General features: G+C 72.4%; 48 protein-coding genes and 1 pseudogene (1 of these 49 cut by a window edge). 23 read left to right on the top strand and 26 right to left on the bottom strand.

Annotated elements, in window-relative coordinates; genetic code table 11:
• Positions 1–499 precede the first annotated feature (499 nt).
• Entirely contained in the window at positions 500–688 is a 189-nt protein-coding gene (locus ABZX30_RS14630) for a DUF397 domain-containing protein (RefSeq protein ID WP_355933238.1), read from the bottom strand.
• Positions 685–1,557: a helix-turn-helix transcriptional regulator gene (locus ABZX30_RS14635; RefSeq protein WP_355933240.1), complete on the bottom strand. Its 873-nt coding sequence runs from the start codon at positions 1,555–1,557 to the stop codon at positions 685–687. Before ABZX30_RS14635 ends, ABZX30_RS14630 begins: the two co-directional genes overlap by 4 nt.
• Before the next feature lie 168 nt (positions 1,558–1,725).
• Here ABZX30_RS14635 and ABZX30_RS14640 point away from each other — a divergent pair, with 168 nt between their 5' ends.
• Both ABZX30_RS14640 and ABZX30_RS14645 read left to right on the top strand, forming a co-directional pair.
• On the top strand, positions 1,726–2,181 hold the full coding sequence (locus tag ABZX30_RS14640; RefSeq protein WP_355933243.1) for an ATP-binding protein: 456 nt from the start codon (positions 1,726–1,728) through the stop codon (positions 2,179–2,181).
• A 384-nt stretch (positions 2,182–2,565) separates the two neighbouring features.
• A complete protein-coding gene (locus tag ABZX30_RS14645) occupies positions 2,566–3,036 on the top strand; it encodes a GNAT family N-acetyltransferase (protein WP_355933245.1) in 471 nt (156 codons plus the stop codon).
• Positions 3,037–3,056: 20 nt separating this feature from the next.
• Here ABZX30_RS14645 and ABZX30_RS14650 read toward each other — a convergent pair whose 3' ends face one another.
• Positions 3,057–3,488, bottom strand: coding sequence for a hypothetical protein (locus tag ABZX30_RS14650; protein WP_355933247.1), 432 nt, complete (start codon positions 3,486–3,488; stop codon positions 3,057–3,059).
• A 327-nt stretch (positions 3,489–3,815) separates the two neighbouring features.
• Between ABZX30_RS14650 and ABZX30_RS14655 the strand changes: the two genes are divergently transcribed.
• On the top strand, positions 3,816–4,196 hold the full coding sequence (locus ABZX30_RS14655; protein WP_355933250.1) for a hypothetical protein: 381 nt from the start codon (positions 3,816–3,818) through the stop codon (positions 4,194–4,196).
• Positions 4,197–4,205: 9 nt separating this feature from the next.
• On the opposite strand, the gene ABZX30_RS14660 is transcribed toward ABZX30_RS14655, so the two are convergent.
• Positions 4,206–5,231: a Ku protein gene (locus tag ABZX30_RS14660; RefSeq protein ID WP_355933253.1), complete on the bottom strand. Its 1,026-nt coding sequence runs from the start codon at positions 5,229–5,231 to the stop codon at positions 4,206–4,208.
• A gap of 64 nt (positions 5,232–5,295) precedes the next feature.
• Between ABZX30_RS14660 and ligD the strand changes: the two genes are divergently transcribed.
• A complete protein-coding gene (gene ligD, locus ABZX30_RS14665; protein ID WP_355933255.1) occupies positions 5,296–6,177 on the top strand; it encodes a non-homologous end-joining DNA ligase in 882 nt (293 codons plus the stop codon).
• 212 nt (positions 6,178–6,389) lie between these two features.
• On the opposite strand, the gene ABZX30_RS14670 is transcribed toward ligD, so the two are convergent.
• A complete protein-coding gene (locus tag ABZX30_RS14670; RefSeq protein ID WP_355933257.1) occupies positions 6,390–7,196 on the bottom strand; it encodes a nuclease-related domain-containing protein in 807 nt (268 codons plus the stop codon).
• A 344-nt stretch (positions 7,197–7,540) separates the two neighbouring features.
• Here ABZX30_RS14670 and ABZX30_RS14675 point away from each other — a divergent pair, with 344 nt between their 5' ends.
• Together ABZX30_RS14675 and ABZX30_RS14680 are read left to right on the top strand one after the other, a co-directional pair.
• Positions 7,541–8,911 (top strand): FtsW/RodA/SpoVE family cell cycle protein, encoded by a 1,371-nt coding sequence (locus ABZX30_RS14675; protein WP_355933259.1) that lies wholly within the window; start codon positions 7,541–7,543, stop codon positions 8,909–8,911.
• On the top strand, positions 8,908–10,392 hold the full coding sequence (locus ABZX30_RS14680) for a penicillin-binding transpeptidase domain-containing protein (RefSeq protein WP_355933262.1): 1,485 nt from the start codon (positions 8,908–8,910) through the stop codon (positions 10,390–10,392). Before ABZX30_RS14675 ends, ABZX30_RS14680 begins: the two co-directional genes overlap by 4 nt.
• A gap of 13 nt (positions 10,393–10,405) precedes the next feature.
• On the opposite strand, the pseudogene ABZX30_RS14685 reads toward ABZX30_RS14680, so the two are convergent.
• Positions 10,406–10,648 (bottom strand): annotated as a pseudogene (locus ABZX30_RS14685) (Uma2 family endonuclease); the annotation flags it as partial.
• Positions 10,649–10,747: 99 nt separating this feature from the next.
• Positions 10,748–11,860 carry a ferritin-like domain-containing protein gene (locus ABZX30_RS14690; RefSeq protein ID WP_355933264.1) on the bottom strand — a complete coding sequence of 371 codons (1,113 nt, stop codon included), beginning with the start codon at positions 11,858–11,860 and terminating at the stop codon, positions 10,748–10,750.
• A 127-nt stretch (positions 11,861–11,987) separates the two neighbouring features.
• On the opposite strand from ABZX30_RS14690, the gene ABZX30_RS14695 reads away from it, so the two are divergent.
• The 5 genes from ABZX30_RS14695 to ABZX30_RS14715 all read left to right on the top strand — a co-directional run bounded on the left by ABZX30_RS14695 (position 11,988) and on the right by ABZX30_RS14715 (position 16,000).
• Complete coding sequence (locus ABZX30_RS14695) at positions 11,988–12,926, top strand: diiron oxygenase (RefSeq protein ID WP_355933267.1); 939 nt, start codon at positions 11,988–11,990, stop codon at positions 12,924–12,926.
• Between the two features lie 164 nt (positions 12,927–13,090).
• Positions 13,091–13,447 carry a peptidase inhibitor family I36 protein gene (locus ABZX30_RS14700; RefSeq protein WP_355933270.1) on the top strand — a complete coding sequence of 119 codons (357 nt, stop codon included), beginning with the start codon at positions 13,091–13,093 and terminating at the stop codon, positions 13,445–13,447.
• A 271-nt stretch (positions 13,448–13,718) separates the two neighbouring features.
• On the top strand, positions 13,719–14,372 hold the full coding sequence (locus ABZX30_RS14705; RefSeq protein WP_355933272.1) for a TetR/AcrR family transcriptional regulator: 654 nt from the start codon (positions 13,719–13,721) through the stop codon (positions 14,370–14,372).
• Positions 14,373–14,382: 10 nt separating this feature from the next.
• Positions 14,383–14,685, top strand: a complete 303-nt coding sequence (locus tag ABZX30_RS14710) for a hypothetical protein (protein WP_355933275.1) — start codon at positions 14,383–14,385, stop codon at positions 14,683–14,685.
• 112 nt (positions 14,686–14,797) lie between these two features.
• Positions 14,798–16,000 carry an NlpC/P60 family protein gene (locus tag ABZX30_RS14715; RefSeq protein WP_355933278.1) on the top strand — a complete coding sequence of 401 codons (1,203 nt, stop codon included), beginning with the start codon at positions 14,798–14,800 and terminating at the stop codon, positions 15,998–16,000.
• Positions 16,001–16,004: 4 nt separating this feature from the next.
• Here ABZX30_RS14715 and ABZX30_RS14720 read toward each other — a convergent pair whose 3' ends face one another.
• The 5 genes from ABZX30_RS14720 to ABZX30_RS14740 are packed head-to-tail and all read right to left on the bottom strand — an operon-like array spanning position 16,005 to position 21,715.
• Positions 16,005–17,258 carry a styrene monooxygenase/indole monooxygenase family protein gene (locus ABZX30_RS14720; RefSeq protein ID WP_355933280.1) on the bottom strand — a complete coding sequence of 418 codons (1,254 nt, stop codon included), beginning with the start codon at positions 17,256–17,258 and terminating at the stop codon, positions 16,005–16,007.
• Positions 17,259–17,306: 48 nt separating this feature from the next.
• Positions 17,307–17,951 (bottom strand): ATP/GTP-binding protein, encoded by a 645-nt coding sequence (locus ABZX30_RS14725; protein WP_355933283.1) that lies wholly within the window; start codon positions 17,949–17,951, stop codon positions 17,307–17,309.
• A complete protein-coding gene (locus ABZX30_RS14730; protein ID WP_355933285.1) occupies positions 17,932–18,351 on the bottom strand; it encodes a DUF742 domain-containing protein in 420 nt (139 codons plus the stop codon). Before ABZX30_RS14730 ends, ABZX30_RS14725 begins: the two co-directional genes overlap by 20 nt.
• Positions 18,351–18,848, bottom strand: coding sequence for a roadblock/LC7 domain-containing protein (locus ABZX30_RS14735; RefSeq protein ID WP_355933288.1), 498 nt, complete (start codon positions 18,846–18,848; stop codon positions 18,351–18,353). Before ABZX30_RS14735 ends, ABZX30_RS14730 begins: the two co-directional genes overlap by 1 nt.
• Positions 18,845–21,715 (bottom strand): nitrate- and nitrite sensing domain-containing protein, encoded by a 2,871-nt coding sequence (locus ABZX30_RS14740; protein ID WP_355933290.1) that lies wholly within the window; start codon positions 21,713–21,715, stop codon positions 18,845–18,847. Before ABZX30_RS14740 ends, ABZX30_RS14735 begins: the two co-directional genes overlap by 4 nt.
• Positions 21,716–22,089: 374 nt before the next feature.
• On the opposite strand from ABZX30_RS14740, the gene ABZX30_RS14745 reads away from it, so the two are divergent.
• Positions 22,090–22,878 carry a protein phosphatase 2C domain-containing protein gene (locus ABZX30_RS14745; protein WP_355933293.1) on the top strand — a complete coding sequence of 263 codons (789 nt, stop codon included), beginning with the start codon at positions 22,090–22,092 and terminating at the stop codon, positions 22,876–22,878.
• A gap of 22 nt (positions 22,879–22,900) precedes the next feature.
• Here ABZX30_RS14745 and ABZX30_RS14750 read toward each other — a convergent pair whose 3' ends face one another.
• Entirely contained in the window at positions 22,901–23,392 is a 492-nt protein-coding gene (locus tag ABZX30_RS14750) for a MarR family transcriptional regulator (RefSeq protein WP_355933296.1), read from the bottom strand.
• Positions 23,393–23,679: 287 nt separating this feature from the next.
• On the opposite strand from ABZX30_RS14750, the gene ABZX30_RS14755 reads away from it, so the two are divergent.
• Positions 23,680–24,501 carry a lysozyme gene (locus ABZX30_RS14755; protein WP_355933298.1) on the top strand — a complete coding sequence of 274 codons (822 nt, stop codon included), beginning with the start codon at positions 23,680–23,682 and terminating at the stop codon, positions 24,499–24,501.
• A gap of 92 nt (positions 24,502–24,593) precedes the next feature.
• On the opposite strand, the gene lon is transcribed toward ABZX30_RS14755, so the two are convergent.
• Entirely contained in the window at positions 24,594–27,017 is a 2,424-nt protein-coding gene (gene lon, locus ABZX30_RS14760; RefSeq protein ID WP_355933300.1) for an endopeptidase La, read from the bottom strand.
• A gap of 164 nt (positions 27,018–27,181) precedes the next feature.
• On the opposite strand from lon, the gene ABZX30_RS14765 reads away from it, so the two are divergent.
• From ABZX30_RS14765 to ABZX30_RS14785, 5 genes are all read left to right on the top strand, one after another.
• Positions 27,182–27,982, top strand: coding sequence for a GNAT family N-acetyltransferase (locus ABZX30_RS14765; RefSeq protein ID WP_355933303.1), 801 nt, complete (start codon positions 27,182–27,184; stop codon positions 27,980–27,982).
• Between the two features lie 52 nt (positions 27,983–28,034).
• Positions 28,035–28,712: a spermidine synthase gene (locus ABZX30_RS14770; RefSeq protein ID WP_355933305.1), complete on the top strand. Its 678-nt coding sequence runs from the start codon at positions 28,035–28,037 to the stop codon at positions 28,710–28,712.
• Positions 28,713–28,835: 123 nt separating this feature from the next.
• Positions 28,836–29,576 (top strand): response regulator transcription factor, encoded by a 741-nt coding sequence (locus ABZX30_RS14775; RefSeq protein WP_355933308.1) that lies wholly within the window; start codon positions 28,836–28,838, stop codon positions 29,574–29,576.
• Positions 29,573–30,679 (top strand): ATP-binding protein, encoded by a 1,107-nt coding sequence (locus tag ABZX30_RS14780; protein ID WP_355933309.1) that lies wholly within the window; start codon positions 29,573–29,575, stop codon positions 30,677–30,679. Before ABZX30_RS14775 ends, ABZX30_RS14780 begins: the two co-directional genes overlap by 4 nt.
• Positions 30,680–31,324: 645 nt before the next feature.
• Entirely contained in the window at positions 31,325–35,128 is a 3,804-nt protein-coding gene (locus tag ABZX30_RS14785) for a multifunctional oxoglutarate decarboxylase/oxoglutarate dehydrogenase thiamine pyrophosphate-binding subunit/dihydrolipoyllysine-residue succinyltransferase subunit (protein WP_355933311.1), read from the top strand.
• 83 nt (positions 35,129–35,211) lie between these two features.
• Here the strand turns inward: ABZX30_RS14785 and fxsT are convergent, their stop codons facing one another.
• The 8 genes from fxsT to ABZX30_RS14825 all read right to left on the bottom strand — a co-directional run bounded on the left by fxsT (position 35,212) and on the right by ABZX30_RS14825 (position 48,795).
• Positions 35,212–38,220: an FxSxx-COOH system tetratricopeptide repeat protein gene (gene fxsT / locus ABZX30_RS14790; RefSeq protein ID WP_355933314.1), complete on the bottom strand. Its 3,009-nt coding sequence runs from the start codon at positions 38,218–38,220 to the stop codon at positions 35,212–35,214.
• A gap of 152 nt (positions 38,221–38,372) precedes the next feature.
• The gene (locus tag ABZX30_RS14795) at positions 38,373–39,824 is read right to left on the bottom strand and encodes an HEXXH motif-containing putative peptide modification protein (RefSeq protein ID WP_355933316.1); all 1,452 of its coding nucleotides are present in this window, start codon (positions 39,822–39,824) and stop codon (positions 38,373–38,375) included.
• A complete protein-coding gene (locus ABZX30_RS14800; RefSeq protein ID WP_355933318.1) occupies positions 39,821–40,996 on the bottom strand; it encodes an FxsB family cyclophane-forming radical SAM/SPASM peptide maturase in 1,176 nt (391 codons plus the stop codon). The genes ABZX30_RS14795 and ABZX30_RS14800 overlap by 4 nt, the downstream gene beginning before the upstream one ends.
• A 361-nt stretch (positions 40,997–41,357) precedes the next feature.
• Positions 41,358–41,540 carry an FxSxx-COOH cyclophane-containing RiPP peptide gene (gene fxsA, locus ABZX30_RS14805; protein WP_355933320.1) on the bottom strand — a complete coding sequence of 61 codons (183 nt, stop codon included), beginning with the start codon at positions 41,538–41,540 and terminating at the stop codon, positions 41,358–41,360.
• Positions 41,541–41,580: 40 nt separating this feature from the next.
• Positions 41,581–44,892 (bottom strand): SAV_2336 N-terminal domain-related protein, encoded by a 3,312-nt coding sequence (locus tag ABZX30_RS14810; RefSeq protein ID WP_355933322.1) that lies wholly within the window; start codon positions 44,890–44,892, stop codon positions 41,581–41,583.
• 7 nt (positions 44,893–44,899) lie between these two features.
• Entirely contained in the window at positions 44,900–45,922 is a 1,023-nt protein-coding gene (locus ABZX30_RS14815) for a MoxR family ATPase (protein WP_355933325.1), read from the bottom strand.
• A 111-nt stretch (positions 45,923–46,033) separates the two neighbouring features.
• Entirely contained in the window at positions 46,034–48,241 is a 2,208-nt protein-coding gene (locus ABZX30_RS14820; RefSeq protein ID WP_355933328.1) for a trypsin-like peptidase domain-containing protein, read from the bottom strand.
• A complete protein-coding gene (locus tag ABZX30_RS14825) occupies positions 48,238–48,795 on the bottom strand; it encodes a CU044_2847 family protein (protein ID WP_355933329.1) in 558 nt (185 codons plus the stop codon). The genes ABZX30_RS14820 and ABZX30_RS14825 overlap by 4 nt, the downstream gene beginning before the upstream one ends.
• 199 nt (positions 48,796–48,994) lie before the next feature.
• On the opposite strand from ABZX30_RS14825, the gene ABZX30_RS14830 reads away from it, so the two are divergent.
• The 3 genes from ABZX30_RS14830 (at position 48,995) to ABZX30_RS14840 (ending at position 51,438) form a co-directional block, all read left to right on the top strand.
• The gene (locus tag ABZX30_RS14830) at positions 48,995–49,174 is read left to right on the top strand and encodes a DUF6104 family protein (RefSeq protein ID WP_003992906.1); all 180 of its coding nucleotides are present in this window, start codon (positions 48,995–48,997) and stop codon (positions 49,172–49,174) included.
• Between the two features lie 256 nt (positions 49,175–49,430).
• Positions 49,431–50,366, top strand: a complete 936-nt coding sequence (locus tag ABZX30_RS14835; RefSeq protein ID WP_355933331.1) for a DUF4097 family beta strand repeat-containing protein — start codon at positions 49,431–49,433, stop codon at positions 50,364–50,366.
• Position 50,367: 1 nt separating this feature from the next.
• Entirely contained in the window at positions 50,368–51,438 is a 1,071-nt protein-coding gene (locus tag ABZX30_RS14840) for a helix-turn-helix transcriptional regulator (protein WP_355933333.1), read from the top strand.
• Between the two features lie 39 nt (positions 51,439–51,477).
• On the opposite strand, the gene ABZX30_RS14845 is transcribed toward ABZX30_RS14840, so the two are convergent.
• The 4 genes from ABZX30_RS14845 to ABZX30_RS14860 form a co-directional block, all read right to left on the bottom strand.
• Complete coding sequence (locus tag ABZX30_RS14845; RefSeq protein WP_355933335.1) at positions 51,478–52,035, bottom strand: Clp protease N-terminal domain-containing protein; 558 nt, start codon at positions 52,033–52,035, stop codon at positions 51,478–51,480.
• Complete coding sequence (locus tag ABZX30_RS14850) at positions 52,035–52,244, bottom strand: HTH domain-containing protein (RefSeq protein ID WP_018571396.1); 210 nt, start codon at positions 52,242–52,244, stop codon at positions 52,035–52,037. Before ABZX30_RS14850 ends, ABZX30_RS14845 begins: the two co-directional genes overlap by 1 nt.
• 138 nt (positions 52,245–52,382) lie before the next feature.
• The gene (locus ABZX30_RS14855) at positions 52,383–53,348 is read right to left on the bottom strand and encodes a zinc-binding dehydrogenase (RefSeq protein WP_355933337.1); all 966 of its coding nucleotides are present in this window, start codon (positions 53,346–53,348) and stop codon (positions 52,383–52,385) included.
• A 248-nt stretch (positions 53,349–53,596) separates the two neighbouring features.
• Complete coding sequence (locus tag ABZX30_RS14860; RefSeq protein ID WP_355933340.1) at positions 53,597–54,820, bottom strand: NADP-dependent malic enzyme; 1,224 nt, start codon at positions 54,818–54,820, stop codon at positions 53,597–53,599.
• A gap of 505 nt (positions 54,821–55,325) precedes the next feature.
• Between ABZX30_RS14860 and ABZX30_RS14865 the strand changes: the two genes are divergently transcribed.
• Both ABZX30_RS14865 and ABZX30_RS14870 read left to right on the top strand, forming a co-directional pair.
• Positions 55,326–56,288, top strand: coding sequence for an ABC transporter substrate-binding protein (locus ABZX30_RS14865; RefSeq protein WP_355933342.1), 963 nt, complete (start codon positions 55,326–55,328; stop codon positions 56,286–56,288).
• A gap of 32 nt (positions 56,289–56,320) precedes the next feature.
• Positions 56,321–56,680, top strand: the start of a protein-coding gene (locus ABZX30_RS14870; protein WP_355933344.1) for an amino acid ABC transporter permease. The gene runs 570 nt beyond the window's last position; the window shows 360 of its 930 coding nt (coding positions 1–360); the start codon lies at positions 56,321–56,323; its stop codon lies off the right edge, out of view.

The raw sequence follows: 56,680 nt of genomic DNA on the forward strand, positions 1-56,680 counted from the left end.
AATGATCACGGATCCCGTGTCCGCTCTGTCATCCACCCCAACCAGCGACACTCTGACGCCAGTTGGGCGATCCCGGGAACTTGCGCAAGCCCTGCATCCACAGCCGACCACAACGGGGCCGGACAGTGGCATACAGTGGCACTTCTGGGCGACCGTCGAATCAGCCAACACTGGTCGTCCCGTGATCACGTTCAGCGCCTTGGCCTGGTGTGTTACGCAGGTCCCTAAGGCGCCTCTGGAGCCGTGAGCGCAGGTTCGAACTCCGACGAGGGCGCTCGCTGAGGATCGGTAGAGATCAAGCGTTGCCCAGGGCGCCCGCCTAAAGAAGAGGTCGGGGGCCAGGTTTACTGGCTCCCGACCTCTCGCGCTGTCTCTCACTCAACGGCATCAAGTCGGCGGCTGACGTGACGCAACGGGACGACTGAGGCCACAGCGTGCTGTGGATTCGGGCGATACTGCTCCTGCACACGCCTCGCGGGGCCGTCGGCGCCTGCGTGGCTCACGTCTCCGCGATGAACCCCACGAACCGTGACCACTCCTCGCGGTCGACGGCGAAGTGAGGATGCGACACGTCCTTGGAGTCTCTTACGCAGACGAGCTGTTCGGTGATGGCGACCTCGACGCAGCTGTCACCCTGACTGCCGCTGTAGCTGGACTTGAACCACGCCAGTTCCGGCCTCGTGCTCATAGCTCTCCTCGGAGTCGCTCCAGCAGACCCCGCGAGTCCGTGGCATTCAGGGCCTGCGAGCGCAGTGTGTCATAGCGCTGGCAGAGCAGGCTCACCTCTTTCGCATCGGAGATCAGGCGGCCGTTCTGCTGCCCCTCGGAGTATGCGAGCCGTCGCCCCTTCGAAGTCTCCAGCAACTGCACCGGGCCGTCCAGACAGGCATGCAAACCAGCCTCCAGAGGCACGACTTGAAGCGTGACGTTCCGCGGTGCACTCAGCTCCAGCACATGGTCGAGCATCTGCCGCATCCGCTCTGGATCCCCGAACCGACGCCGGAAGACATGCTCTTCGACGATGAAACTGAACGGCGTCGTCGACCGCTCGAACAGCATCCGCTGCCGCTCCATCCGTCGGGCCATGAAGTCCTCCAGGAGGCTGTCCGGCGCCACCGGAACGGTCCCCTCGAACACCGCCCGCGCATACCCCTCCGACTGCAACAACCCCGGCACCAAACGGCATTCGTACGTGCACAGGCTCACCGCCACCCGCTCCAGCCGGGCCCACTGCCGGAACCACGCCGCGAGCCCCACGTCCCCGCGGCCCCGGGTCACGTACTTCGACGCCTTCCGCAGCGCCCCCGTGTTGCCCAGCGCCTCCTCCGAGCGCTCCACCAGTGCCACGTCGGGCATTCGGCGCCCCAACTCCACCGACTCCACCGTGTGCTTGGAGAAGCTCACCAGGTTCGCGAACTCAGTTCTGGTGTAGCCGGCGTGCTCGCGCAGCGCTTGCATGACCGCCCCGAAGGTCCGCAGGCTGTCCGAGGGGTCGGGCTCCCGGTCCGCCTCGCCGCACGGCATGTCCTCGTCGTCCACCACACCGCCGTCGGTCATCCGCGGCCACCTCCGGTTCCGTACCCGCGCTGTTCGCCGTTCCTCACCCGACGACACTCAGCGTGACGCATGAACTGTCGTACCGTCCACGGAATGTGCTCGTACGCTGACGCAGCGTACGGACCGTACCCCTGGAACGCGCCCGTGCGCCCCCGTCACAGTGGCCTGGTGAAAGCAAGCACTCCCCAACTCAGCCCGGTCGCACACACGTTTGCCCAGCTGCTGTCATCCACCCGCCGCGGGGCCCGGCTCGCCCGGCTCCTCGCCGCCGGGCAGCTGCGCGCGTGGCCGGTGCCACCCGGCGTCACCGAGCGCGCCGAGCAGATCGTGGCCGAGCTCGCCGCCAACGCCGCCCTGCACGGTCGGGTGGGCAGCCGCGACTTCCGGCTCACCCTCACCCTCGACACCACGGCCGGCGTGCTCCGTGTCGCCGTCACCGATGCCCGGGGCGAGCGCCTTCCGTCGCCGCCCGCGGACTGCGGGACGCCTCTGGACGCCGAGTCCGGGCGGGGCCTGCTCCTGGTCACCGCCCTCGCCGACCGGTGGGGCGTCGAGCCGTACCCGCCCGGCGGCAAGACGGTCTGGGCCGAGTGCGACTGCGCGGATCCCGCCGGCCCGGCCTGAGGCCGGTGACCATCGCCCGTCTTCGCACGAGTACGCCCGCTCTCGTTTGACGGGGCCCCCGGACGAGTCCTGGGGCCCGAGAGCGGTTGCCGTTCGGAGGGAGGCGAGGGGCGTCGCACGCTGGGGGTCAGCCCGTTGTTGTCTTCTTCTTTCCCCGTCCGGCGCGCTGCACGGGCAGTACCTTCTGGCCCAGCTCGCCGCCCAGGCCGAGGCACACCTGGCGCCCGGCGTGCCAGTCCCGCTCCAGATCCGCTGCGTCGAATACGCTGCGAAGACGTCCAACACGGCGTCCTTGGGGTCGCGTGCGCGCAGCGGACCGGCGCACGTCGGCGATTCGTCGCGTCGGCCCGGACGGCGCAGCCGCCGGGGCAGGAAGGGTGTGGCATGAAATCCCCAGAGGTGCACCTGCGGGAGATCACCGACGACAACCGGGATGCCGTTCGTGCCCTCCGTGTCCGGCGTGACCAGAAGCAGTTCGTCGCCTCCGTGTCCAGGTCGCTCAAGGATGCGGCGAAGAAGCCGGAGGCCAATCCTTGGTACCGCGCCGTGTACCGCGGCGACGAACCGGTCGGCTTCGTGATGCTGTCGTGGAAGCCACCGACTGGTCCTTACGCGGGGCGGCACTTCATCTGGCGCCTGCTCGTCGACAAGCGGCACCAGAGGCGGGGGATCGGCCGAGAGGTGCTCACGCAGATCGCCGCCCTGGTTCGCGCGGACGGCGCCACCGAGCTGCTGACCAGCTACGATCCCGGCGAGGGTGAACCCTGGCCGTTCTACCGGAAGTTCGGGTTCGAGCCTACGGGCGAGATCGACGACGGCGAGATCGTGCTGCGGCTGCCCTTCGCCGCTCGGTGAGCCCGTAGAGCGGGAGCATCCTATGAGGGGCCCACCCGCGTGGTGCAGGTGAACGGCTCGTCGATCCAGTAGGTGTCGTGCTGCTCGTCGTGGACGAGCGGGTACCTGGTGGCCGGGTCACAGAGCCTGTCGATCTGGGCGCGGTCCGCGGAACTGATGGTGAACCAGTACTGGTTGGTGTCCGGGCGTACCTTCTGACACTTGTAGAAGAATCCCTTCACGCCGGGACCGAACACGTCGCTGCGGAAGTCGGCGCTCAGCTTCTTGTTGAGGTTGATGTTGAGGCAGTCCGCGGCCATGCCCTCGGCGTTGACGGTCTTGGCGGCCTTGGTCGTGTATCCCTTGGCCGTGTGCGTGCCCGACGCCGTCCAGGTCTTCGGCGGCAGGGCGATCTCCCTGCCGACCGCGGAGAGCAGAGGGCTGCCGGGTGCGGTGGCCTCGATCCGTGTCATGGTGCCGGCCTCCGCGGAGCATCCGGCGACGGAGCCACCCGCGGCCATCGTCGCCAGCAGAAGAGGTGCGATCCGGATCCCTCTTCGGTTCGGGGAGGAGGATGTCACGTTGCTCTCCATTCCGGATTCCGGTCGCGCCCGGTGGACCGGGCACTGCTGGGGTGCCTCTTCGCACCGTAGACGGTCGGACAGATGGCCGGTGGGATCGGCGGACGGTCGGCGTCCTTCGTCACCTCGCTCGTGACCCGGACGGGTGAACGGGCGCGGTCCACGGAGGTGGGACATGTGGAAGCGTCTGCTCCGCCGGGGGCGGGGCACGCGGTCGCCATGACGCTTGCTCGTGCTCTGCCCGACGACGGCCTCGGCTGGTGGCTCTACCTGGGTACGGGCTTTCTCTACGCACTCGGCCGGTTGTTCTTCGCCTGGCTCCAGGCGCGGCGCGAGGGCGACGGCCACCCCGTGCGCGCCGCGTTCGCCGAGGACGATGATCCTTACGGGAAGAACGTGGCGTTCAGGGGTGGCTTCCGGTCCTACCGGCAGTTCTTCGGCTTCGTCGGCAGCGGCGTCGCGGTCGTTGTCGTCGCCATGCTGACCGATGGCCGGCCCCGGGTCGTGCTGCTCTGGGTCATCATCCCGCTGCTGGTCATAGCGCTGTCGTACCTGGACTTCTTCATGGCCCGGAAGGAGCGTGCGAGCGCCGCGCAGTGAGCGGCGGGGCTACGCGGAGCGCTTGCGGGAGGCGGTCTTCTTGGCCGTGGCCTTCTTGGCCGCCGTCTTCTTGTCGGCCGCCGTGGACTTCGCCGTGGACCTCGTCGTGGATTTCGCCGTCGTCGTCTTGGCTGTGGTGGCCGTGGTCGCCGTGGTTCTCGACGGTGTCTTCTTCGCCTGCGTCTTCCTGGCCGCGGACGTCGACTTCTTGCCGCCGGTCTCCTTGGGCTCCGCGCGGCTCGCCCGGCCCGCTTCCTCGCCCCGGGACTCCCTCGCGGCGCGGACGCTGTTCTCCAGGGCGGCCATCAGGTCGAGCACCTTGCCGCCCGACGGCGGGGTGGGGGCCTGTGGGGGTGTCTCGCCGGTGGCCTTCGCGGCGATGACCTCCTCCAGGGCATCGCGGTACTCGTCGTGCAGGTCCTGGAGGTCGACCTCGCCGAGGGTGTCCATCAGGGCGTCCGCGAGGTCCAGTTCCTTGTCGCGGACCGTGACGTCCACGTCCGGGGCGACGCCCTCGGGGTCGCGGACCTCGTCCGGCCAGAGCAGGCCGTGCATGGCGATGGCGTCGCCGACCACGCGCAGCATGCCCAGCCGCTCGCGGCCGCGCAGGGCGTACTTGGCGATGGCCACCTTGTTGCTGCGCTTGAGGGCCTCGCGCAGGAGTGTGTACGGCTTGGCCGCCGGGGCGCCGCTCGCGGCGAGGTAGTACGCGGCGTCCATCTGGAGCGGGTCGATCCGCTCGGCCGGGACGAAGGCGACGATCTCGATCGTCCTCGCGGTCGGGATGGGCAGGTGGGACAGGTCGTCGTCGCTGATCGGGATGATCGTGCCGTCCGCGTCCTCGTAGCCCTTGCCGATCTCCGACTGGGTGACCTCCCGGTCCTCCAGTTCGCACACCTTGCGGTAGCGGATCCGGCCGCCGTCCTCGGTGTGGATCTGGCGGAAGGAGATGGAGTGGCTCTCGGTGGCGTTCACCAGCTTGATCGGGATGCTGACGAGTCCGAAGGAGATGGCGCCGTTCCAGATGGATCGCACGTGCAGCACCTTTCCGTCGCCGTTTCGTTCAGCTTTGTCACATAGTGCGTGGGATTCTCATCGTATGACGCCGATCACAGAGGTGGAGGGGCGGAGGGTCGCGCTCAGCAACCTGGAGAAGGTGCTGTATCCGGCGACCGGCTTCACGAAGGCCGAGCTGCTGCACTACTACGCGACCACGGCCGAGGCCCTCCTTCCCCATCTGCGTGACCGGCCGGTGTCCTTCCTGCGCTATCCGGACGGGCCGGACGGGGAGGTGTTCTTCACCAAGAACGTGCCGCCGGGTACGCCCGAGTGGGTCACCACCGCCGAGGTGCCGCGCTCGGAGGGGCCGGCGCGGATGGTGCTGGTGCAGGACCTGGCCTCACTGATGTGGGCGGCGAACCTCGTCGCGGAGTTCCACACCCATCAGTGGCTGATCCAGGATCCGGGGGAGGCGGATCGGCTGGTGTTCGATCTCGATCCGGGGGCGCCGGCGGGTGTGGTGCAGTGCTGCGAGGTCGCGCTGTGGCTGCGGGAGCGGCTGGCCGCTGATGGGGTCGAGGTGTGGGTGAAGACCTCCGGGTCCAAGGGGCTGCATCTGCTGGCCGCGGTGCGCGGGGCGTCGTCCGAGCGGGTGTCGGAGTACGCCAAGGGACTGGCGGTGGAGGCCGAGCGGGCCATGCCGCGGCTGGTGGTGCACCGGATGACGCGGAGTCTGCGGCCGGGGAAGGTGTTCGTGGACTGGAGCCAGAACGCCGCGCGGAAGACGACCGCGGCGCCTTACACCGTGCGGGCGCGGGCGGAGCCGTTCGTTTCGGCGCCGGTGACGTGGGAGGAGGTCGGGGCGTGCCGGGTTCCCGCGGAGCTGGTGTTCCGGGCGGGGGATGTCGGGCCGCGGTTGCGGGATCACGGGGATCTGCTGGCTCCGTTGCTGGAGCCGGGGCGGGCGGCTGTGCTGCCGTGAGTGTGCCGTGGGGGGGGTGGGGTGCCGTGGGGTGGGATGGGGTGGGGTGGGGTACGTGAGGGGTTTCGCCCCCGCCGCCCCTGCCCGTCCCGTCACCGGGGCTGCCGCCCCCGGGCCCCTGCTTCGGCCCTGAACGGGCCTTGTCCTCAAACGCCGGACGGGCTGAGTTCTTGCCGGCCCGGGCTCGAAAAGGTTCCGCCCCACGTACTTGCCTACTCCCTTCCCCACGTCCCCCGGTCCCGGGCCATCGCGTGCAGTCCCTCCACGTCCCCCGGCTTCAGTACGCCGCCCAGTCGGGCCAGGGCCTCGATCTCGGTCTCCCTCAGGATGCGGATCCGGCGCGGTGGCGCCGTCGGTATGGATATCTCCGTCGGGCCGAGCAGGGCCAGGACCGGGCGGACCTCCGCGGTCAGGGTGTGGGACGCCCGGTCGGCGTCCGCGCGGAGCCGGCGTAGCAGCGGCAGCGTGTCGCGGCGGCCGAGGGTGACCATCGGGTCGGTCACGGTGACCCGCCGGCGGCGGGCGTACACGCTGTGCACGGCGAAGAGGCCGCCGGGGCCGATGGCCAGGTGGTGGATGCGGTCGCCGCCGGGGAGCGGGACGGAGTGCAGGGTGTGCCAGCCCGCCTCCTCCAGCCGGTCCAGGGCCTCGCCGACGGCCTGCTCGGCCGCGAGGGCCCGGCGGCGGGGGTCGGGGCGGAGGCGGTGCGGTGGGGCCGGGTCCCGGTCGAGGGCGACGAGCAGCGCCTCGCCGGGGCGGTTGGGCGCCAGGTCGTCGTCCGGGTGGAGGGTGAGGCGGGCCAGCTCGGCGGGGGTCGGGACGGGGGGCGGGCCCACCGTGACCGGGCCGGTCAGGAAGGGCCCGAGGGCTTCGAGCACGTCCTCCCTGCGGTCCTCGCTGAGCAGGTTGACCCGGCTCGACTCACGGTCGTACCAGGCGAGGTTGCCGCCGTCCCTTCCGCAGACGTACAGACGTTCCTGACCGTGCCGCCAGGCCGGCACGACGCGCAGTCCGCTCATGCGCCATCACCCCTCGACCATGGGAACAGGAGGGGCGGGGCGGGGGCAAGCGCTCCGCCGGCGCCGACGGCGCCGGGGCGGGGGTGGATGGCCGAACAGCGCAGGTCGGGGGGCGGGTGACCGAGTCGCGCAGTGTCCGTTTCCCCGGCGGAGCGGGGTGCACTGCGCCGCCGTGCGGCCCGTTCCACCGAACGGTCCCGGCCGCGAACGAACGCTCTGCCGCCGAACCCCCTGCCGCCGGACACGCTTCCCGCAGTGAACGAACCGGCCGAGCCGGACGAACCGAGGGACGAAAGCGGCGCACGCTGCGCACACACGACACCACATTTAGGTAAGTTCCGGGCATGACCAACGCCGGAACCACCGGAACCACCGTGGCAGCGGCGCAGCCCCCCGCATCCGCCGCACGCCTCCCCCGGCGCCGTGGCCTCGAACTGGCCCTGATCGTGCTGGCCGTCCTGTTGTCGGTGTACGGCTACTGTGCCGTGGGCCTGGCCAGGTACGGCGCCGTCCCGCCCGGTGCCGCCGGGTACGGTGCCGGACTCGGTGTGCTCGCCCTGGTCGCGCACCTCGCCGTCCGGGTGCGCGCGCCCGGCGCCGATCCGCTGCCGCTGCCGATCGGGGTGCTGCTCAACGGTCTCGGCCTGGTCCTGATCTACCGGCTCGACCTGGAGGCGCCGGGCGACCGGGCGGCCCCCGCCCAGCTGGTGTGGTCCACGCTGGGGGTGGGCCTGTTCATCGTGGTCGTCCTGCTGCTGCGCGACCACCGGGTGCTCCAGCGCTACGCCTACGTCTGCGTGGCCGCGGCCCTGGTCCTGCTCACGCTGCCGGTCCTCTTCCCGGCCGTCAACGGCGCCCGGATCTGGATCCGGATCGGCGGATTCTCCATCCAGCCGGGGGAGTTCGCGAAGGTGCTGCTGGCGGTGTTCTTCGCGGCGTACCTGGCGGCCAACCGCACCGCGCTCGCCTACAGCGGCCGCCGCGTGTGGTGGATCCTGCTGCCCACCGGGCGGGTCCTCGGGCCGATCGTGGCGATCTGGCTGCTGAGCGTCGGCGTGCTGGTGCTGGAGCGGGACCTCGGGACCTCGCTGCTGTTCTTCGGTCTGTTCGTGGTGCTGCTGTACGTCGCCACCGGCCGGACCGGCTGGATCGCGGTCGGGCTGCTGCTCGCGGTGTTCGGCTCGGTCGCGGTCGGCCGGCTGGAGCCGCACGTGCACGGCCGGGTCGAGGACTGGCTGCACCCGTTCGCCACCATCGACGCCGGCCAGGGCCCGGGCCAGCTCGCCCAGTCCCTGTTCGCGTTCGCGGCGGGCGGTGTCCTTGGCACCGGGCTGGGGCTCGGCCACTCCGTCCTGATCGGGTTCGCCGTCAAGTCGGACTTCATCCTGGCCACGGCCGGCGAGGAGCTGGGGCTGGCCGGCCTGTCGGCGATCTTCCTGCTGTACGCGCTTCTCGTGGAGCGCGGCTACCGGGCGGGGCTGGCGCTGCGCGACCCGTTCGGCCGGCTCCTCGCGGTGGGTCTGGCCTCACTCCTCGCGCTCCAGGTGTTCGTGATCGCGGGCGGGGTGACCGGTCTGATCCCGCTGACCGGCATGGCGATGCCGTTCCTGGCGCAGGGCGGCTCGTCCGTCGTCACCAACTGGGCGATCGTCGCCCTGCTGATCCGGCTGAGCGACTCGGCGCGCCGGCAGTACGACGGGCGGGAGGCCCCGTGACGAAGTGCATCCGGTACGCGGCCGCCTTCTGCGTCCTGCTGCTGGCGGCCCTGCTGGTGAACGCCGCCCGCGTCCAGGTCGTCCAGGCCGGGTCCTACGACCGCAACCCGGCCAACCGCCGTCCCACGATCGCCCGTTACCAGCAGCCGCGCGGGGACATCCTGGTCGGCGACGGGCCGGTCACCGGCTCCCGGGACAGCGGGGAGCAGCTGCGCTACGAACGCGCCTATGCACAGGGCCCGTTGTACGCGCCGGTCACCGGCTTCTCCTCGCAGAAGTACGGGACGACGCTGCTGGAGCACAGCGAGGACGCCGTGCTGTCCGGGACGGATCCGATGCTGGCGCCGCTGCCGCTGTGGAACGGCGCCACGCGGTCCCGCAGCCCCGGCGGGAACGTGGTGACGACCCTCGACCGGGACGCGCAGGAGGCGGCGTTCGCGGGACTGGGCGCGCGCAAGGGCGCGGTCGCCGCGATCGAGCCGGCGACCGGCCGGATCCTGGCCCTGGTGTCCACCCCGTCGTACGACCCGTCCGAGCTGTCCGGCAACGGGGAGGCGGTGACCTCGGCGTGGGCCCGGCTCAACGACGACCCGGAGAAGCCGATGCTCAACCGGGCGGTGCGGCAGTCGTATCCGCCGGGCTCCACCTTCAAGGTGGTGACCGCGGCGGCGGCCCTGGACGCCGGGGTCGTCAGGAACCTGGACAAGCGGACGCACTCCCCGGACCCCTACACGCTGCCCGGTACCCGGACGAGGCTGACGAACGAGTCCCGCGGCTGCGTGAACGCCTCGGTGCGCACGGCTTTCGAGTGGTCGTGCAACACGGTGTTCGCCAAGCTGGGCGTGGAGACCGGCGCCGAGCACATGCTGGGCACGGCGCAGGCCTTCGGCTTCAACGACCGGCGCGTGCGGATCCCCTTCCAGGTCACGCCGAGCACCTTCGACGCGGGCGTGGACCGGGCGCAGCTGGCGCTGTCCTCGATCGGGCAGTACAACACCCGGGCCACGCCGTTGCAGATGGCGATGGTGGCGGCGGCGGTCGCGAACGCGGGGCAGCTGCGGCCGCCGTACCTGGTGGAGCGGACCACCCGGGCGGGCGGGGAGATCGTGGCGGCGTACGGTCCCCGGCCGGCGCGTCAGGTGATGCGGCCGTCGACGGCCGAGCGGATGCGGGAGCTGATGACCGACGTGGTGCGGGAGGGAACCGGCCGCAACGCCGCGATCCCCCGCGCCACGGTCGGCGGCAAGACCGGCACCGCCCAGCACGGCATCGGCAACGCCGGTGTCCCGTACGCCTGGTTCGTCTCCTGGGCGCAGGCCGACGACGCCCCGGAGCCGCAGGTCGCGGTCGCGGTGGTCGTGGAGGACGCCTCGGCCGACCGGGGTGACATCAGCGGGGGCGGTGACGCGGCGCCGATCGCGAAGGCGGTGATGGAGGCGGTGCTCAGTTCGGGGGAGGCGCGAGGGGCGGGCGGCGGTTGATCGCGGTGAGGCCGTAGGCCTGGGTCGCGGGGTCGAGTGCGTAGACATGGACCACCGGAAGGCCCTGGTTCTCTTCGACGCGCCAGTAGTGCGGAATACCCGCCCGCGCGTACGTCCGTGGTTTCACCTCTCGGGCGCGGTCCTCCGAATCCTCGGAGACAACCTCCACAGCGATCACGATGTCCTCCGGCCGGTACCATGTCTCCTTCGGACCGGTGTCGGCGTCCGCACGGAACACCAGAACATCGGGCTCCGGCCCACGCGCGGCGCTCATGATCGCTCCCATGCGGCGGAGTCTGCCTGACACGGTCAGGGTACCCAGGGGAATATGCCGGTTCGCCCGTCGATCGAGTGATCAGCCGCCCAGCTGTTGACCCTCCTCGATCGTCTCCGTCACCTCGGCCACCCGCTCCCGCTCCTCCGCCGCGAAGCGCTCGGCGTCCAGCTTCTCGGCGATCTCCTCGTCCTGGGCCATCAGCAGGTCCAGGTTGGAGTCGCCCATCTCGAAGACGCCCATGTCGACGTACGCCTCCTGGAGGCGCTTGCCCCACAGGCCGATGTCCTTCACGCAGGGGACGATGCGGCTGAAGAGCAGCTTGCGGAACAGCTGGAGGAACTCGGAGCGCTCGCTCAGCTCCGCCGCCTCCGCCTTCGCGATGCCGAAGTTCTCCAGCACCTCCTCGCCCCGCAGCCGGTCGCGCATCAGGTAGCAGCCCTCGATGACGAACTCCTCGCGCTCGCGCAGTTCCGCGTCGGTGAGCTGCTTGTAGTAGTCGCGCAGGGCCATCCGCCCGAAGGCGACGTGCCGGGCCTCGTCCTGCATGACGTAGGCGAGGATCTGTTTCGGCAGCGGCTTGTCGGTGGTGTCGCGGATCATGCCGAAGGCGGCGAGCGCGAGGCCCTCGATGAGGACCTGCATGCCGAGGTAGGGCATGTCCCAGCGGCTGTCGCGGAGGGTGTCGCCGAGCAGCGCCTGGAGGTTGTCGTTGATCGGGTAGAGCATCCCGATCTTCTCGTTCAGGAAGCGGCCGTAGATCTCGGCGTGCCGGGCCTCGTCCATGGTCTGGGTCGCGGAGTAGAACTTGGCGTCGAGGTCGGGGACGGACTCCACGATCCGGGCCGCGCAGATCATCGCACCCTGCTCGCCGTGCAGGAACTGGCTGAACTGCCAGGAGGCGTAGTGCTTGCGCAGCTCGCCCTTGTCGCGTTCGGTCATCTTCGCCCAGTACGGGGTGCCGTACAGGTTCAGCGCCTCGTCGGGGGTGCCGAGCGGATCGTGCGGATCGACCTCGAGGTCCCAGTCGATGCGTTTCCGCCCGTCCCACTGCTTGTCCTTGCCCTTCTGGTACAGGGCGAGGAGCCGGTCGCGGCCGTCGTCGTACTCCCAGCTGAAGCGGGCCGCGCCGCTCGCCGGTACCTGCCAGTGCGGGTCGCCGGGGTCCATGGCGTACAGGTCGTAGGTCGGCATACACCGCAGGCTCACACGTAGACGCCGAGTCAACAAGTGGTGCGCGGGGGATTGACGCCCTTGCTGACAAGCAGTCTCATAAGAGCGGCAGCACATGTGAACTCCGCGCAACGAGGTGGGACAGCCGATGACGACCGTGACGGAAGCCGACGCGCTCGCGGGAGTGCGCGACGCGCTCGGCCTGCTCAAGGACCGGGAGCAGGTGGCCGAGCGGCTGCTCGTCTCTTCCGCCAAGCACTCCTTCGACCCGGACGAGGAGCTGGACTGGGACGCGCCCTTCGAGGAGGGCAAGTGGTTCTGGCCGCCGGAGCTGGTGTCGCTGTACGACACGCCGATGTGGCGGCGGATGAGTGAGGAGCAGCGGATCCTGCTGTCGCAGCACGAGGCGGCGGCGCTGGCCTCGCTGGGGATCTGGTTCGAGATCATCCTGATGCAGCTGCTGGTCCGGCACATCTACGACAAGGCGGCGACGAGCGCGCACGTCCGGTACGCGCTGACCGAGATCGAGGACGAGTGCCGGCACTCGAAGATGTTCGCCCGGCTGATCTCGCGCGGGGACGCGCCCTGGTACCCGGTGAGCCGGGCCCACCAGAACCTGGGCCGCCTGTTCAAGACGATCTCCACCACCCCCGGCTCCTTCACGGCGACGCTGCTCGGCGAGGAGGTCCTGGACTGGATGCAGCGGCTGACCTTCCCCGACGAGCGGGTGCAGCCGCTGATCCGCGGTGTCACCCGCATCCACGTCGTGGAGGAGGCCCGCCACGTCCGCTACGCCCGCGAGGAGCTGCGCCGCCAGATGGTGACCGCGCCGCGCTGGTCCCAGGAGTTCACCCGGGTCACCTCCGGTGAGTTCGCCCGCGTGTTCTCGGTCGCCTTCGTGAACCCGGACGTGTACACGAACGTGGGCCTGGACAAGCGCGAGGCGATGGCGCAGGTGAAGGCCAGCGGCCATCGCCGGGAGGTCATGCAGACGGGCGCGAAGCGGCTGACCGACTTCCTGGACGACATCGGGGTGCTGCGGGGGGTCGGCCGACGGCTGTGGCGGTCGTCGGGGCTGCTGGCCTGACGCGGGCCGCGTACGCCGTCGGGTGAGGGCGGCGTGGCCGGACGGCCGGGGCTCCCGGGGTGTCGGGGCCGGGTCGACTAGGGTGACGGCGTCGCCGTGGTGATCATGTGATCGTCGTCGGCGCGCCCGTCCACCGATGTCTGACGTACCGGGGGTCCGCAACGGTGACTTCCTTCAAGCGCCTGGCCCGCTCGGCGGGTGTGACGGTCGCGGCCGGCTGGGTCGGCGTGGCCGTCATGACCGCACCCGCGCACGCCGTCGGCGGGGGGTGCGCGAAGAACTACACCTGTGTCTGGTCCCAGGAACACTTCAGGGGCCGGGCCGGAAAGATCGGCACCCGGCTCGGCCAGTGCTACAGCAGCCGTTCCGTCGGCGCGCGGTCGATCGACAACAACACCCGGCACATGCTCGCCCTGTACGCGCGGAAAGGCTGCAAGGGCCGGGTCTTCCCGATGAACTGGGGCGTGAAGGCGGGCGACGGCTTCCCCTTCGGCGTCATGAGCTTCAAGGCCGCCGACTGACCGCCGAACGACCGCCGACGGACCTCCGGCCGACCGCCGACTGAACGCCGGCCGACCGCCGACCGGCCGCCGGCGGACCGCCGGCCGACCGCCGACGGATCGCCGACCGACCGCCAGCTGAACGCCGACCGACCGCCGGCCGGCCGTCGGCGGCCGCGGAACACCCGCCGGGCCCCGCTCCCGCTCCGCCCGCGGGCCGGGCCCGGTGCGACGGCCAGCGCGGGCCAGCGCGGGCCAGCGCGATCCACCGCGGAGAGTTACCCTGCGGCTCATGACCCCGCAGGCCCCCACCCCCGCCTACCGCCGGCTCAGTGTCGAGGAGCGCCGCAGTCAGTTGCTCGACGCCGCGCTGGGCCTCTTCGCGCACCGCGCCCCCGAGGACGTCTCCCTGGACGACGTGGCGGAGGCGGCGGGAGTGTCGCGGCCGCTGGTGTACCGGTACTTCCCGGGCGGCAAGCAGCAGCTCTACGAGGCCGCGCTGCGCTCCGCCGCCGAGGAGCTCCAGCACTGCTTCGACGAGCCCCGCGAGGGCCCCCCGCTCCCCCGCCTGGCCCGCGCCCTGGACCGCTACCTCACCTTCGTCGACGAGCACGACGCCGGCTTCAGCGCCCTCCTCCAGGGCGGCAGCGTCGTCGAGACCTCCCGGACCACCGCCATCGTCGACGGCGTGCGCCGGGCCGCCGCCGAGCACATCTTCAGCCACCTCGGCGTCACGGACCCGGGACCGCGGCTGCGCATGACCGTCCGGATGTGGATCACGGCCGTCGAGGCGGCCTCCCTCATCTGGCTCGACGAGGACAAGCAGCCGCCCGCCGACGAGCTGCGCGACTGGCTGGTGGAGCAGTTCGTGGCCGTGCTGACGGTGACCGCGGGCCGCGATCCGCAGACGGCGGCGCTGGTCGCCGGCCTCGCCGGGGATGGCTGACACTGGTCCTGTGAAGAGTCAGGACACCCCCTTCGAGGGCGGCCCCATGGACGGGCGCGTGCTGCCCGTGCTGCTGGGCATGACCGGCCACCCCCCGAAGACGTACCGGATCCCGGTCCCGGACCCGCACGGCGGCCCGCCCACGGTCCTCGTCTACCGCAGGGTGCCCGGGGGGCGGAGCGGGCGCGTGGGGCTGGTGCCAAGGTGGACGTACCGGTACGACCCTCAGGCCCGGCCGGGCGGCGGGCTCGCCTGGCCCTGGTCCACGCCACGCGGCGGGCCGGCCCGCAACCCGGACGACACCGGCGGGTGACATCGTTGCGCCGGACGGCGCAGGCCTCACCCCTGGTCCACGCCTTCCCGCCTCATGCTCGTGCGGAAATACGAAAGGCGGATGGTCCGCCTGCCGCACCGGAGGTGATGTCGTGTCAGGAAGGCTCCTGCGCCTGGTGTGTACGGCCGCGGTGGCGGCCCAGGCCGTCCTCGCCCCCATGCCCACCGCGGACGCCGCCCCGCGGACCCCGCAGCCGTCGCAGCACCCGCGGTCCCCGCAGCCGTCGCAGTCCCCTCAGCCTTCGCAGTCGTCACAACCCCCGCGGCCCCCGCAGCCCCCGCAGCCCCCGCGGTCCGTGGCCGAGCTGCTGACGGACCTGCAACGGCTGTACCGGCAGGCCGAGCAGGCCACCGAGACCTACGACGCCACCGAGGAGAAGCTGAAGAAGCAGCGTGCCGAATCGGACCGGCTGGAGGAGGAGCTCGCCCGCGCCCGCCGCTCCCTGGACGACAGCAGGGGCGCCGTCGGCCGGCTGGCTCGCCGGCAGTACCAGGGCAGCACCGGCCTCTCCCCGTACCTGCGGCTGCTCCTCGCCCGCGACCCACAGCACGCGCTCGACGAGGGGCACGTCATCGGACAGCTGGCGCGGGAGCGGGTCCGGACCGTGGACCGGCTGGCGAGCGGCGAGCAGCGGACCGACCGGCTGGCCCGCCGGTCCCGCGCGGCACTCGACGCGCAGCTCACCCTCGCCGAGCAGAAGAAGAAGGCACGCGACGACGTACGCGGCAGGCTGGCCGAGGTCGAACGGCTGCTCGCCTCCCTCACCGCCCGGCAGCTGACCGCGCTCGCCACGTCCGAGAAGGACGGGGTCGCCGACGCGCAGCGCGGTTTCGTCGCGTCCGGCGCGCTCGGCGGCGAGCGCGCGCCGTCCGCCGGGGGCGACCGCGCGGTGCGCTACGCCGTGGCACAGCTCGGCAAGCCGTACCAGCCGGGCGCGCAGGGCCCGGCGTCGTACGACAGCCCGGGCCTCACCTCGAGCGCCTGGCGGCAGGCCGGAACCCCGGTCCCGCGCACCAGCCGGCAGCAGTGGACCGAGCTCCAGCACGTCCCGCTGGGCGAACTGCGGCCCGGAGACCTCGTCGTCTACTTCCCCGAGGCCACCCACGTCGCCCTGTACGTCGGCGACGGAAGGGTGATCCAGGCCCCCAGACCCGGTGACCGGATCAGGGTCTCCCCGATCGCCGCCTATCCGGTCCTGGGCGCGGTACGCCCGGACCCGAAGGCGAAGCCCCTGTCCCACTACACCCCGCCGGAGGTGACCGGCCCCGGGGCGCGGGGCCGGGACGGCGGGTAGCCGACTAGGCTCCGGCGACCGACGCCAGGTAGGCCTGGGTCTTCTCCGGCTCGTAGAAGAAGTTCTCGAAGTCGGACGGGTCGTCGAACGCGTTGGCGAACCGGTCGGCCACCGGCTGGAGCTGCCCGGCCGCGCCGATCAGGTTGAGGATGTGCTCCGGCGGCGGGGACAGCATCGCGTTCGTCCACTTGGTCACGTGCTGGGCCGTGTTCCAGTACCGGTCGAACGTCGCCTGCATCCACTCCTCGTCGAAGGGCTTCTCGCCCTGCTCCAGGATGGAGGCGAGGTACGCGGCCGCGCACTTGGACGCCGAGTTGGAACCCTGGCCGGTGATCGGGTCGTTGGCGACGACCACGTCGGCCACGCCGAGCACCAGGCCACCAGAGGGAAGGCGGCCGATGGGGTTGCGGACGGTCGGGGCGTAGCGGCCGGCGAGGGTGCCGCCGGCGTCGGTGAGTTCCACCTTGGTGGCCCGCGCGTACTCCCAGGGCGTGAACTTCTCCATGAGTTCCAGGGTCAGGGAGAGGTGCTCGGCCGGGTCCTTGACGCCGTTGAAGACGTCCAGCGGGCCGCCGGGTATGCCCTCCCAGAACAGGATGTCGGCCGGGCCGGAGAGGGTCAGGGTCGGCATGACGAACAGCTCGCCGACGCCGGGGACCAGGTTGCAGCGCACGGCGAGGAAGTCCGGGTGCTCCGGGCGCGGGCCGAGCCCGTGCACGTACGACACCGCCAGCGCGCGCTGCGGCTCGCTGTAGGGGGACCGCTCGGGGTCGCGGGCGAACATGGACACCAGCTCGCCCTTGCCCGCCGAGACCAGCACCAGGTCGTAGGTGCGGGAGAAGTAGTCGAGGTCGCCGACGGCCGCGCCGTGGATGACGAGCTGGCCGCCGCGCTGGGCGAACGTCTCCATCCAGCCGGCCATCTTCACCCGCTGGTCCACCGACTGCGCGTACCCGTCGAGCTTGCCCACCCAGTCGATCGCGCGCTGCGTCGGGCCCGGGTCGTGCGAGCCGGGCGCGGCCACCGAGACGCCGAGTCCTTCGATCTTCGGGGCCTGGGACTCCCAGAAGTTCAGCTTCAGGTCGCGCTCGTGCCGCAGTGCCGTGTCGAACATGCACTGGGTGGACATGACCCGGCCGGAGCGGATCTCGTCCGCGGTCCGGTTGGACATCAGGGTGACCTCGTACCCGTGCGACTGGAGGCCGAGGGCGAGCTGGAGGCCGGACTGGCCGGCCCCCACGACGAGTATCTTCCGCATGCGGGTGGTGCTCCTCTATCGCGAGTGCTCGGGGGAACTACTCGGGAACTACTCGGGTGTCTCGTCGAGCGCGTGCCCGACGAGGGCCAGCAGGGTCTCGATGGCCGAGATCCGACGGCGCGCATCCATGATCATGACAGGTATGTGCGCGGGGATCGTCAGCGCCTCCCGTACGTCGTCCGGTTCGAAGAGCTCACTGTCGTCGAAGTGGTTGACCGCGACGACGTACGGCAGCCCGCAGCTCTCGAAGTAGTCCAGCGCGGGGAAGCAGTCCTTCAGCCGGCGGGTGTCGGCCAGCACGACGGCGCCGATCGCGCCGCGCACCAGGTCGTCCCACATGAACCAGAACCGCTGCTGCCCCGGCGTGCCGAACAGGTAGAGCACCAGGTCGTCGTCGAGCGTGATGCGGCCGAAGTCCATGGCCACGGTCGTGGTCAGCTTGCCGGGCGTGGCGGTGAGGTCGTCGGTGCCCTCGCTCGCCTCGGTCATCAGCGCCTCGGTCTGCAGGGGCGCGATCTCCGAGACGGACGTGACCAGCGTGGTCTTGCCGACCCCGAAGCCGCCCGCCACGACGATCTTCGTCGCGATGGGGGCGCGGCTGCGGTCCGTCTGCCAGGACTTCAGGTCCTCGCCGGGCTCGGCGAAGGGGTCGCCCCCGAAGGAGGCGACGGCGTCAGAGACGGCGGAGTCCACTCAGCACCCTTTCCAGCAGAGCGCGGTCCGGCCGGCCGACGCCGTGACCGGTTCCCGTGCCGTACACACGGATCGTTCCCTGGTCCGCGAGGTCGCTCAGGAGTACGCGGACCACGCCGAGCGGCATCTTCAGCAGCGCGGCGATCTCGGCCACCGTGCGCATACGGCGGCACAGTTCGACGATGGCCCGCATCTCCGGCATGACCGCGGAGAGCGGCGCGCTCGTCAGCTCCTTGCGCTCCTCGGCGGCCTCGATCGCCGCCGTGGTCGCCACGAAGGTCTCCACGAGCAGGACGTGGCCGAACCGGGTACGGCCGCCGGTGAGCGAGTAGGGGCGGACGCGGGCGGGCCTGCGGTCGCCGCCGCGCGTCGGGAGCTTCTTCGGCGTGCTGCTGCTCATCAGGCGCTCCCCGTCGACTCGGACTCCATGGATTTACGGAGTTCGCTGCGCAGCTCGGGCGTCAGGACGTGTCCGGCGCGGCCGACGAAGAGCGCCATGTGGTAGGCCACCACGCTCATGTCGCACTCGGCGGAGCCGTGCACGCCGAGCAGCGAGCCGTCGCTGATCGACATCACGAACAGGCTGCCCTCCTCCATCGCGACCATGGTGTGCTTGACCCCGCCGGAGTCCATCAGCTTCGCGGCGCCGACGGTGAGGCTGCCGATGCCGGAGACGATGGTCGCGAGGTCGGCGGAGGAGCCGCGCGGGCCCTTGGTCCTGGTCGCGGGGTCCTGGCCGGCCTTCCGGTGGCTGGGGTCGGAGGAGAGGAGCAGGAGGCCGTCGGAGGAGACCACGGCGACGGACTGGATGCCGGGGACTTCCTCGACCAGGTTGGTCAGCAACCAGTGCAGGTTGCGGGCCTCTCTGCTCAGTCCGAAGGTACTGGGCGCGGTCAACTGCTTGCCTCCTCGACTGTGCCCCCCGTGGCTTCTTCGGTTGTGGCGATTTCCGCCTCCACATGGCGGTAACCGGCCTCCGCCCCCCGACGGAAGCCGCCCAGCCTGCGGCGTAGTGCTTCGGCGTCCACGGAGCCGCTGCGCCGGCTCGGGGCCTGGGCGGGAGCGGTGATCTTCGGGGTTCGCTTGGGCAGGCCCTTGGCGGTGAGCTGGTCATCGTCATCGCTGCGGGTGTGTTCTTGGGGTGGGGCCGCCTCGGCTTCGCCTTCGGCGGGTGTGGTCCCGTCCGCACCACCCGGGCGGCTTTCGTCGACGGGTGCGGGTGGCCCCTGTGGGGGTGCGGCGCCGTCGGCGGCTGCGGGTGCGTGAGCGGCTGCGGATCCGCGGGTCGCCGTGGGTTCGTGGGTGCGGGCGCTCGGGCCCTGCTCGGGTTCTGCGCCGTCGGCGGCCGCGGACTCGTGGGTCGCCGTGGGCTCGTGGGTCGCCGTGGGCTCGTGGGTGGTGTCGGGGTCCAGGTCCGGGAGGAGGAGTTCCATCGTGGACTCCGCCGGGGTCTCCGGGGGCCGGCCGGGGCGGCGCTCCGCGGACTCGTGTACCGGCTCCTCCGGGTCCGACGCCTGCCGTACCGCCCGCTCGGCCAGGGTGATCAGCGGGTCGGCGTCCGAGGAGCGGCCGGGCAGGACGTTGGAGTTGACCTCGGCGTCCGCGCCCGGCAGGGAGAAGGTGTGCGGGCCGCCCGGCGTGCCGGCCGGGGCGGAGACGGCCGCCGCCGAGGGCTCGGCCAGCAGGGACGCGGGCAGCACCACGACCGCCGCCACGCCGCCCTGCTTCTGCTCGCGGAGCTGGACGCGTGCGCCGTGCCGGTGGGCGAGGCGGGCCACCACGTACAGGCCGAGGCCGAGGCCGTCCTCGCCCTCCTGGTCGTAGGGCGACTCGGGGTCGAACGCGGCGAGGCGGGAGTTGAGGCGCTCCAGGCGCTCGGTGGTCATCCCGATGCCCTCGTCCTGCACGGAGAGCATGACCTCGCCGCTCTCCAGCAGCCAGCCGGAGACCTCCACGGGCACGTCGGGCGGGGAGAACGAGGTGGCGTTCTCCAGCAGCTCGGCCAGCAGGTGGGAGAGGTCGTCGGCCACGAAGCCCGCCACGTGCGCGTGCGGGGGCAGGGCGGCGATGCGGACCCGTTCGTAGCGCTCGATCTCGCTGACCGCCGCCCGGACGACGTCGACCAGCGGGACCGGGCCCGGGTGCTGCTGGACGTGCTCGGTGCCGGCGAGGACCAGGAGGTTCTCGCTGTGCCGGCGCATCACCGTGGCGAAGTGGTCCAGCTTGAACAGGGTGGACAGGCGCTCGGGGTCCTGCTCGCGTTCCTCCAGGCCCTCGATGACCGCGAGCTGGCGTTCGACGAGGCCGAGCGTGCGCAGGGCGAGGTTGACGAAGGTGCCGCCGATGCTGGTGCGCAGCCGCTCCAGCTGGGCGGCGGAGCCGGCGAGTTCGGCGCGCAGCTCCTCGCGCGCGTCGGCCATCCGCTGCCGCTGGCCGACCAGGTGCTTGCGGTCGGTCTCCAGGGTGGCGATGCGCTCGTGGAGGGTGGCGGCGTGCGCGTGCAGGGCGTTGACGGAGCGGACCACCTGGGCGAACTCGTCGTTGCGCCCGGTGAAGGTGACCGGCTCCTCGCTCGTCGGGTCCGCGGCCTCGGCGAGGCGGGCCGAGCCCCGGCGCAGGACCGACAGCGGGCGGGTGAGGGTGCGGGCCATGGCGGTGGCGATGCCGACGGCGACCAGCAGCAGGGCGCCGAGTACGGCGATCCGGATCTCCAGCGCGGTGACGTCGTCGTCGCGCAGCTCGGCGAGGTCCTTGGTGCGGTGGTCGTAGAGGGCGGACTCCGCGCCGCGCATCAGGTCGACGCGGGCGGACAGGGCCGCGTCGAGCTTCTTGGTGCTGGTGCCGAGGTCGCTGTCGCTCAGCGCCGGCTGGTCGGTGAGGGAGGCGAGGTACTTCTCGGCGGAGTTGACCTCGGGTCCGGTGACCGTGGAGTCGTAGGAGGCGACGGCCGACTTGGGCGCGGTCTCGTGGAAGTCGGCGAGGGCCGCGTCCGCGCGCAGCCTCGCCTGCTGGGCGGCGGCGGCGAGGGCGTCGCGCTGCTTCCTGCCGGCCGCCGAGGTGGTGGTGGCCGTGGTGGGCAGGCCGGTGGTGGGGCTGATGACCGTCTGCTCGGTGGTCGGCACGTTGAGGGCCGCCAGGAGCAGGCCGCGGGCGGCGGCGGACTGCTGGACGGCGGAGTCCAGTTCGGCCAGGGCGTAGGCGCCGGAGCCGGCCCGCGGGGGCATCTGCTCGGCCAGTCGCCCGGCGAGCCGGTGGAGTTCGGTGATGGCGGCGGAGTAGGCCTGGTGCGCTTCCAGGGCGGTGCTCTTGCCGGTGAGGGCGGCCCGGCGCACGGCGGCGATGCCGTCGAGGTCGGTGCCCAGGGAGCCGGGTGGGTCGCTTTCGGCGCGCAGGTCCTCGACCTGCCGGTCGACGCGGGCGCTGCGCTGCTCCGAGGGCGCCTTGGACCGGGGGCGGCCGGCCGCGATGTAGGAGGTGACCTCGTCGCGCTCGTCGGCGAGCGAGTGGGCGAGGGCGAGGGCGTCCTGGGTGCGCTGGGCGAGGGTCACCAGGTCCTGGGAGTCGCTCAGCTGACCGGAGGCGGTGAGCAGGGACGGCGCTCCCGCCGCGGCTATCGCGGCGGCCACCACGGCGACGGCGACGATCAGCCGGTTGCGTACGTGGGTCGGGCGGCCGGTGCCGACGGGGGTGTGCCCGGCGGCCTCCACGGGGGCCGTCTGCCTGCCTGTGCGCCGAGGCCGCTTTTTCTGCACCGGTGCTCGCATTCTTGAACTCGTCTACCCATGGGCCCGGGTGGCGCCCCGTCACAGTCGGTGCCAAGTGGTACCCACACCCGGTACGGTCCGTCCCCCGACCCTCCCAGTGCCGGTGGTCAGTGGTCGCGCATCACCTGGCTCGCCACCCAAAGGAGTGAACATCGGAGGGGAGTTGACGGGCAAGTTTCCCTGGCGTGTGCAGGTGCCTTGCGCGGCAGACCGGTTGGACGCGGGCGGCAGGCTTTGGCAGGATTCGCCACCGCACCTTCCCGGAGCACATCATTCCAGCTCAAAACCGGCGCCTGACCTGCGGGGCGGCGGGAATTACCCGATCATTGCCAGCCTTCGGCGGACCTTGTGAAGGGGGCGTGCAGACTGGCCGGATGCGTACTGAACTCGTTTCGGAACCCGGTGGCCCCGGCCGCCCCAACGAGGACTTCGCCGCGGTCGGACTACCGGCCTCCGGACAGGGCGGTTGCGTGGTCGTGCTGGACGGCGTCACCCCGCCGGAGGGCGGGACGGGGTGTCTGCATTCCGTCCCCTGGTTCACCGCGCGGCTGGGCGGCGCGCTCACCGAACTGACCGTTTCGCTGCCGGATATGACGCTTACTGAGGCACTCGCCCGGGCGATCCGCCGCACAGCCGGGGCCCACGCCGCCACCTGTGACCTTTCTCACCCGCGCACTCCCCAGGCGACCGTGGTCCTGGCCCGCTGGACCCCGGACGCCGTCGACCACCTGGTCCTCTCCGACTCGACCCTGCTCCTGCGGTCCCCGGACGGCAGCGTCACCCCGGTCCTGGACGACCGGCTCGACCGCGTCCCCCGCGCCTGGCTGGCCGGCGACGCCGTCTGCGACGCCCGCGCCCGCAACAAGGAGGGCGGCTTCTTCACCGCGGCCGCCGACCCGGACGTCGCCGCCCGCGCGGTCACCGGCACCCTGCCCCGCCACGAGGTCCAGGCGCTGGCCGCGCTGACGGACGGCGCGACCCGCTGGGTGGAGAAGTTCCGCGAGGGCGACTGGACGGCCCTGTTCGACGTCGTCCGCGAGGAGGGCGCCCGGTCCCTGGTCGACCGCGTACGCGGACTGGAGGCAGCGGACCGGGACGAGCGGGCGTTCCTCGGGCGCGGCAAGACGCACGACGACGCGACGGTGGCGTACGTGGAGCTCTGAAGGGCCGTTTCCGGCCGCCCGGCTACCTCTCCATGACCCCGTTCAGCTCGTGCAGCAGCCGCGCCAGCTCCGAGACCTCGCGCCGGTCCCAGTGGGCGAGCTGGCTGACGTAACGTGCGCGGCGGGCCTCGCGGACCCTGCTCACCCGGAGGTGACCCTCGTCGGTGAGGGCCACCAGCCAGGCCCGTCCGTCCGCCGGGTCCGGCGCGCGGGCGATGAGACCGAGCTCCTCCAGGGCGCGCAGCTGGCGGGACATGGTGGCCTTGCCGACGCCGATGTAGGCGGCGAGTTCCGTGGCGCGCTGGGGGCCTTGCTCGTCGAGGCGGACGAGGAGGCCGTACGCGGCCGACTCCAGGTCGGGGTGGACCTCCCGGGCCATCTCGCCCTGGCTGGCGCGGGCGCGCCGCAGCAGCACCGTCAACTCGCGTTCCAGCGCCAGGAACTCCTGGTCCGCACCGCTCGGCGTCGGCCCGGCGGCGGGCGGCTGCCCGCCGCTGTTCGCGTCCTCGTGCACGTCAGCACCCCTGCTCGGTTTCCCGGTCCTGAAAGTTTCTGCCAGATCTCGTCATCGCCGCAGCTACGCAAGTATTTCGCAGGCGTAGACCAACGGCGGCATCCGGACCCCCTTCCACGCCGTCTTCCACGTGCGTAGCTTCGGTGACAGGCCGTCAATGGCATGCCCACGCCAGCACACACCGCAGCACATGGCACGCAGCACGCAGCACGCAGGCGTGGGTCACCCTGGGGCCCCACTCCCCCGCCTCCCCACCTCCCCCTCCCCCCTCGTCTCGGAGGCACGTCATGCCCGTGCTCGGATCCGGTTCCGTCCCCCGCCCCCTGACCGCGCTCGCCGCCGCCCTGCTCGCGGCCCTCTCCCTCACCCTGCCCCTGTCCCCCGCGCGCGCCGCGAGCGCCCCCGCCCGCGGCACCGCCCACATGGGCATGGGCGTCCTGGCCCACGACGGCCAGGACGGCACGCCCGCCCCCACCGCCGTCGCGCAGACCGAGGGCGTGGACGTCGCCGGCTACCAGGGCGACGTCGGCTGGTCGACCCTGTGGAGCAGCGGGGTCAAGTGGGCGTACACGAAGGCGACCGAAGGCACCTCCTCCACGAACCCGTACTTCGCCCAGCAGTACAACGGCTCCTACAACGTGGGCATGATCCGCGGTGCCTACCACTTCGCCACCCCGGACACCACGAGCGGCGCGACCCAGGCGAACTACTTCGTCGACCACGGCGGCGGCTGGTCCAAGGACGGCAGAACCCTGCCCGGCACCCTCGACATCGAGTGGAACCCCTACGGCGCCGCCTGCTACGGCAAGTCCACGAGCGCGATGGTCAGCTGGATCGCCGACTTCCTGAAGACGTACAAGGCGCGTACCGGACGGGACGCGGTCATCTACACGGCCACCAGCTGGTGGACCCAGTGCACGGGCGGTTACGCGGGCTTCGCCTCGAGCAACCCGCTGTGGATCGCGCGCTACGCGTCGGACGCGGGGACGCTGCCGGCCGGCTGGTCCTTCTACACGATGTGGCAGTACACGTCGTCGGGGCCGACGGTCGGCGACCACGACAAGTTCAACGGGGCGCTGGACCGGGTGGCCGCCCTCGCAGGCGGCTGAGCCGGCGTACGGCGAGGGCCCGGGCCTCCCTCACGGGACCCGGGCCCTGCCTTTGCGGTCCCCCGCGGGCGGAGGCCGCTGTGGGCACCGCGTCACGCCGCGACCGGAACCTCCGGCGCCGCGTCGCTCGTGGCGGGCGCGAGCGCCAGCTCCAGGACCTGGCGGACGTCGGTCACGGTGTGGACGTCGAGCTTGTCCAGCACCTCGGCCGGGACGTCGTCCAGGTCGGGCTCGTTGCGCTTGGGGATGACGACGGTGGTCACCCCGGCGCGGTGGGCGGCGAGCAGCTTCTGCTTCACGCCGCCGATGGGCAGGACGCGGCCGGTCAGCGAGACCTCGCCGGTCATCGCCACGTCCGTGCGGACCAGCCGCCCGGACAGCAGCGACGCGAGCGCCGTGGTCATCGTGACGCCGGCGCTCGGGCCGTCCTTCGGGACCGCGCCCGCCGGGAAGTGGATGTGCACACCACGGTCCTTCAGGTCGGCGACGGGCAGTTCCAGCTCGGCGCCGTGACTGCGCAGGAAGCTCAGCGCGATCTGCGCCGACTCCTTCATCACGTCACCCAGCTGACCGGTGAGGGTCAGCCCCGCCCCACCCGTCTCCGGGTCGGCGAGGGACGCCTCGACGTACAGGACGTCACCGCCCGCGCCGGTCACCGCCAGGCCGGTCGCCACACCCGGTACCGCGGTACGGCGCTCGGCCGGGTCCTGGGCGGACTCGGGCACGTGGTGCGGCCGTCCGATCAGACCGCGCAGGTCCTCGTCCCGGACGGTGAACGGGAGTTCCCGCGCGCCCAGTTCGTGCTGGGCCGCGATCTTGCGCAGCAGCCGGGCGATCGACCGCTCCAGGGTGCGCACACCCGCCTCGCGCGTGTACTCGCCGGCGAGCTTGCGCAGCGCGCTCTCGTCGAGGGTGACCTCGTCCGTGCCCAGGCCCGCCCGGTCCAGCTGGCGCGGGAGCAGGTGGTCGCGGGCGATGACGACCTTCTCGTCCTCGGTGTAGCCGTCCAGTCGGACCAGCTCCATGCGGTCGAGCAGGGCCTCGGGGATGGCCTCCAGGACGTTGGCGGTGGCGAGGAAGACCACGTCCGACAGGTCCAGCTCGACCTCCAGGTAGTGGTCCCGGAAGGTGTGGTTCTGGGCCGGGTCGAGGACTTCGAGGAGGGCGGCCGCGGGGTCGCCGCGGAAGTCCGAGCCCACCTTGTCGATCTCGTCGAGCAGGACGACCGGGTTCATCGAACCGGCCTCCTTGACGGCGCGGACGATCCGGCCGGGCAGCGCGCCGACGTAGGTACGCCGGTGACCGCGGATCTCGGCCTCGTCCCGGACACCGCCGAGGGCGACCCGGACGAACTTGCGGCCCATGGCGTGCGCGACCGACTCACCGAGGCTGGTCTTGCCGACGCCGGGCGGGCCCACCAGGGCCAGCACCGCGCCCCCGCGCCGGCCGCCGATCACGCCGAGACCGCGGTCGGCGCGCCGCTTGCGCACCGCCAGGTACTCGGTGATCCGCTCCTTGACGTCCTCGAGGCCCGCGTGCTCGGCGTCCAGGACGGCCTTGGCGCCCTGGATGTCGTAGGCGTCCTCGGTCCGCTCGTTCCACGGCAGTTCGAGGACCGTGTCGAGCCAGGTGCGGATCCAGCTGCCCTCGGGCGACTGGTCGCTGGCCCGCTCCAGCTTGTCGACCTCCTTCAGGGCCGCCTCGCGGACCTTCTCGGGCAGGTCGGCGGCCTCGACGCGGGCGCGGTAGTCGTCGGACTCCTCGCCGTCCTGCTCGCCGTTCAGCTCGCGCAGCTCCTTGCGGACGGCCTCCAGCTGGCGGCGCAGCAGGAACTCGCGCTGCTGCTTGTCGACGCCCTCCTGGACGTCCTTGGCGATGGTCTCGGCCACCTCCTGCTCGGCGAGGTGTTCGCGCAGCTGCCGGGTGGCGAGCTTGAGGCGGGCGACCGGGTCGGCGGTCTCGAGCAGCTCGACCTTCTGGTCGGTCGTCAGGAACGGCGAGTAACCGGAGTTGTCGGCGAGGGCGGAGACGTCGTCGATGGCCTGGACGCGGTCGACGACCTGCCAGGCGCCGCGCTTCTTCAGCCAGCTGCTGGCGAGGGCCTTGTACTCCTTGACGAGTTCGGTGACCTGACCCGGCAGCGGGTCCGGCACGCTCTCGTCGATCCCCGTGCCCTCCACCCACAGGGCCGCGCCCGGCCCGGTGGTCCCGGCGCCGATCCTCACCCGGCCGCGGCCGCGGATCAGGGCGCCCGGGTCGCCGTCGGCGAGCCGGCCGACCTGCTCGACCGTGCCCAGCACACCCGTCTTGGCGTACGTCCCGTCGATGCGCGGTACCAGCAGCACCTTGGGCTTCCCCGGCGCCGACCGGGCGGCGGCCTGCGCGGCCTCCACCGCGGCACGCACCTCGGAGTCGCTCAGGTCCAGCGGGACCACCATCCCGGGCAGCACGACCTCGTCGTCGAGGGGCAGCACGGGCAGGGTGAGTGGTGCGGACGCCGTGGACTCAGCTGTCATGATCTCCCCTTAGGCAGTCAACTTGAGCTATGCCGACTCAATGCTCATGAGCCTCCGATTGTTCCCCAAGAGGTGTTCGCTGACAGCGATCATCGGAAAGACCGCCTCGGCCCCTCGTAAAAGCAGTTGCCGCCCGCCCCGGCATTCCCCGTACGGTGCCCGCGATGACGACCGACACCGCGGCGCTGCTCGCCGCCTACGACACCCAGCTGCGCGCCACTCCGCCCGCCCCGCCGCCCGGGATCACGCACGAGTACGAGGGCGCGCTGCTGCGGGTCGTCGGGGACTTCCGCGGCTTCCTCAGCGGGCCGCCCGATCTGGGCCTGCGCGGACGGGAGCTCGACGAACTGATCGTCCGCCAGCGGGACTACTTCGCGGCGCGCGGCGAGGCGGTGGAGTGGAAGGTCCGCGGCCACGACGCCCCGGCCGACCTGACCGACCGGCTGCGCGCGGCGGGTTTCGTGCCCGAGGAGGAGGAGACGGTACTGATCGCCCCCGTGGCGGACCTGACCGTACGGCAGCCCCGGCTGCCCGACGGCGTGACGCTGCGCCGGGTCACCGCGGACGCGGACATGCACCGGATCGCCGCCCTGGAGACGGCCGTCTGGGGCCAGGACATGGGCTGGCTCGCCGAGCACCTGACCGGCCGGCTCTCCATCGCCCCGGACGACGTCTCCGTGCACGTCGCCGAGGCCGGCGGTGAAGTCGTCTGCGCGGCCTGGCTGCTCTTCCGCCCCGGCACCGAGTTCGCCAACCTGCTGGGCGGCTCCACGCTCCCCGAGTGGCGCGGCAAGGGTCTCTACCGCGCCATGGTCACCACCCGCGCCCGCCTCGCCGCAGCCCGCGGTGTCAGGTACCTCCACGTCGACGCCTCCGCCGACAGCGCCCCGATCCTGCGGCGCCTGGGCTTCCACGCGGTGACGACGACCACGCCGTACGTGTGGTCGCCGGAGGGGCGTGGATAGGCGCGGGCCGGTGCCGTGGGGCCGCCGGGCTGCGGCAGGGCAGGATTGCGCCATGGCTGCCACCTACGACACTCCCGTGGTCCTGGACCGGCGCGAGGGCCCGTACGGGGAGGTGGTCCTGCGCCGGCACGGCGAGTTGCTCCAGATCATCGCCAACGGCTGCTTCCTGATGGACACCTCCGACGGCCGCTCGGAGCGGCTGCTGGTGGACGCCGCGTACCGCGCGCTGGACGGCCGGCCCGAGCCGGACGTACTGATCGGCGGGCTGGGCGTCGGATTCTCGCTCGCACACGCGACGGCGGATCCGCGCTGGGACCGGATCACGGTGGTGGAACGCGAGCCCGCCGTCGTCGACTGGCACCGCGCCGGTCCCCTGTCGCCGCTGACCGCCGCCGCCCTGGCCGACCCGCGCACCCGGATCGTGGAAGGCGATCTCCTCACGTACGTCACTGAGACATCGGCCACGTACGACGCCCTGTGCCTGGACATCGACAACGGCCCCGGCTGGACCGTCACCGAGGACAACGAGGGTCTCTACTCGCCTGCCGGACTGGCAAGCTGCGCAAGGGTGTTGAGATCCGGCGGGGTGCTCGCGGTGTGGTCGGCACAGCCCTCGCCGGAATTTGAACGTACCTTGCGGAATGCCGGGTTCCAGCAGGTGCGTACCGAAGAGATCCCCGTTGCCCGGGGCGTTCCGGACGCCGTGCACCTCGCCGTACGCCCTGGATAGCGAGTGCGCCGCGACTCCCCGTAATGTGCTTCCCTGACGCCGATCATTCAAGCGTCGATCGCAACCATGCGCAGACCGAGGAATCACCCCACTGGTTCCGGAAAGCACACTCAGGGGCGGGCGATGGAGCAGACACACACCTCCCACAACAACACGGCGGCGGCCACCCCGGGCGCACAGCGCCGGGTTCTGGTGGTCGAGGACGACCCCACGATCGTCGACGCCATCGCGGCCCGACTGCGCGCCGAGGGATTCCTGGTGCAGACCGCGGGAGACGGCCCGGCCGCCGTCGACACCGCCGAGGCCTGGCAGCCCGATCTGCTGATCCTCGACATCATGCTGCCCGGCTTCGACGGTCTGGAGGTCTGCCGCCGCGTGCAGGCCGCCCGTCCGGTGCCGGTGCTGATGCTGACCGCGCGGGACGACGAGACCGACATGCTGGTCGGGCTGGGCGTCGGCGCCGACGACTACATGACCAAGCCGTTCTCCATGCGGGAGCTGGCCGCGCGGGTGCACGTGCTGCTGCGCCGGGTGGAGCGGGCGGCGATCGCCGCGTCCACCCCGCGCTCGGGCATCCTGCGCCTGGGCGAGCTGGAGATCGACCACGCGCAGCGCCGGGTGCGGGTCCGCTCCGAGGACGTCCACCTGACGCCCACCGAGTTCGACCTGCTGGTCTGCCTGGCGAACACCCCGCGCGCGGTGCTCTCCCGGGAGCAGCTGCTGGCCGAGGTCTGGGACTGGGCGGACGCCTCCGGCACCCGGACCGTCGACAGCCACATCAAGGCGCTGCGCCGGAAGATCGGGGCCGAGCGGATCCGTACCGTGCACGGTGTCGGTTACGCGCTGGAGACGCCGACGCCATGAGCGACGGGCCGGCCGCTGGGAGAGGCCCCGGGGATCCCTGGGGCGGCGTACGCCCGTTCTCGATCAAGACCAAGCTGGGCGCGCTCGTCGTCACGTCGGTGCTGATCACCACCGGGCTGTCGGTGATCGCGGTGCACACCCAGACGGAGCTGCGCTTCATCACGGTCTTCTCGATGATCGCCACGCTGCTGATCACGCAGTTCGTGGCGCACTCGCTCACCTCGCCGCTGGACGAGATGAACACGGTGGCCCGGTCCATCTCGCACGGCGACTACACCCGCCGGGTGAGCGAGAGCCGCCGGGACGAGCTCGGCGACCTGGCCCAGACGATCAACGTCATGGCCGACGAGCTGGAGGCGCAGGACCGCCAGCGCAAGGAGCTGGTGGCGAACGTCTCGCACGAGCTGCGCACGCCCATCGCGGGCCTGCGGGCGGTGCTGGAGAACGTGGTCGACGGGATCGCGGAGGCCGACCCCGAGACCATGCGGACCGCCCTGAAGCAGACCGAGCGGCTCGGGCGGCTGGTGGAGACCCTGCTGGACCTGTCCCGGCTGGACAACGGCGTCGTACCGCTGCGCAAGCGGCGCTTCGAGGTGTGGCCGTACCTCTCGGGCGTGCTGAAGGAGGCCAACATGGTCGCCTCCGCGCGCGGGGGCATCGCCTCCGGCTCCGGCAATCACAGCCGCACGGACGTCCACCTGCACCTCGACGTCTCCCCGCCCGAGCTGACCACGCTCGCGGACCCGGAGCGGATCCACCAGGTGGTGGCGAACCTCATCGACAACGCGGTCAAGCACAGCCCGCCGCACGGCCGGGTGACGGTGAAGGCGCGGCGCGGGCCGCTGCCGGAGTCGCTGGAGCTGGAGGTCCTGGACGAGGGGCCCGGAATCCCCCGGTCGGAGTGGCGCCAGGTGTTCGAGCGCTTCAACCGGGGTGCGGTGCGCCGCCCGCACGGCCCGGGCAGCGACGGCGGCACGGGCCTCGGCCTGGCGATCGCCCGCTGGGCCGTCGACCTCCACGGCGGCCGGATCGGCGTGGCCGAGTCCGACCGGGGCTGCCGCATCCTGGTCACCCTCCCGGGAGAGTCCTGCCTGCCGGGCTGACCCCCGGCCGCCCGCCGCATCCCCATGACGGCCGCACCGCGGGCGGCCGGATCGGCGCGAAGTCGCCGACTCCGGCCGCCCGCGGCGGGTCCGCCGCACCCGCCGCCCCACGGCGGACGCCCGCGCGGACCACGACGCCCTCACCCGTCCGGACCAGAGCCCGGTGACCGGATTCGAGCGGGGCTGCGCATCCCGGTCACCCACGGCCGAACGCACCCCGTCCTCGCCCCACCCGCCGGCGCGCGTCCGCGTGGCGACCGGAACCTGGTGACCGGGACCCGGTGGCCGGAACCCGGTGGCCGAATTTGGTTGAGACTGCGGGATTCTTGTCACTCCTGCGGGGAACTCATTCACACCAAGTTGACGTAAAGTTCGAACCGGAGCCACATGATCCACGCGTGTCCCCGCTGACGGACACGTGTGATCAGGGGCAGGCCTGCGAGGCAGCACGCCCGGGCCCTGGCCCAGGCATCCCTTCTACGGCTGAACCACGCTTGTTTCCCGCCATATCAACCCCCGAAACACAGTTTTCAATGTGACTTACACGACGATGAACGGGCCCGACCTGACCTTCGCGGTCTTGGGGGCGTAGCCTTTATTCCCGCTGTCCATCACCTTGTGAAGCGGAAGAGGGCGGTTGCCGCCGTGTCGCCACAGTCCAGTAACTCGAGCATCTCGACCGACGACCAAGCCGGGAAGAACCCCGCTGCCGCGTTCGGTCCGAACGAGTGGCTCGTCGACGAGATCTATCAGCAGTACCTCCAGGACCCGAACTCGGTAGACCGCGCCTGGTGGGACTTCTTCGCTGATTACAAGCCCGGCGCCGCGGCCGCGGGGGCCGCGGAGACCCCCACCGCTGCTCCTCCGGCCACGCCCGCGGCTCCGGCCGCGCCCGCTCCGGCGCCCGCGGCCCCGAAGCCGGCGGCGGCGAGCGCACCCGCGCCCGCGCAGCCCGCCGCGCCCGCCAAGCCGGCGCCGGCGGCCCCCGCCGCTCCGGCTGCCAAGCCCGCGCAGGCCGCGCAGCCGGCCCAGCCGAAGGCGAAGGCGAAGGCCCAGCCCGCCGCGGCGGCCCCCGCCGCGGACGGCCCGGAGTTCGTGACGCTGCGCGGCCCGTCCGCCGCGGTCGCCAAGAACATGAACGCCTCGCTGGAGCTGCCGACCGCCACCTCGGTCCGCGCGGTCCCGGTGAAGCTGCTGTTCGACAACCGCATCGTCATCAACAACCACCTCAAGCGGGCCCGCGGCGGGAAGATCTCCTTCACGCACATCATCGGCTACGCGATGGTCCAGGCCATCAAGGCCATGCCGTCGATGAACTGGTCGTTCGGCGAGAAGGACGGCAAGCCGACCCTCGTCAAGCCGCCGCACATCAACCTCGGCCTGGCCATCGACCTGGTGAAGCCCAACGGCGACCGCCAGCTCGTCGTGGCCGCCATCAAGAAGGCCGAGACGCTGAACTTCTTCGAGTTCTGGCAGGCCTACGAGGACATCGTCCGCCGCGCCCGCGACAACAAGCTGACGATGGACGACTTCACCGGCGTCACCGTCTCCCTGACCAACCCGGGCGGCCTCGGCACGGTCCACTCCGTGCCGCGCCTGATGCCCGGCCAGTCGGTCATCATGGGCGTCGGCTCCATGGACTACCCGGCGGAGTTCCAGGGCACCAGCCAGGACACCCTCAACAAGCTCGGCGTCTCGAAGGTCATGACGCTCACGTCGACCTACGACCACCGGGTGATCCAGGGCGCCGCCTCCGGCGAGTTCCTGCGCGCCGTCGCCAACCTCCTCCTCGGCGAGAACGGCTTCTACGACGACATCTTCGAGGCCCTGCGCATCCCCTACGAGCCGGTCCGCTGGCTCCGGGACATCGACGCCTCCCACGACGACGACGTCACCAAGGCCGCCCGCGTCTTCGAGCTGATCCACTCCTACCGGGTCCGGGGCCACGTGATGGCCGACACCGACCCGCTGGAGTACCAGCAGCGCAAGCACCCCGACCTGGACATCACCGAGCACGGGCTCACCCTGTGGGACCTGGAGCGCGAGTTCGCCGTCGGCGGCTTCGCCGGCAAGTCGATGATGAAGCTGCGCGACATCCTCGGCGTGCTCCGCGACTCGTACTGCCGCACCACCGGCATCGAGTTCATGCACATCCAGGACCCCAAGCAGCGCAAGTGGATCCAGGACCGCGTGGAGCGCCCGCACTCCAAGCCGGAGCGCGAGGAGCAGCTGCGCATCCTGCGCCGGCTGAACGCGGCGGAGGCCTTCGAGACCTTCCTGCAGACCAAGTACGTCGGCCAGAAGCGCTTCTCCCTGGAGGGCGGCGAGTCCGTCATCCCGCTGCTGGACGCGGTCCTCGACAGCGCCGCGGAGTCCCGGCTCGACGAGGTCGTCATCGGCATGGCCCACCGCGGCCGGCTGAACGTCCTCGCGAACATCGTCGGCAAGTCCTACGCGCAGATCTTCCGCGAGTTCGAGGGCAACCTCGACCCGAAGTCGATGCACGGCTCCGGCGACGTGAAGTACCACCTGGGCGCCGAGGGCACCTTCACCGGCCTGGACGGCGAGCAGATCAAGGTCTCCCTGGTCGCGAACCCCTCGCACCTCGAGGCCGTCGACCCGGTCCTGGAGGGCGTCGCCCGCGCCAAGCAGGACATCATCAACAAGGGCGGCACGGACTTCACGGTCCTGCCGGTGGCGATCCACGGCGACGCGGCCTTCGCGGGCCAGGGCGTGGTGGCCGAGACCCTGAACATGTCGCAGCTGCGCGGCTACCGCACCGGCGGCACGGTCCACATCGTCATCAACAACCAGGTCGGCTTCACCGCGGCCCCCGAGTCCTCGCGTTCCTCGATGTACGCGACGGACGTGGCCCGCATGATCGAGGCCCCGATCTTCCACGTGAACGGCGACGACCCGGAGGCCGTGGTCCGCGTCGCGCGGCTCGCCTTCGAGTTCCGCCAGGCGTTCAACAAGGACGTGGTGATCGACCTCATCTGCTACCGCCGCCGCGGTCACAACGAGTCGGACAACCCGGCCTTCACCCAGCCGCTGATGTACGACCTGATCGACAAGAAGCGCTCGGTGCGCAAGCTGTACACCGAGTCCCTGATCGGTCGCGGCGACATCACCCTGGAAGAGGCCGAGCAGGCCCTCCAGGACTACCAGGGCCAGCTGGAGAAGGTGTTCACCGAGGTCCGCGAGGCCACCTCCCAGCCGGCCGCCGGAGCCGCCCAGGCGCCGCAGGACGGCTTCCCGGTCGCGGTCGCGACGGCGGTCTCCACGGAGGTCGTCAAGCGGATCGCCGAGTCCCAGGTCAACATCCCCGACCACATCACCGTCCACCCGCGCCTGCTGCCGCAGCTCCAGCGCCGGGCGGCCATGGTCGAGGACGGCACGATCGACTGGGGCATGGGCGAGACCCTGGCCGTCGGCTCGCTGCTGCTGGAGGGCACCCCGGTCCGCCTGGCCGGCCAGGACTCCCAGCGCGGCACCTTCGGCCAGCGGCACGCGGTCCTCATCGACCGCGAGACGGGCGAGGACTTCACCCCGCTGCTGTACCTCTCCGAGGACCAGGCCCGGCTGAACGTCTACAACTCGCTGCTCTCCGAGTACGCGGCGATGGGCTTCGAGTACGGCTACTCGCTCGCCCGCCCCGACGCGCTGGTCATGTGGGAGGCGCAGTTCGGTGACTTCGTCAACGGCGCGCAGACGGTCGTGGACGAGTTCATCTCGTCCGCGGAGCAGAAGTGGGGCCAGACGAGCGGCGTAGTGCTCCTCCTCCCCCACGGCTACGAGGGCCAGGGCCCGGACCACTCCTCGGCCCGCCCGGAGCGGTTCCTCCAGATCTGCGCCCAGAACAACATGACGGTCGCGATGCCCACGCTCCCGTCGAACTACTTCCACCTCCTGCGGTGGCAGGTGCACAACCCGCACCACAAGCCGCTGGTCGTCTTCACGCCGAAGTCGATGCTGCGCCTGAAGGCCGCGGCCTCGAAGGCGGAGGAGTTCACCAACGGCCAGTTCCGCCCGGTCATCGGCGACGCGTCCGTCGACCCGGCGGCCGTGCGGAAGGTCGTCTTCTGCGCGGGCAAGGTCTACTACGACCTCGATGCCGAGCGGCAGAAGCGCGGCGACACGGAGACGGCGATCATCCGCCTCGAGCGTCTGTACCCGCTGCCGGGTGCGGAGGTCCAGGCGGAGGTCAACAAGTACCCGAACGCCGAGAAGTACCTGTGGGTGCAGGAGGAGCCGGCGAACCAGGGTGCCTGGCCGTTCATCGCCCTCAACCTGATCGACCACCTGGACCTGGCGGTCGGCGCGGACATCCCGGCGGGCGAGCGCCTGCGCCGGATCTCGCGCCCGCACTCCTCCTCCCCGGCGGTGGGTTCCGCGAAGCGGCACCAGGCCGAGCAGGAGCAGCTGGTGCGTGAGGTGTTCGACGCGTAGTCGTCGGTGACACCGCCGAAGGGCCTGGCCCCGGATCTCTCCGGGGCCAGGCCCTTCGGCCGTTCCCGTCCCGGCCGTTCCCGTCAGGTCGCCTGGGGCTCGAAGTCCCAGTACGGCCGGTTGCGGGAGCGGGCCGAAATGGTGTGGACGTGCTGCTTGCCGAGCGTGGCCTCCAGGTCGGACAGCGCCTCCTGCTCGACCTTCTCGGCCCGCTGGGCGTCCCGCAGACCGCGCAGGTCGGCCGCGTGCGCCACCCGGGCGGACAGGGTGAGGGGGTGGGTGCGGCCCAGGGACTCCGTCGCCCGGGTGATGGTGTCCCGGCTGAGCCTGGCGGCGCCCTCGGTGTCACCCACCAGGTTGCGCAGGGCCGAGGCGTTGACGGCGCAGCCCAGGGTGTAGGGGTGGTTCTCCCCCACCGCCGCGGTCATGTCGGCCAGCGCCTGCTCGACCAGCACGTGGGCGTGGTCGCGTTCGCCGACGCTGCGCAGGATCAGGGCGTGGTTGGCGCGGACTCCGGCGATGAACGGGTGCCCCTCGGTGAGCAGTTGCTCGTAGCGGGTCAGGAGGGACTCGCTCGTCTCCCGGGCCTGGTCGATGTCGCCGTGCTCGCGGGCGAAGCAGCTCTGGCTGACGGCCGCGGCCAGGGTCTGCGCGTGCCGGTCGCCCACCGTGCGCTCGTAGCGTTCCAGCACCCGGGTCAGCAGCGCGCCGGCGCCCGTCCGGTCACCGCCCCGCAGCCGGCACAGCGCCAGGTTGTGCTCGGCCCGCAGCGTCTGCGGATTGTCGGTGCCCATGACGAGGCGGCACTCGCGGACGTTCTTCGCCTGGATGGACTCGGCCTCGTTGTAACGGCCCAGCAGTCTGAGGCCGATGGCGTAGGAGGCCTCCGAGAAGAGCGCCCAGGGGTGCCGTGCCTTCAGCAGGCGGCGGCGCATCTCCAGGGTCGTCTTGTCGAGGTCGAGGGCCTGCCGGTAGTGGCCGAGCAGCCGGTGGGTGAAGCCCAGGTTGTTCAATGCGTTGAGGGTGCGGGAGTCCTCCTCGCCCAGGAGGTCGCGGTAGGTCGGGTACAGCCACTGGTAGTGCTCGAGTGCCTCCTGGTACCGGCCCAGGCCCCACAGGTTGGCGCCGACGCCGTTGGCCGCCCGCAGATGGTCCAGGTCCCGTTCGCCGCGCTCCGCGCGCAGGTGGTTCATCGCCGCCCGTTCGAGGGGCTCGCTGCGCTCGTAGTCGCCGGTGGCGCGCAGCAGGTTGGCGTACTGGTAGATCAGGTCGAACACCCTCGGGTGGAACTCGCCGAGCGAGGACCGCCAGGCCAGCAGGGCGCGCTCGCCGAGTCTGACGCCCGAGGTGTACTCGCCGGCGAAGTACATGTAGCGCAGGCAGTTCAGGACCAGGGTCTGCACCCTGCGTTCCCTGCTGTTGAGCACGTCCGCGAACTTCAGGTGCGGCACGATCTCCGCGTACGTGTCCCACAGGCGGGTGTCCGTGGCGCGGCCGGGGTCGGCCGCCGCGAGGGCGCGCCGTACGACGTCGATGAACTCCCGGCGGTCCGCCTCCGGCATGTCGTTGCGCACGATCTGGTGGACCATGCGGTGCAGGTACAGCGACTCGCCGGGGGACGCGCCGGAGTCGCCGCCGGCGTCGTGGGACTCCAGGCGCACCACGGAGTACTGGCGCAGCTGGTTGATCGCCCGGTTCCACAGCAGCGGGTCCTCGAGCAGCCCGGTCAGCTGTTCGGGGACGTCGTCCAGCGGCATCTCCTTGAGCAGCCGTACGGGGATGAAGCCGGGCGCGAAGAAGGTGCACAGGCGCAGCAGGTCGACGGATTCCGGGACGGTCTCGCGGAGTTTGTTCAGCAGTATCGACCAGGCCGTCTGGAAGGCGACCGGGAAGTCCGCGGAGACCCGGACCACGTCCTGGTCGATGCCGCCCTCCAGCAGGGCGATGTAGTCCTCGACGGAGAGGTCGGAGTCGTTGAGCCAGCCGGCCGTCTGGTCCAGCAGCAGCGGCAGGTCCTCCAGGGCCTCGGCCAGCTGGTCGGCGTCCGCCTCGGACAGGCGTGGGGCGCGGCGCCGGATGAAGGCCACCGACTCGTCACGCGCGTAGACCGGGATCTGCAGCAGCCGGCTGTTGTGCTCGCTCCACTGCGGGTTCCGGGAGGTGATGAGCACGTGCCCGGGGCCGCTGGGGACCAGGTCCCAGATCTGGTCGGGCTCGTCGGCGCCGTCGAGGACCAGCAGCCAGCGGGAGAACGGCTCGCCCCGGCGCAGCGCGTCGCGCACCGCGCGCAGCCGCTCGCCGTACTCGGGGCCGGTCGACAGGCCGAGCTTCGGGGCGAGTTCGGCGAGCAGGCGGCGGTAGGTCACCCGTTTCTCGGCGTTGATCCACCACACCACGTCGTACTCGGAGCTGAACCGGTAGACGTACTCGGCGGCGAGCTGTGTCTTGCCCACCCCGGACATGCCGTGGAAGGTGAGCACGCCCGCGCCGGGCTCGCTGCCGTTCAGCAGGTGGTAGGCGTCGTTCAGCAACAGCTCGCGGCCGGTGAAGCGGGTGTTGCGGCGCGGTACGCCGCCCCACACCTCGGGCATGGCCGAGGGGAAGCGCGGTCCGGTCCGGCTGCCGGCGGCCTCGGGCAGCGGTTCGTCCGGCAGGTCGAGCCGCTCCAGGACACGCCGTTCGGCCTCGTCGGGGCCGGTGTTCACGAGGTCGACGGGCGCGAGGACGGCGGTGGCGGTGGGGGTCGGGGCGGTGGTCACCGAGACGGCCGCGAAGCGCGAGGGGTCCGGCGCCACGACCTCGCGCAGTGCCGCGTTCCACTCCTCGAAGGTGCGCGGGCCCAGTTTGAAGTACCACTCGCTGACCAGGATGAGGATGCGGCCCTCGGCCAGGCCCAGGTCGCGCAGCAGGTCCACCAGCGGGACTTCGGGAGGCGCGTCCCAGCGCAGGTACACCACCCGCAGGCCGCGCCGCTCCAGGCGGTCCCCGATCCAGGCCGCCCAGGCCCGGTTGAACCCGGCGAAGCTGATCGTGACGGTCTGCTTCGCGGTCCCCCTCCCGGCTGACCCGGCCGGCCTACGAGTTCCAGACATGCAGCGGCCTCCCGCTCGCGATTTTAGAAGCTGTGCACGGGCCCGGGAAGGCGCGCGACCGCGCCCGCGCCGATGCTCGTGGACCGCATCCTTTCCCGCCAGCGCAACGATCTCCACCTTCGGGCGCAACGTTCCGGACGTCGACACGCGGTTCACTCATGCGAGTGGCGTACATCCACCGCATGGCGCTGCACCCACAGCCGGCGGGCGGCCCGGACGTACTCGCGGGCCCGGACGGCATGGGCCCGGGGGACGGTGATGTCACCCATCCGCTCGTGCGTGTCGACCATGACCTCGACGAACCGCCGTCCCCGCACGGTGAGATCGTCCGATCCGACGAGTGCCGGGAGGGCCGCCGCCACCTGCTCGTGGTAGCGGGCGAACTGGCCCCATGCCGTGTCGCGCCGCGCGGGGTCCCCTTCGCCGAGCGCGCGGTGCTGGTGGTAGTCGGCGAGGGCGAGATGTGCGTAGGCGCCCTGCAGCAGGCCGTCGTACGGCCGGGGCTCGGGGCGCCAGGGCGCGAAGTACCGGGCCCGGCCGTCGGCGTGATGCAGAGTCACCATGTCGCTGAGGACAGCCAGTTTGGCGTGCTGGAGTTCGTGCACCAGGGTGGCGGCGCACGCGGTGGCGTCCGGCGGCGTGCTGCTGAGCACGGCTCCGAAGGCCTCCCGCCGGGTGGCGCTGCACGAGCCGTGGGCGCGGCCCCCGGCCGGTTCTCCGGGCACCGCGAGCGGCACCAGGCAGCGCAGCAGGGCCGCCGCCTCGGAGAGCCGGCCCGCGCCGCCGAGCCGCAGCGCCGTGGCCGTGCCCGACCAGGCCTGGAGCCAGCGCTTGCGTTCGGCGTCGTCGAGGACGACCGGGCCGCTCAGGCCGTGGTAGTGCGGTCCGCCGTGCACGGTGCGGTACGGGTCGAGGTCGTCCAGCGGGACGGGGGCGGCGTCGGGCAGCGGACCGGGCAGCGCGTACGCGGAGGTCCAGGCGCGGGAGCCGGACCAGGCGCCGACGCCGTCCTCGAGGTGGACGACGACATCGGCGGCGCCCGGGCGGCGCAGGGTCAGCCGGCCACCGCGGTGGACGGCGTCGACCGGCACCGGCCCCGGACCGTCCGTGCGCAGCGCTCCGACGGACGGCAGGACCAGTGTTCCGGCGTGGGCGGTGAGGCGTACGGCGAAGGGCAGGCCGGCGCGGGCCGCGATCGCCGCCGTCACGGCGCTGAAGTGGTCCAGGCCGGCGGTCAGGTCGCGCCGCCGCTCAGGGCCGGCGCCGTCGGTGGCGCCGAGGCCGCGCAGGACGCGCTGGGCCCAGGGGCCGAGGAGGGGGTGCAGGAGGCCGGTGCGGACGGCGGTGCCGGCGGTCGCCGCGCTCCGTCCGCCGGGGCCGGCCGTCGCGCCCTCCGCCTCCTCCAGCAGCGCCCAGTCCTCGCGCAGCCGCCGCCGCGGGCCCGGGGGGCAGGCCGGCGACCGGTCCGTCCCGTCGAGGACCGCGCGCAGCAGCAGCAGGCGCCGGGTGTCCTGGTCGCGGGTCAGGAGGGCGAGGGTCTCGGGACCGCCGCCGGTACGGCCCAGTTCGGTGAGGGCGTGGTCAGGCAGCGACGGGAAGATCACGAGGTGCCTCCTTCGGCCGAGGAGCCGGCCGGTACGGCTGCCGCGTCCTCGGTGAGCCGTCGCGCCACGTGCCGGATGAAGTGCTGCAGGTCCGCGCAGTACACGGAGGGGTTGGCGAAGCCGTGTCCGGCCCGGTAGCGGTGGGCGTACTGACCGCCGCCGCACACCTGGAGCAGCGGGCAGGCACGGCACCCGGCGGCCAGCGCGTCCTCGCCGGTCTGCCGGGCCGCCACCGCCGGATGGCGCAGCACCTCGTCGAAGCCGTGCCGGAAGACGTCGAGGCCGGTCTCGGCCGCGCCCTCGTAGCAGGACTTCAGGGAGTCGACCTGCTCGATCGACCCGTCCGTCTCGACGACCACCGATTCGAACGGCGCGAGGCCGAGGGACTCGGTGGCGGCGGGCAGGCCGAGCAGCAGGGCGATGCACGCCTCGAAGAGGCGCACCCTGGTCTCCCGCCGTCCCGCGTCCCACCAGCGGTCGAAGACGGCGCACAGCCACCGGCCGTGGCGTTCCGCGCCGAGGTGCGCCGGCGGGGCCGACCAGTTGCCGTGCGGCAGCAGCAGGTCGAGCGCCGGGGGACGCAGGGCGAGCAGTGACTCGTAGGTCTCGACCGGGTCCAGCGTCGGGTCCACGACCGTGAGGACGCCGGCGTAGGAGCCGGCGAAGCGGTCGGCGAGCAGTCGCGCGCCGCGCGAGGCGGCGGGCCAGGACGGGCGCCCGGCGTGGTCGACGCGCTGGGCGTTGTGGCCGGGCAGGCCGCCGTCGAGGCTGATGCCGACCCGGATGCCGGCGGCGGCCAGCACGGCGAGGCGCCGCTCGGTGAGGAGGGTGGCGTTGGTCTGCACGACCGGGTGGACGGATGTGCCGGGCCGGACGCGGTCGCGGACCAGGCCGGTGAAGCGGGCCAGGGCGGCGGCGCCGGCCATGAGGGGCTCGCCGCCGTGCAGGACGAGGGCGAACGCCGTCAGGCCGTGCGCGTCCGCGTGCTCGGCGATACGGGTCGCGGTGCGGTCCAGTACGGCGGGGGAGGCGGCCCGGGGGCGGTCGCGCCAGGTTCGGTCGGGTCCCTCGTAGAGGTAGCAGTAGCGGCAGGCGAGGTTGCACCGGCCGTGCATCTTCACGATGAACTGCCGGAAGGGGAACGGGGCAGCGGGAGCAACGCCGTACGACACTCCGCCACCCCCATGCTCGGACGTCCACTCGCCGCATTCCCGAGCGGACCACGGGCAAACTGAACCTGCCTGGCGACCAAGGGATTTGACCGGATCCCGTCCCCTGTCGCGTCCCCGTGCCCGTCTCCTGGCGCGTTCCCTGTCCCGTTCCCGTTCCCGTTTCGGTCCGGTCCCCGGAGCCGTGCCCGCCGCGCGTCCGCGTCGCCGTGCGACCCGCCGGGCGTCCGCGCCCGCCGGTGCGCCGGCGTCCGTGGAGGCCGCCGAGACGGTCGTACCGTCCGGTCCCCGTCCTGTTCCCGGTCCGGTCCCCGTCCTGTTCCCGTCCTGTTCCCGATCCGGTCCGGTCCCGGCGCGTTCCCGGTCAGAACGAGCTGCCGAACCCCCACAGCATCTCGCCGGGCTGGGCGGCCCGTTCACGCAGGTCCTCGAGCACCTCGCGCAGCACGGCGTGCCGGACGGTCCTCAACTCGGCCAGGCTCATGGCCAGTACGTCCGGCAGCGGCTCGCCCACCGCTCCCGCCAGCCCCTCCGGCTTCACGCTCATGGTCTCCCCCTCCTCCCCGGGTCTTCCCCGGCCTTCGTCGTCATTCCAGCTCCGCCAGCCTGCGTGCCGTGTCCTCGGCGGTGGGCCCGCCCCTGCCGACGGCGTCCTCCGGCATCCGCCGCCACTCCGAGCGCGCCGTCCGGTAGGCCTCGCGGGCGGCACGCGGGCGGGCGGCCGCCTCATAGGTCCTACCCCGCCAGTGGTGTGCCTGAGCGCGCAACTCCACGGCCGCCAGCCGTCGCCGCTCGGTCTCGGCCTCCTCCTCGGCGTCCCCCGCGGACTGGGCGGCGTCCCGGAACACGTCCACCGCCGCGTCCAGCCGGGTGGGCCGGCCGAGACTGCGGTAGGCCTCGAAGTGGGCCTGCCCGAGCGCCAGCAGACACCGCGCGGCCGACAGCGCGTCGTCCGCCTCGGCCGCCGCCAGCCCGAGCAGGTGCTCCGCCTCGCGCAGGTCGACCGGGTCGCCGCGGGTGCCGTAGCGGGTCATCAGCGCCCGGCCCAGCGACAGCAGCCGGCCGGCGAGCCGGGAGTCACCGGGCGGTGTCTCCGTACGGCACTCGCGCAGCACCCGGATGGCCTGGGAGAGCGGGCCGGGCGCCCGGGCGCCGGTCTCCAGGCCGGCGAGCCGCAGCAGCGTCCCGCCCCACTCGGCGAGGACCTCCGCGTGGGCGGGCGCGTCCCGCGGCATCATCCGGGCGGCCTCCTCGAACCGTTCGGCGGCCACCCGCAGGTCGCGCGGGTCGCCCGATTCGCCGTGCCGTGCCACGCCGATCCGCCCCGAGCGCACCAGCAGTTCCGAGCGCAGCGCCCGTTCGCGGGTGAGCCGCAGGGCCTCGTCGACCCGGTCCTGTGCCTCGTCCAGCGAGTCCCCCGCGGCCAGCAGCGCGTCGACCAGGTCGAGCCGGATGCGCACCTGCTCACGGGGCGCCGGTTCGGTCCCGGCCTCGGCGGCGGTCTCCAGGGCGTCCCGCAGCGACCGGGCGGCCTGCCCGGCGTGGCCGCGGGCCTGTTCGGGGTCGGCCGTGGCGTCGGCCAGCCGGAGCAGGACGCGGCCGTGGGCGAGGGGCAGTTCGGGCGGGCGCCGACGGCGGTCCGGCCAGGCGTCGGCGAACGCCTCCAGCATGCCGACGGCACCCTGGAGCAGCGCGCTGTCGCCGCCCAGGCGCCACTGCGTCTCCAGAGCGCGGACCCGCTCCAGGGTGAGCTTCAGCGCCTCGTCCTGCCCCAGGTCGGGCGCCGCGCAGGCCACCGCGTACTCGCGGTCGGCGCGGCGGAGCAGGTCCAGCGCGCCGCGGTGGTCCCCGTGCCGTCTGCGGTCGACGGCGGCGGCGTGCAGCACGCGCGCGAGGACGGCCCGTTCGCGCAGCGCGTGCGGATGCGCGACGGCCCGCTCCGCGGCCTGCTCGGCCTCCCGCAGCAGTTCGGCACCGCCCTGCACCTCCCACAGCCGCAGCGTGCCGTGCGCGTACTCCGCCCACAGTTCGGGGTCGGAGCCGGCGGGCCGTTCGTGCTCGGTCGCGCCGCGCAGCAGCTGCACGGCGTCGATGAGGTCCTGCACCATGCCCTCGTCGTCGAACCGCGCGACCAGCGAGCGGGCCCGGGTGACCGCCCGGTGCGCCGGACGGGGGCCGGCCGGGCCGGGCGTCGTACGGCCGCCGTAGGCGGCGAACTGTTCGGGCAGCGGCATGAACCGCTCCAGCACCCGCACGGCGACCTCCGCGAAGGGCTGCGGTACGAGTGTCGCGTCGCCGTTGTCGCCCGGGTAGGAGCCGCCGGGCGCGTACGGCCGCCCCGCGCCGCCGTTGCCGAGCTGGGCCAGGGCGAGGGCGGGGAAGTTGGCGCCGCCCTTGCCGTAGCGCTGTTCGATGTACTGCGAGCAGTGCTTGAGGACCAGCACCGCCTCGTCCCTGCCGAGCGTCGACAGCAGGGCCTCCTGCACGTCGGGCTCCATCTCGTACCACTGGGCGCCGTCGTCGCCGTGACTGTCGCCCGCGCGCGTGAGGAGACCGCTGAGCAGCACCTCGGCCAGCTCGGACGGGCCGGAGTCCGGGAGCATGGTCCGCTGGACGAGCTGCATCACCGGCAGGCAGAGCGGGGCGGCCGCCAGGCAGACGGCGAGCCGTCCGGCGGCCGGGGAGGCGGTGGACCGGAACCGGCCGAGGCGCTGCACCCAGGAGCGCTGCCCGGCGGGGCCCGCGACCGGCGCGGGCGGCTGGTCGGCGCGCACCCAGCCCACGGCGCCGTCGACCGGCGCGGCACCGGCCCCGGACAGCAGACGGGCCCACACGCCGAGGGCGACCGGTTCGGGGGGCAGCACGGGGACGGGCAGGCCGCCGCCGCGCGGCTCCACCGGTGTGCCGGCCGGGGCGCGCACCCGCAGCGCGGCGGCACCGCCCGGGATCGCGCCGCGGGTGAGTTCGCCGTACGTCACCGGCAGCCGGGTGCGGTTCCACAGGCGCTGCGGAAGCGGCTGGAGCACCGCGGCCGGGGCCTGCCGGGCCAGGTGGTGCAGCAGCCGGTGGGCCCGGCCGCTGCGCCACAGGGGACCGGCGCAGTCGCTCACCAAGAGCGTGATCCGCCGGCCCGTGGGGTCGCTGAGCCGGTCCGCCGCGTGCAGCGGGGCCGCGTGCGCGTCCGGACTGCGGCTGACCGCCGGCGCGCCGTCCGGCCCCTCGTGCAGATGGCTGACCTGGACGTCCCCGAAGGCTCCCAGCTGGGCGAAGACCTGCTCGAGCTCGGCGAACATGCGGTCCCACACCCGCATCGACGGCGAGGCGTCCAGCACCAGCTGGAGCCGGGTGTCGCCGCGGGTCACGGCCCGGTGCACGGGCATCACCAGACCCCCGGCCCGGGCGCTGAGGTCGGCCGTCGCGGTCTCGTCCAGCTCCTTGCGCAGCGGCGGCGCGGCGCTGCGGTAGCCCTGGAGGGGCCGCAGGGCACGCTGGAGTTCGAGGGGCGCGGGCAGGGCGGGGGCGACGGGCACCCCGACCGGCAGGGCCGACGCGGGGCCGGACGCGCGCGTGCGCCGGGGTCCGCCGCGCGTCGGCGGGTACAGGGGCACGCTTCCGTCGGCCCGGACCTCGTACACCGGTGGCGCGGGCGGTTCGGCCGGCGGGGTGTCCTGGTCCGGCGGCACCGGGGGAGGGACGGGCGCGGGCTCCCCCTGGTGACCGGAGGTGCCCTCCGCGCCGGGCCGCGGTTCCCCGTCCGGGTCCGGTGCCCCCGGCGGGCGCGCCCAGTGGGCCAGCCAGAGGGCGTCGCTCAGCGCCTCGGCATCCGGATCGAGGCCGGCCTGCCGCAGTCGTGCGACGAGTTCGGCGATCGGATCACCGGAGCGGTGCGCCTCGGGCATCAGCGCCTCACCTCGGTCGGTCGAGTCGCTGGATGAGCAGGTCGGCGAGTCGGTCGCGGCTGGGCTGGGCGGCCGCGTCGGTGAGGTAGATGGCGTTCAGCAGCTGGTCGGCGGCGAGGAGTTCGCTGCGGGAGCGCTCCAGGAAGCGGGTGATCAGGTCGTCGCCCGCGCGGGCGGCCTCGTCGCCGAGGTGGGCGCGTACGAAGGTGGCGAGCCGGTTGTGGTCGGGGCGGCCCAGTTCCAGGTGGATGCAGCGGCGCATCAGCGGTGCGGGGAAGTCCCGCTCGCCGTTGCTGGTGAGGACGACGAACGGGAAGGCTCCGCAGCGGACCCGGCCGTCGCGGACGCGGACCTTGGTGCCGTCGGCGGTGAGCACCTCGGCCTCGCCGTCCGGCAGCCGGTCGGCGATGCGCTGCAGCTCTGGGATCTCGAACTCGCCCTCCTCGAGGACGTTCAGCAGGTCGTTGGGCAGGTCGATGTCGCTCTTGTCGAGTTCGTCGATGAGCAGCACGCGCGGTGTGGCGGAGGGCAGCAGGGCGGTGCCGAGCGGACCGAGCCGGATGTAGCTGCCGATGGCCTCGACGGCTCCGGGGCTGCCCGCCGCGGCTCCGTAGCCGCCCTGGGCGGCGATCTGGACGTCCTGGAGCCGGGCGATGGCGTCGTAGTGGTACAGACCGTCCTGGAGGGTGGAGCGGCTGACGATGGACCAGCGCAGGACGTCGCCCAGGCCCAGCTCGTAGGCGACCGAGTGGGCCAGCGTGCTCTTGCCCGCGCCGGGGCTGCCGGTGACGAGCAGGGGGCGGCGCAGATAGAGCGCCGCGTTGATCATCTCCAGTTCCTCGGCGCCGGGCCGGTGGAGTTCCGCGAGGTGGCGGTGGGCGCCCAGCCTGCGGTCCCGGGAGCCGTCGCCGTCGCCCTCGGCGTCCCGGCCGGCGAAGTCCCGCCAGGGCGGGGGCGGGGGCAGCCGGCTCATTCCGTCGTGGGGTTCTCCGGCGCCTCGGTAGATGAGCCACTCACTGGATTCGGTCATGGTCCGGTCCTCGTCGTCACTCGTCCGCCAGGGCAGCCGTCGAACGTGCATCACGGTATCGATCCGCGGTAAGGCTGGTAAGAGGCCGAGGGGTGCTCGGGGCGGGCCGCATCAGGGGGCCTCCAGCAGATCTCCGGCGCCGGGCAGCGGCCGGTGCGGGTCGTCGTACAGGAGTGCGATTCCGTCGGCCCAGTAGGCCTCCGTGAGGCCCGCGTGCCGCTTCACCCGCAGCCCGTGCACCAGGTCGGGGAGGAACGCGGCACCCGCCCCGTCGCCGACGACCTGCCTGGTCCCCCGGTGGAACTCCCCGCACACGGCGTCCGGCTGGCCCCGCCGGCGGCGCCACAGGACCACCCCGAAGCCGGCGTGCAGGATCCGGCCGAGCGCGGCGGAGTCGTCCTCGTAGCGCCGGTCGCCGTAGCGGCACAGCACCGGGACCGTACGGGGCGGCAGACGGCGCAGTTCCACGACGGTGGGCACCGGCCCGCGCACCCCGTCATCGCAGTCCAGCACCTCGGTCTGGGCGTCGTCGGCGTGCAGCCGGCGCCAGCGGTCCCGGCGTTCCAGATCCTTGGCGTCCCCGGCGCCCTGGTCGGCCTCGCCGTTCTCGCCGCCCTGGCCGCCCTCGTCCCGGTAACCGCCCCACTCGGCGCCGGACAGCGCGTACCCGCCGTCGCCCGGCAGCTGGTCGCGGTCCGAACAGCGCACGACGACCGGCCGCTCGGCGCCCAGCGGGGGGCCGTCCGGCCGCAGCCGCCAGTCGTCCACGGCCAGGCCGAGCAGCAGGTGCGGCAGGGCCGCGTGCAGCGCCGCCGGCCGTCCGGGCTCGTCGCACTGGCGGAAGGCCTCGGCGAGCGGCGGGGCCAGCTCGGCCGGCAGCTCCTCCAGCGGGGTGCGCTCGGCCTCGTGCAGACGGGTCACGTCGCCGTCCGGGCCGGCCACCGAGACCGACCAGTCGCAGCGCCCGGGCTCCCAGCCCCGGGGCAGTACTTCGAGCAGCACGGACAGCCGGGGACCGGCGTCACCCGGCCGCTCGCCAGGCGGCTCCCCCGGCAGCGGCGACGGGGCGCCGGGGGCCGGGACCGGCGGGCCCGCCGGGACGGCGTGGGGGCGGCGGCGCAGCCCCAGCCACTGCGCGCGCCGCCGGGCCAGACCGCTGCGGTAGCCGCTGTCGAGGCCCGTCGACGTCTGCTTCACCCACTCCCACAGGGCCTGTTCGGCGTCCAGCAGGCTGGGCGTGGCCGGGCGCTCGGCCGCCATCACCTGCATCGCGTAGTCGAGCACGAGCTTCAGCGCCCCGTCCTGCCGGGCGTTCTCGTACAGCACGCCCAGCCCGTCCCGCCAGCCGCGGGGAGCCGGCACCAGGGTGGGCAGCTGGAAGTTCGGCAGGGAGTCGAGGATGTCGAGCAGGCAGCGGGTGGTGGCCGGCGGCGGCAGCTCGGCGAGCCGGCCGAGCAGCTCGCCGCGTTCGTCGGGACCGAGGGTCCGGCCCGGGCGGGCGCCGAGCTCCGCCTGAAGGTCGGCCCAGGTGGGGCGCCGGGACTCCGAGGGCTGCTGCCGGTCGCGGTGGTAGCGGTCGTGGGCGTGGAAGACCGTCTGGTAGACGTCGTCGTGCTCGGTCCGGACCGCGCCCGCCGGCACCTGTAACGTCCGCAGGCGTTCGATCCCGGTGGAGGTGCCCCCGGCCCCGTGATCGGCACGCGACTTCAGCACGCCGACGACCTCGCCGCGCACCGGGTCGACGACGGGGCCGCCCGAGACGCCCGGCGGCAGGTCGTTGTGCCCGAGCCGCATCTGCACCCCCGCCGACCAGCCGCCGATGGTCCCCTGCACGGAGAGGAACCCGTCCAGGATCTGCAGCTGTCCGCCGGTCACCGTCCAGCCCGCGTAGAACACCCGGCCCTCGCCGTAGTGCGCGGCGGGCCGCTCGGAGACGTACACGCAGTCGTGGTCGACGGGTTCGCGGAGCCGGACGAGGGCCAGGTCGGGGGCCGGCCAGCTGCCGGGCAGCCGGCGTTCGACGTGCTCCGGGAGGGTGGCCGCCACCTGGCCGGGGACGGCGGACGGGCCTTCGCCCGGGCCGGTCTGGTAGACCACCGCCACGTCGTCCCCCTCCCCGCCGTTCACCACGTGTGCGCAGGTCAGAACCCAGTTCGGGGCGATGAAGAATCCACTGCCGAGGAAGCTGCCGGGTTCGTCCAGGGCATACCCGACACCTGTGCGATGAATGCGCACGGTCGCCGCCATGACGAGTTCACGGAGCGCATGGTGGGCGGCATGGAAACCGCCCGGTGCGCCCCCGTCGTATCCGTCGGTCATGCCCCGCCACCACCGTGGGCGCCCGGGGCGCCCCCGTGCGCCGTGGCGCCGGTGGACGCCCCCGCACGGGTGGCGCCGCCGCTGCCGGGCGGTGCTCCGTCCCGGGGCGCACGGGGGGCGGCCGGCGAAACGGTGCCCTCGGGTTCGTCCCGGTCCGGTGCCGAGGAGGACGGGTCCGCGGCGGACCCGCAAGCCGCCGGGTCAGGTGGGCCTGAGCCGTTCCAGGTCAGGGTCACCGTGATGCCGGCCTTGGCCTCCCCGTCCGCCAGCAGCCCGACGACCTTCCCGGCCTTCGCGGTCAGCTCGATCCCGAACTCCACGCTCACCTCGTCCGGACGCACCGCGCGCAGCGGTCCGGCCAGCGAGCGGGCGACACCGGTGACGAGCGAGTGCAGGCTCTCCACGCTCGCCTCCACCCGTTCGGCGAACCCGGTGTCCGTGAACGACAGCTCTCCCGACGGCACGGTCAGCTCCTCGGCCCCGGATATCCGGGCCCACACCGGTGTACCGTCCGGCAGTTCGATCCGCGCCACCCGCGTCACTTCGTGCCCCATGCGATTCCCCCGTTCGCGCGGGAGGCCGACGGCCCGTGGGCGCGGCGCTCCCTGCGCCTATTCTTTTCCTGTCCTGTCGTGGCTTCCCGGGCGGGAAGCGGACGCCTCTTCTTGCCACAGGGAGAGGGTTCTTCCCGCGCGGGAGCGGCCCTACCCCTGTACTCACCACGGACCCTGTACTCACCACGGAGCACCAGCCATGTACTTCACCGACCGAGGCATCGAGGAACTGGAGAAGCGGCGCGGCGAGGAAGAGGTCACCTTCGAGTGGCTCGCCGAGCAGCTGCGCACGTTCGTCGATCTGAACCCCGACTTCGAGGTCCCGGTGGAGCGACTTGCGACGTGGCTCGCCCGCCTGGACGACGAGGACGACGAGTGAGCGCGCGGGCGCTGGACGCGCAGCCGCTGGACACACAGGCGCTGGACGCGTAGGCGCGGAGCAGCCGCTTCCCCTTCCCCTTCCTCTTCCCCTTCCCCGGCACCGGGCCGCCGAGAACGCGGCCCGGTGTCAGTCATGCCCGGTCATGCCCGGTCATGTCCTCCAACGGGTGTCTTGACTTCCGACCGCCACGACATATCGTGTTTCCCAGAAGACGCGATATGGCGTGTCGCGTCCTTGCGAGGAGGTCACACCCATGTCCGAGTGGTCCGTCGCCGAGCCCACCAAGCTCACCTTCGACACTCCCGTCCGCGATCTGCACGTACGCATCGTCAACGGAACCGTGAACGTCGTGGGTACGGACGAAGGTTCCGCCCGCCTCGAGGTCACGGACGTCGAGGGCCCGCCCCTGGTGGTCACCCAGCAGGACGGCACCCTCACGGTGGCCTACGAGGACCTGCCCTGGAAGGGCTTCCTGAAGTGGCTGGACCGCAAGGGCTGGCGGCGCAGCGCGGTCGTCTCGCTAGCGGTCCCGGCGGACACCCGGGTGGAGGTCGGCGTGATCGGCGCCGGGGCCGTCGTCTCCGGACTCCGGGGGCCCTCGGTGGTCAAGGGCGTCACCGGCGACACCACGCTCGTCGCCCTCTCCGGCCCGGTGCGCGCGGAAACGGTGTCCGGCAACCTGGAAGCACAGGCCGTCACGGGCGACCTGCGGTACCACTCCGTCTCCGGGGATCTGACCGTGGTGGAGGCCTCGGGCTCCTCCGTGCGGGCCGAGTCGGTCAGCGGCTCGATGATCGTCGACCTCGACCCCGACGGGCCGACCGACGTCAGACTGACCAGCGTCTCCGGTGAGATCGCCATCCGGCTCCCGCACCCCGCGGACGCCGAGGTCGAGGCGAACACCGCGAGCGGAAGCATCTCCAACGCCTTCGACGGCCTCCGGGTGCACGGCCAGTGGGGCGCCCACAAGGTCACCGGACGGCTCGGCGCGGGCACCGGGAAGCTCAGGGCCACGACGGTCTCCGGCTCGATCGCCCTGCTCCGCCGTCCGCCCAGGGACGACGAGGAGGACGCCCCGCCGGCCGGACCACAGCACGACTCGGGGGACAATTCCGTTTCCGGTCAGGGCGGCCGCCAGGCAGGCAGCAGCGCCCCGGCCGACGGCACGACCGAAAAGAAGGTGCTCTGACATGCCCCCCGTCTTCGCTCACGGCCGCCTCCGTCTCTACCTGCTGAAGCTGCTCGACGAGGCCCCGCGCCACGGCTACGAAGTGATCCGGCTCCTCGAGGAACGCTTCCAGGGGCTGTACGCACCGTCGGCGGGCACCGTCTACCCCCGGCTGGCCAAGCTGGAGGCCGAGGGCCTGGTCACCCACACCACGGAGGGCGGCCGCAAGGTGTACGCCATCACGGACGCCGGCCGCACCGAACTGGCCGGCCGCGGCGGCGAGCTGGCCGACCTGGAGCTGGAGATCCGCGAATCGGTCGCCGAACTCGCCGCCGAGATACAGGCCGACGTGCGCGGCGCGGCGGGCGATCTGCGGCGCGAGATGCGAGCGGCGGCCTCCGAGGCCCGGCGGGGCGGCAAGGCGGGCGCCGGGGACCGCGGCCCCTTCGGGGAGTACGGCGGGCCGCCGGCCGACAAGGAGGCCTGGCGCGTCGCCAAGGAGGAGATGCGCCGGGTCAAGCAGGAGTGGAAGGAGCAGGCACGCCGCGCCAAGGACGAGAGCCGCCGGGCCCGCGAGGAGGCCCAGCGAGCCCGCCGCCAGGCCCAGGAGGCGCAGACGAGGGCGCGGGCCCAGGCCCAGGAGGAGGTGCAGCGCATCGCCCGGCGCGTCCAGGAGCACGTCCAGGACCACTTCGCGCGGGGGGACTGGCCGACGGGGGTCCGCGAGGGCCTCTCCGAACTCACCAAGGAGGTCGGAGAGTTCGGCAAGGAATTCGGCAAGGACTTCGGCTTCGGGCGCACGGACACCGAGACCGGCGCCGCGGAGACCGGTGCCGGCACGGGGAAGGCCGCCCCGGAGTACTCCGACACCCCGGAGGACTTCCCCGCCGACTACGAACCGGCCTGGGCCCACGAGGACTCCACCGGCGACCCGGCCCGCGACCTGGACCGCCTGCTCGACCGGTTCCGGGACGACATCCGGGACGCGGCCCGGGACCACGGCGTCACCCGCGAGCAGCTCCGCGACACCCGCCGCCACCTGTCGACGGCGGCGGCGCACATCGGGGTGATACTGCGGCGCCCCGAGGCCTGAGCACAGCCGGAGGGCAGCCGGAGGACAGAGGCCGGGCGGTCAGCTCGCCTTCGCCTCGCCGTCGCCGTACAGCACCCGGGTCAGCGACTCGAGGCTCACGCCGTGGTCGGCGAGGACCTCGGCGGGCACGCCCGGACGGGAGGCGAGGGCGAGCAGGAGGTGCTCGTCGCCGATGTGGCGGTCACGGTGGCCCAGGGCGACACGCAGGGAATCGGCCAGCAGTTCCTTGGCGCCGCGACTGAACGGCCGCCGCCCGGATCCGCGCCGCCGGACGCCTCCCAGCGCCCCCTGCCCGTGCGCCTCCTCGACCCGGAACACGATCTGCGACAGATCGATGCCGAGCCCGGACAGCGCGTCCGCGTCGGCCCGCGACAGTCCGCCGCGGCGCCGGGCCTCGGCCAGGGCCCGCACCACGCCGGCCCGCCGCCCCGCCGACAAGCCGAGCGAGGCCAGCGCGAAGGACCCCCGGCTGCCCTCGCGCTCGAGCAGGGCGAGCAGGACGTGGGGCTCCTCGACCTTCCCGTCCCCCAGCCGCTCGGCCTGCGCGACGGCACCCTCGACCACGGCACGCGCGTCCTTCGTGAACCTCTCGAACATCACTGCCTCCCGTACTTCTTGTGCACGGCCTGCCTGCTCACGCCCAGTTCGGCGGCGATCTCCTGCCACGACCAGCCCTGGTTGCGCGCGCTGCGCACCTGTACCGCCTCCAGCTGCTCGAGCAGCCTGCGCAGTGCGGCGACGGCCCGCAGCCCGACCCGTGGGTCGCGGTCGCCCGCACGTTCGGCGAGATCCGTTGCTTCGGTCATGGTGTCAACATAAGTTGACATCCGCCTACTGTCAACCACAGTTGACAAACGCCGACGGCCGGCCCGGAAACCGGACCGGCCGTCGGACAGCCGTGCTGCGCGGCCTCGAGACGCGACCCCGAAGCGCGGCCTCGGGACTCAGCCGTTGGTGAGGACGATCTTGCCGAACTGGCCACCGGACTCCAGCCGCTCGAAGCCCTCGCGGGCGCGGTCGAGCGGGAGCACCTCGTCGATGACGGGGCGGACACCGGTGGCGGCGCAGAAGGAGAGCAGGTCCTCCAACTCGTCCTTGGTGCCCATCGTGGAACCGACGACCTTCAGCTCCAGGAAGAAGATGCGGGTCAGTTCGGCGTGCGAGGGACGGTCGCCACTGGTGGCACCGGAGATGACGATCGTGCCGCCGGGCCGCAGGGACTTCACCGAGTGGGACCAGGTGGCGGCGCCGACGGTCTCGATCACGGCGTCCACCCGCTGCGGCAGCCGCGCCCCCGGCTCGACCGCCTCGACGGCCCCGAGCTCCAGGGCCCGCTTCCGCTTGGCCTCGTCCCGGCTGGTGGCGAAGACCCGCAGCCCGGCCGCCTTGCCGAGCACGATCGCGGCCGTGGCGACACCGCCGCCGGCCCCCTGGACGAGGACGGAGTCGCCGGGCCGTACGCCCGCGTTGGTGAACAGCATCCGGTACGCCGTCAGCCAGGCCGTGGGCAGACAGGCGGCCTCCGCGAAGGAGAGCTCCCTGGGCTTGGGCAGGACGTTCCAGGTGGGCACGGCGACCTGCTCGGCGAAGGTGCCCTGATAGCGCTCGGTGAGGATGGAGCGGGGTTCGTCCGGGCCGACGCCGTGGCCGGTCTGCCCGATGACGGAGTGCAGGACGACCTCGTTGCCGTCCTCGTCGACGCCGGCGGCGTCACAGCCGAGGATCATCGGCAGTCTGTCCTCCGCGAGGCCGACGCCACGCAGGGACCAGAGGTCGTGGTGGTTGAGGGAGGCGGCCCTGACGTCGACCGTGCTCCAGCCGGGACGGGCCCCGGGGGCCGGGCGCTCCCCCAACTCGAGGCCGCTGAGCGGCTGGTCGCGGTCGATTCGGGCGGCGTAGACAGCGAACATGGGCTCGACGATAGGTTCCCGGTGGGGCCGGCGGAACCACGGACCGCTGTGACACATGCCCTCTTGCCGGTTCGGCCGAACGATCTCAGCCCCGGCCCGGCACTCCCGGCCCGTCCGGGGGCGGCAGCCCCCGGCGGGACGGCGCCCGGCGGGACTGCCCCAGGGAAACCACCCGAAGGGTGGGCCAAGGGGCGGCCACCTGGCCCCGCCCGGACGGACGCTGTCCGAACGGACGGGGCCGTGCGGGCTCACCGGCGGGCGACACCCTCGGCCCGGGCGGCGGCAGCCACCGCGGCGGTCACCGCGGGAGCCACCCGCTCGTCGAACGGCGAGGGAATCACGTAGTCGGCGGCGAGGTCGTCCCCGACGACCGCGGCGAGCGCCTCGGCCGCCGCGATCTTCATCCCCTCGGTGATCCGGGAGGCCCGCACCTGCAGCGCGCCCGCGAAGATCCCGGGGAACGCCAGCACGTTGTTGATCTGGTTCGGGAAGTCCGAGCGCCCGGTGGCGACGACAGCCGCGTACTTGTGCGCGACCTCCGGGCGCACCTCCGGGTTCGGGTTGGCCATCGCGAACACGAAGGCGCCCTCGGCCATGGAGGCCACCGCCGCCTCGGCGACCGTGCCGCCGGAGACGCCGATGAAGACGTCGGCACCGGCCAGCGCGTCCTCCAGCGAGCCGCTGATGCCCGCCTTGTTGGTGAAGGAGGCCAGCTCGCGCTTGACGGGGGTCAGGTCGCCGCGGTCGGCGGACACCACGCCCTTGCGGTCGGCGACCGCGACGTCCCCGATGCCGGCCTCGACCAGCATCCTGGCGATGGCGACACCGGCCGCGCCGGCGCCGGAGATGACGGCCCGCAGGTCGCCGATCGACCGCCCGCTCAGCCGCGCCGCGTTCCGCAGCGCCGCCAGCGTCACCACGGCCGTGCCGTGCTGGTCGTCGTGGAAGACCGGGATGTCCAGCCGCTCCTGGAGCTGCCGCTCGATCTCGAAGCACCGCGGTGCCGAGATGTCCTCGAGGTTCACCCCGCCGAAGGACGGGGCGAGCCGGACCACGGTCTCGACGATCTCGTCGACGCCCGTGCAGTCGAGCGCGATCGGCACCGCGTCCACGCCGCCGAACTGCTTGAACAGGATCGCCTTGCCCTCCATCACCGGGAGGGAGGCCTGGGGTCCGATGTCCCCGAGCCCCAGCACCGCCGTACCGTCGGTCACGACGGCGACCACGGACGACTTCCACGTGTAGTCGTCGACCAGCTCGGGCTGTTCCGCGATCGCGGTGCACACGCGCGCCACACCGGGCGTGTACGCGAGGGAAAGGTCGTCCTTGTCGCGGATCGGCACGGTGGCCTGCACGGCCATCTTGCCGCCGCGGTGCAGCGCGAACGCGGGATCGAAGGAATCGAGGGGCTCGGCCCCGCCGTCCTCGTCCGTAGTGCTGTCGCTGCGAGGATTGACGATCTCCGCTGCCACTTTGTTTACCCCTTAAGTATTCATGGGTTGAGGGTTGACCACTCCTGGTGAGGGGTGGGCGGGACCGCGTACGGCCCGGTTCAGTGATACGTACGGGCGTACGCGACGGGCGCGCCGCACACGCGCCCTGAGCCCCGGATGAGGGGTGTGAAGAACCTTCTTACCGGACGGACGGCACCGACGACGAGTCCATTGGGTCAAGGTCACATCGCGGCCCTCGACAGAACCTGGTCTCAGGCTCAAGCACCGACCACATCATGAGATGCGCCGAAGATTTTCCGGCCGGATGGCGGGATGTCCGCAGATAGAGGGCCCCGAGGTGCCGAGGATGTGCCGACCTGATGCGGTTCGGGGGTCACCCGTTATCCGATTTTGACATAGTGAGTCACCTGAACGGCGTAGTCCGAATGGCAGGATGCGGTAAACCCACGAGGTCGCGACACCCGAAGGTGTGTGTTCTCGTCGACCCATCGGCATCTCCACCCATCCGCCGGAGGAACCCACCATGACCGCAAGCTCCACCCGTCGTGCGACCGCCGCGCACTCCCGTCTGGCCGCGGTCGGTGCGATCGCGGTCGCGGGCGCCCTGCTGCTCACCGGCTGCGGTGACCAGACCGACAAGAGCGGCTCGGACAGCTCCGGCTCCGACTCCTCCTCCGCGCCCCTCGCCGGCAAGCTCCCCGCGGACATCCGCAAGGCGGGCGTCATCAAGGTGGGCTCCGACATCGCGTACCCGCCGGTCGAGGTCATGCAGGGCGGCAAGGCCGTCGGCATCGACCCGGACATCGCGGACGCCCTCGGCAAGCAGCTGGGCGTGAAGTTCGAGTTCCAGAACGGCAAGTTCGACAACCTGATCGTGGGCCTGCAGGCCAAGCGGTTCCAGGTGCTCATGTCGGCGATGAACGACACCAAGGACCGCCAGAACGGCATCAACTCCGACACCGGCAAGAAGGTCGGCAACGGCGTCGACTTCGTCGACTACTTCACCGCCGGCACCTCGATCCTGGTCCAGAAGGGCAACCCGAAGGGCATCAAGTCGCTCGACGACCTGTGCGGCAAGGTCGTGGCCCTGCAGAAGGGCACCACGTCCGAGGGCATCGCCAAGGCGCAGAACAAGAAGTGTACGAAGGACGGCAAGAAGGCCATCGACCTGCAGACCTTCGACACCGACCCCGAGGCGCTGCTCCGTCTGAAGCAGGGTGCGTCCGTCGCCGACCTGAACGACTTCCCGGTGGCGGCCTACAACGCGAAGACCTCCGGCGGCGGCAAGGACTTCGAGGTCGTCGGCGACCAGATCGAGGCGGGTCCGTACGGCATCGCGGTCAGCAAGGAGAACACCCAGCTGCGCGACGCGCTCCAGGCCGCCATGGCCGCGATCATCAAGAGCGGCGAGTACCAGAAGATCCTGGAGAAGTGGAACGTCACGCAGGGCGCCGTCACCGAGTCGAAGATCAACGGCGGCTCCTGAACAGCTCCGCGCACCATGGAAGGGCTGTCACCGTGACTGACACCGTCGACAAGGCTCCGGCGCCGTCGCTGCCGCCGGAGCAGATCAAAGCCATACCGGTGCGGCACTACGGCCGCTGGGTCTCCGGCGTCGTGGTCATCGCCCTCGTGGCGCTGATCGGGGTCGCGTTCTCCAACGCGAAGATCAACTACAGCGTCATCCCCGATTACGTCTTCGATCCGGGCATCATGGCCGGCGCCTGGACCACGCTGTACATCTCCGTGCTCGCCATGGTGCTCGGCGTCGCCCTCGGCGTGGTCCTCGCCGTGATGCGGCTGTCGTCGAACCCGGTCACCAGCACCGTGGCCTGGTTCTACATCTGGTTCTTCCGCGGCACCCCGGTCCTGGTCCAG

The sequence above is a fragment of the Streptomyces sp. NPDC004542 genome (genome assembly GCF_040610035.1).
In the GTDB taxonomy this organism is placed as follows: Bacteria; Actinomycetota; Actinomycetes; order Streptomycetales; family Streptomycetaceae; genus Streptomyces.

Coding starts and splice junctions, on each gene's coding strand:
- ABZX30_RS14675 (WP_355933259.1), top strand. CDS start 7,541: ATGACCAACGCCGGAACCACCGGAACCACCGTGGCAGCGGCGCAGCCC.
- lon (WP_355933300.1), bottom strand. CDS start 27,017: ATGACAGCTGAGTCCACGGCGTCCGCACCACTCACCCTGCCCGTGCTG.
- ABZX30_RS14720 (WP_355933280.1), bottom strand. CDS start 17,258: ATGCGGAAGATACTCGTCGTGGGGGCCGGCCAGTCCGGCCTCCAGCTC.
- ABZX30_RS14770 (WP_355933305.1), top strand. CDS start 28,035: ATGGCTGCCACCTACGACACTCCCGTGGTCCTGGACCGGCGCGAGGGC.
- ABZX30_RS14835 (WP_355933331.1), top strand. CDS start 49,431: ATGTCCGAGTGGTCCGTCGCCGAGCCCACCAAGCTCACCTTCGACACT.
- ABZX30_RS14850 (WP_018571396.1), bottom strand. CDS start 52,244: ATGACCGAAGCAACGGATCTCGCCGAACGTGCGGGCGACCGCGACCCA.
- ABZX30_RS14690 (WP_355933264.1), bottom strand. CDS start 11,860: ATGCCGACCTACGACCTGTACGCCATGGACCCCGGCGACCCGCACTGG.
- ABZX30_RS14855 (WP_355933337.1), bottom strand. CDS start 53,348: ATGTTCGCTGTCTACGCCGCCCGAATCGACCGCGACCAGCCGCTCAGC.
- ABZX30_RS14765 (WP_355933303.1), top strand. CDS start 27,182: ATGACGACCGACACCGCGGCGCTGCTCGCCGCCTACGACACCCAGCTG.
- ABZX30_RS14650 (WP_355933247.1), bottom strand. CDS start 3,488: ATGACACGGATCGAGGCCACCGCACCCGGCAGCCCTCTGCTCTCCGCG.
- ABZX30_RS14845 (WP_355933335.1), bottom strand. CDS start 52,035: ATGTTCGAGAGGTTCACGAAGGACGCGCGTGCCGTGGTCGAGGGTGCC.
- ABZX30_RS14745 (WP_355933293.1), top strand. CDS start 22,090: ATGCGTACTGAACTCGTTTCGGAACCCGGTGGCCCCGGCCGCCCCAAC.
- fxsT (WP_355933314.1), bottom strand. CDS start 38,220: ATGTCTGGAACTCGTAGGCCGGCCGGGTCAGCCGGGAGGGGGACCGCG.
- ABZX30_RS14865 (WP_355933342.1), top strand. CDS start 55,326: ATGACCGCAAGCTCCACCCGTCGTGCGACCGCCGCGCACTCCCGTCTG.
- ABZX30_RS14810 (WP_355933322.1), bottom strand. CDS start 44,892: ATGCCCGAGGCGCACCGCTCCGGTGATCCGATCGCCGAACTCGTCGCA.
- ABZX30_RS14840 (WP_355933333.1), top strand. CDS start 50,368: ATGCCCCCCGTCTTCGCTCACGGCCGCCTCCGTCTCTACCTGCTGAAG.
- ABZX30_RS14755 (WP_355933298.1), top strand. CDS start 23,680: ATGCCCGTGCTCGGATCCGGTTCCGTCCCCCGCCCCCTGACCGCGCTC.
- ABZX30_RS14830 (WP_003992906.1), top strand. CDS start 48,995: ATGTACTTCACCGACCGAGGCATCGAGGAACTGGAGAAGCGGCGCGGC.
- ABZX30_RS14635 (WP_355933240.1), bottom strand. CDS start 1,557: ATGACCGACGGCGGTGTGGTGGACGACGAGGACATGCCGTGCGGCGAG.
- ABZX30_RS14730 (WP_355933285.1), bottom strand. CDS start 18,351: ATGAGCAGCAGCACGCCGAAGAAGCTCCCGACGCGCGGCGGCGACCGC.
- ABZX30_RS14740 (WP_355933290.1), bottom strand. CDS start 21,715: ATGCGAGCACCGGTGCAGAAAAAGCGGCCTCGGCGCACAGGCAGGCAG.
- ABZX30_RS14780 (WP_355933309.1), top strand. CDS start 29,573: ATGAGCGACGGGCCGGCCGCTGGGAGAGGCCCCGGGGATCCCTGGGGC.
- ABZX30_RS14815 (WP_355933325.1), bottom strand. CDS start 45,922: ATGACCGAATCCAGTGAGTGGCTCATCTACCGAGGCGCCGGAGAACCC.
- ABZX30_RS14705 (WP_355933272.1), top strand. CDS start 13,719: ATGACCCCGCAGGCCCCCACCCCCGCCTACCGCCGGCTCAGTGTCGAG.
- ligD (WP_355933255.1), top strand. CDS start 5,296: ATGACGCCGATCACAGAGGTGGAGGGGCGGAGGGTCGCGCTCAGCAAC.
- ABZX30_RS14645 (WP_355933245.1), top strand. CDS start 2,566: ATGAAATCCCCAGAGGTGCACCTGCGGGAGATCACCGACGACAACCGG.
- ABZX30_RS14820 (WP_355933328.1), bottom strand. CDS start 48,241: ATGACCGACGGATACGACGGGGGCGCACCGGGCGGTTTCCATGCCGCC.
- ABZX30_RS14670 (WP_355933257.1), bottom strand. CDS start 7,196: ATGAGCGGACTGCGCGTCGTGCCGGCCTGGCGGCACGGTCAGGAACGT.
- ABZX30_RS14695 (WP_355933267.1), top strand. CDS start 11,988: ATGACGACCGTGACGGAAGCCGACGCGCTCGCGGGAGTGCGCGACGCG.
- ABZX30_RS14655 (WP_355933250.1), top strand. CDS start 3,816: ATGACGCTTGCTCGTGCTCTGCCCGACGACGGCCTCGGCTGGTGGCTC.
- ABZX30_RS14630 (WP_355933238.1), bottom strand. CDS start 688: ATGAGCACGAGGCCGGAACTGGCGTGGTTCAAGTCCAGCTACAGCGGC.
- fxsA (WP_355933320.1), bottom strand. CDS start 41,540: ATGAGCGTGAAGCCGGAGGGGCTGGCGGGAGCGGTGGGCGAGCCGCTG.
- ABZX30_RS14825 (WP_355933329.1), bottom strand. CDS start 48,795: ATGGGGCACGAAGTGACGCGGGTGGCGCGGATCGAACTGCCGGACGGT.
- ABZX30_RS14775 (WP_355933308.1), top strand. CDS start 28,836: ATGGAGCAGACACACACCTCCCACAACAACACGGCGGCGGCCACCCCG.